This window comes from Campylobacter canis, from assembly GCF_045504005.1.
Lineage (GTDB): Bacteria > Campylobacterota > Campylobacteria > Campylobacterales > Campylobacteraceae > Campylobacter_A > Campylobacter_A canis.
In genome coordinates this window covers 1-54,746 of the sequence record NZ_JBJJXH010000009.1, presented here as the reverse complement: position 1 = coordinate 54,746, position 54,746 = coordinate 1, and the positions used below count along the sequence as shown (strand labels likewise).

70 protein-coding genes, 2 tRNA genes, 1 other RNA gene and 3 pseudogenes (1 of these 76 running past the window's edge) are annotated in these 54,746 nt (G+C 37.1%); 62 read left to right on the top strand and 14 right to left on the bottom strand.

The features are described 5' to 3' along the window. The 4 genes from flgE to ACHJH3_RS09270 all read left to right on the top strand — a co-directional run. Positions 1-319, top strand: partial view of a flagellar hook protein FlgE gene (flgE, locus tag ACHJH3_RS09285; protein ID WP_407064565.1) — the end only. 2,096 nt of this gene lie to the left of the window's left edge; only the last 319 of its 2,415 coding nucleotides appear in the window; its start codon lies beyond the left edge, outside the window; its stop codon occupies positions 317-319. Positions 320-426: 107 nt separating this feature from the next. After that, positions 427-1,059 (top strand): FAD-dependent thymidylate synthase, encoded by a 633-nt coding sequence (thyX, locus tag ACHJH3_RS09280; RefSeq protein ID WP_407064564.1) that lies wholly within the window; start codon positions 427-429, stop codon positions 1,057-1,059. Between the two features lie 2 nt (positions 1,060-1,061). Continuing rightward, positions 1,062-1,427 carry an AlbA family DNA-binding domain-containing protein gene (locus ACHJH3_RS09275; protein ID WP_407064563.1) on the top strand — a complete coding sequence of 122 codons (366 nt, stop codon included), beginning with the start codon at positions 1,062-1,064 and terminating at the stop codon, positions 1,425-1,427. Then, positions 1,384-2,529, top strand: coding sequence for an ATP-binding protein (locus ACHJH3_RS09270; protein ID WP_407064562.1), 1,146 nt, complete (start codon positions 1,384-1,386; stop codon positions 2,527-2,529). Before ACHJH3_RS09275 ends, ACHJH3_RS09270 begins: the two co-directional genes overlap by 44 nt. A 221-nt stretch (positions 2,530-2,750) precedes the next feature. On the opposite strand, the gene ACHJH3_RS09265 is transcribed toward ACHJH3_RS09270, so the two are convergent. Then, the gene (locus tag ACHJH3_RS09265; protein ID WP_407064561.1) at positions 2,751-3,332 is read right to left on the bottom strand and encodes a hypothetical protein; all 582 of its coding nucleotides are present in this window, start codon (positions 3,330-3,332) and stop codon (positions 2,751-2,753) included. 10 nt (positions 3,333-3,342) lie between these two features. Continuing rightward, a complete protein-coding gene (gene ruvC, locus ACHJH3_RS09260) occupies positions 3,343-3,822 on the bottom strand; it encodes a crossover junction endodeoxyribonuclease RuvC (RefSeq protein ID WP_169941799.1) in 480 nt (159 codons plus the stop codon). Positions 3,823-3,961: 139 nt separating this feature from the next. Between ruvC and dnaA the strand changes: the two genes are divergently transcribed. The 6 genes from dnaA to ACHJH3_RS09230 all read left to right on the top strand — a co-directional run bounded on the left by dnaA (position 3,962) and on the right by ACHJH3_RS09230 (position 12,116). After that, the gene (dnaA, locus tag ACHJH3_RS09255; RefSeq protein WP_407064560.1) at positions 3,962-5,272 is read left to right on the top strand and encodes a chromosomal replication initiator protein DnaA; all 1,311 of its coding nucleotides are present in this window, start codon (positions 3,962-3,964) and stop codon (positions 5,270-5,272) included. 155 nt (positions 5,273-5,427) lie between these two features. Continuing rightward, positions 5,428-6,495: a DNA polymerase III subunit beta gene (dnaN, locus tag ACHJH3_RS09250; protein WP_407064559.1), complete on the top strand. Its 1,068-nt coding sequence runs from the start codon at positions 5,428-5,430 to the stop codon at positions 6,493-6,495. A gap of 13 nt (positions 6,496-6,508) precedes the next feature. Further along, positions 6,509-8,818, top strand: a complete 2,310-nt coding sequence (gyrB, locus tag ACHJH3_RS09245) for a DNA topoisomerase (ATP-hydrolyzing) subunit B (protein WP_407064558.1) — start codon at positions 6,509-6,511, stop codon at positions 8,816-8,818. Then, positions 8,818-10,206 (top strand): EAL domain-containing protein, encoded by a 1,389-nt coding sequence (locus tag ACHJH3_RS09240; protein WP_407064557.1) that lies wholly within the window; start codon positions 8,818-8,820, stop codon positions 10,204-10,206. The genes gyrB and ACHJH3_RS09240 overlap by 1 nt, the downstream gene beginning before the upstream one ends. Positions 10,207-10,215: 9 nt before the next feature. After that, positions 10,216-10,881: a preQ(1) synthase gene (gene queF / locus ACHJH3_RS09235; protein ID WP_407064556.1), complete on the top strand. Its 666-nt coding sequence runs from the start codon at positions 10,216-10,218 to the stop codon at positions 10,879-10,881. After that, positions 10,881-12,116 (top strand): HD domain-containing protein, encoded by a 1,236-nt coding sequence (locus tag ACHJH3_RS09230; RefSeq protein ID WP_407064555.1) that lies wholly within the window; start codon positions 10,881-10,883, stop codon positions 12,114-12,116. Before queF ends, ACHJH3_RS09230 begins: the two co-directional genes overlap by 1 nt. 38 nt (positions 12,117-12,154) lie before the next feature. Here the strand turns inward: ACHJH3_RS09230 and ffs are convergent. Further along, positions 12,155-12,252, bottom strand: an RNA gene (gene ffs / locus ACHJH3_RS09225) — signal recognition particle sRNA small type. 52 nt (positions 12,253-12,304) lie between these two features. Between ffs and ACHJH3_RS09220 the strand changes: the two genes are divergently transcribed. Together ACHJH3_RS09220 and ACHJH3_RS09215 are read left to right on the top strand one after the other, a co-directional pair. After that, positions 12,305-12,739, top strand: coding sequence for a hypothetical protein (locus ACHJH3_RS09220; protein ID WP_407064554.1), 435 nt, complete (start codon positions 12,305-12,307; stop codon positions 12,737-12,739). Positions 12,740-12,751: 12 nt separating this feature from the next. Then, positions 12,752-13,465, top strand: a complete 714-nt coding sequence (locus ACHJH3_RS09215) for a hypothetical protein (protein WP_407064553.1) — start codon at positions 12,752-12,754, stop codon at positions 13,463-13,465. A gap of 45 nt (positions 13,466-13,510) precedes the next feature. On the opposite strand, the gene ACHJH3_RS09210 is transcribed toward ACHJH3_RS09215, so the two are convergent. Both ACHJH3_RS09210 and nrdD read right to left on the bottom strand, forming a co-directional pair. Continuing rightward, the gene (locus tag ACHJH3_RS09210) at positions 13,511-14,200 is read right to left on the bottom strand and encodes an anaerobic ribonucleoside-triphosphate reductase activating protein (RefSeq protein WP_407064552.1); all 690 of its coding nucleotides are present in this window, start codon (positions 14,198-14,200) and stop codon (positions 13,511-13,513) included. Then, entirely contained in the window at positions 14,184-14,342 is a 159-nt protein-coding gene (gene nrdD / locus ACHJH3_RS09205) for an anaerobic ribonucleoside-triphosphate reductase (RefSeq protein ID WP_169941782.1), read from the bottom strand. The genes ACHJH3_RS09210 and nrdD overlap by 17 nt, the downstream gene beginning before the upstream one ends. Before the next feature lie 98 nt (positions 14,343-14,440). On the opposite strand from nrdD, the gene tpx reads away from it, so the two are divergent. The 3 genes from tpx (at position 14,441) to ACHJH3_RS09190 (ending at position 16,696) form a co-directional block, all read left to right on the top strand. After that, entirely contained in the window at positions 14,441-14,971 is a 531-nt protein-coding gene (gene tpx / locus ACHJH3_RS09200; RefSeq protein WP_407064551.1) for a thiol peroxidase, read from the top strand. Positions 14,972-15,085: 114 nt separating this feature from the next. Further along, a complete protein-coding gene (locus ACHJH3_RS09195; RefSeq protein WP_407064550.1) occupies positions 15,086-15,697 on the top strand; it encodes a cyclase family protein in 612 nt (203 codons plus the stop codon). Between the two features lie 111 nt (positions 15,698-15,808). After that, positions 15,809-16,696 (top strand): EamA family transporter, encoded by an 888-nt coding sequence (locus ACHJH3_RS09190; RefSeq protein WP_407064549.1) that lies wholly within the window; start codon positions 15,809-15,811, stop codon positions 16,694-16,696. Positions 16,697-16,746: 50 nt separating this feature from the next. Here the strand turns inward: ACHJH3_RS09190 and ACHJH3_RS09185 are convergent, their stop codons facing one another. From ACHJH3_RS09185 to ACHJH3_RS09170, 4 genes are all read right to left on the bottom strand, one after another. Continuing rightward, positions 16,747-17,655, bottom strand: a complete 909-nt coding sequence (locus tag ACHJH3_RS09185; RefSeq protein ID WP_407064548.1) for a bile acid:sodium symporter family protein — start codon at positions 17,653-17,655, stop codon at positions 16,747-16,749. A 137-nt stretch (positions 17,656-17,792) separates the two neighbouring features. Further along, on the bottom strand, positions 17,793-18,341 hold the full coding sequence (locus tag ACHJH3_RS09180) for a ribonuclease HII (RefSeq protein WP_407064590.1): 549 nt from the start codon (positions 18,339-18,341) through the stop codon (positions 17,793-17,795). Position 18,342: 1 nt separating this feature from the next. Beyond that, positions 18,343-19,218, bottom strand: coding sequence for a hypothetical protein (locus ACHJH3_RS09175; RefSeq protein ID WP_407064547.1), 876 nt, complete (start codon positions 19,216-19,218; stop codon positions 18,343-18,345). Positions 19,219-19,237: 19 nt separating this feature from the next. Then, positions 19,238-20,335, bottom strand: a complete 1,098-nt coding sequence (locus ACHJH3_RS09170) for an ATP-binding protein (protein ID WP_407064546.1) — start codon at positions 20,333-20,335, stop codon at positions 19,238-19,240. Between the two features lie 271 nt (positions 20,336-20,606). Here ACHJH3_RS09170 and rpsJ point away from each other — a divergent pair, with 271 nt between their 5' ends. The 32 genes from rpsJ to ACHJH3_RS09010 all read left to right on the top strand — a co-directional run bounded on the left by rpsJ (position 20,607) and on the right by ACHJH3_RS09010 (position 36,945). Continuing rightward, complete coding sequence (rpsJ, locus tag ACHJH3_RS09165) at positions 20,607-20,918, top strand: 30S ribosomal protein S10 (protein WP_002847957.1); 312 nt, start codon at positions 20,607-20,609, stop codon at positions 20,916-20,918. 19 nt (positions 20,919-20,937) lie between these two features. Further along, entirely contained in the window at positions 20,938-21,516 is a 579-nt protein-coding gene (rplC, locus tag ACHJH3_RS09160) for a 50S ribosomal protein L3 (protein ID WP_169941768.1), read from the top strand. Then, positions 21,513-22,127 carry a 50S ribosomal protein L4 gene (gene rplD / locus ACHJH3_RS09155; RefSeq protein WP_169941766.1) on the top strand — a complete coding sequence of 205 codons (615 nt, stop codon included), beginning with the start codon at positions 21,513-21,515 and terminating at the stop codon, positions 22,125-22,127. Before rplC ends, rplD begins: the two co-directional genes overlap by 4 nt. Before the next feature lies 1 nt (position 22,128). Next, positions 22,129-22,410 carry a 50S ribosomal protein L23 gene (locus ACHJH3_RS09150; RefSeq protein WP_169941764.1) on the top strand — a complete coding sequence of 94 codons (282 nt, stop codon included), beginning with the start codon at positions 22,129-22,131 and terminating at the stop codon, positions 22,408-22,410. Between the two features lies 1 nt (position 22,411). Further along, a complete protein-coding gene (gene rplB / locus ACHJH3_RS09145) occupies positions 22,412-23,242 on the top strand; it encodes a 50S ribosomal protein L2 (protein ID WP_169941762.1) in 831 nt (276 codons plus the stop codon). A gap of 2 nt (positions 23,243-23,244) precedes the next feature. Then, complete coding sequence (gene rpsS / locus ACHJH3_RS09140) at positions 23,245-23,526, top strand: 30S ribosomal protein S19 (protein ID WP_169941760.1); 282 nt, start codon at positions 23,245-23,247, stop codon at positions 23,524-23,526. 10 nt (positions 23,527-23,536) lie between these two features. Next, positions 23,537-23,869: a 50S ribosomal protein L22 gene (gene rplV, locus ACHJH3_RS09135; protein WP_169941758.1), complete on the top strand. Its 333-nt coding sequence runs from the start codon at positions 23,537-23,539 to the stop codon at positions 23,867-23,869. Position 23,870: 1 nt separating this feature from the next. Next, positions 23,871-24,572: a 30S ribosomal protein S3 gene (gene rpsC, locus ACHJH3_RS09130; RefSeq protein ID WP_170019533.1), complete on the top strand. Its 702-nt coding sequence runs from the start codon at positions 23,871-23,873 to the stop codon at positions 24,570-24,572. Positions 24,573-24,574: 2 nt separating this feature from the next. Next, entirely contained in the window at positions 24,575-25,000 is a 426-nt protein-coding gene (gene rplP, locus ACHJH3_RS09125; RefSeq protein WP_169941754.1) for a 50S ribosomal protein L16, read from the top strand. Continuing rightward, a complete protein-coding gene (gene rpmC, locus ACHJH3_RS09120) occupies positions 24,987-25,172 on the top strand; it encodes a 50S ribosomal protein L29 (RefSeq protein WP_169941752.1) in 186 nt (61 codons plus the stop codon). The genes rplP and rpmC overlap by 14 nt, the downstream gene beginning before the upstream one ends. A gap of 10 nt (positions 25,173-25,182) precedes the next feature. After that, complete coding sequence (rpsQ, locus tag ACHJH3_RS09115) at positions 25,183-25,434, top strand: 30S ribosomal protein S17 (RefSeq protein ID WP_169941750.1); 252 nt, start codon at positions 25,183-25,185, stop codon at positions 25,432-25,434. Further along, a complete protein-coding gene (gene rplN / locus ACHJH3_RS09110) occupies positions 25,434-25,802 on the top strand; it encodes a 50S ribosomal protein L14 (RefSeq protein WP_169941748.1) in 369 nt (122 codons plus the stop codon). Before rpsQ ends, rplN begins: the two co-directional genes overlap by 1 nt. Further along, positions 25,802-26,038: a 50S ribosomal protein L24 gene (gene rplX, locus ACHJH3_RS09105; RefSeq protein WP_169941746.1), complete on the top strand. Its 237-nt coding sequence runs from the start codon at positions 25,802-25,804 to the stop codon at positions 26,036-26,038. Before rplN ends, rplX begins: the two co-directional genes overlap by 1 nt. A 2-nt stretch (positions 26,039-26,040) precedes the next feature. Further along, complete coding sequence (rplE, locus tag ACHJH3_RS09100) at positions 26,041-26,586, top strand: 50S ribosomal protein L5 (protein ID WP_407064545.1); 546 nt, start codon at positions 26,041-26,043, stop codon at positions 26,584-26,586. A 1-nt stretch (position 26,587) separates the two neighbouring features. Further along, a complete protein-coding gene (locus ACHJH3_RS09095) occupies positions 26,588-26,773 on the top strand; it encodes a type Z 30S ribosomal protein S14 (RefSeq protein ID WP_169941742.1) in 186 nt (61 codons plus the stop codon). Between the two features lie 9 nt (positions 26,774-26,782). Then, on the top strand, positions 26,783-27,178 hold the full coding sequence (gene rpsH / locus ACHJH3_RS09090) for a 30S ribosomal protein S8 (protein ID WP_169941740.1): 396 nt from the start codon (positions 26,783-26,785) through the stop codon (positions 27,176-27,178). Positions 27,179-27,477: 299 nt separating this feature from the next. Continuing rightward, entirely contained in the window at positions 27,478-28,014 is a 537-nt protein-coding gene (rplF, locus tag ACHJH3_RS09085) for a 50S ribosomal protein L6 (RefSeq protein ID WP_172197029.1), read from the top strand. Between the two features lie 10 nt (positions 28,015-28,024). Then, positions 28,025-28,381, top strand: coding sequence for a 50S ribosomal protein L18 (rplR, locus tag ACHJH3_RS09080; protein ID WP_172197032.1), 357 nt, complete (start codon positions 28,025-28,027; stop codon positions 28,379-28,381). Between the two features lie 15 nt (positions 28,382-28,396). Continuing rightward, positions 28,397-28,840, top strand: a complete 444-nt coding sequence (gene rpsE / locus ACHJH3_RS09075; protein WP_169941734.1) for a 30S ribosomal protein S5 — start codon at positions 28,397-28,399, stop codon at positions 28,838-28,840. Between the two features lie 11 nt (positions 28,841-28,851). Further along, complete coding sequence (rplO, locus tag ACHJH3_RS09070; RefSeq protein WP_169941732.1) at positions 28,852-29,253, top strand: 50S ribosomal protein L15; 402 nt, start codon at positions 28,852-28,854, stop codon at positions 29,251-29,253. Next, the gene (secY, locus tag ACHJH3_RS09065) at positions 29,253-30,515 is read left to right on the top strand and encodes a preprotein translocase subunit SecY (protein WP_169941730.1); all 1,263 of its coding nucleotides are present in this window, start codon (positions 29,253-29,255) and stop codon (positions 30,513-30,515) included. Before rplO ends, secY begins: the two co-directional genes overlap by 1 nt. 1 nt (position 30,516) lies before the next feature. Then, complete coding sequence (gene map / locus ACHJH3_RS09060) at positions 30,517-31,275, top strand: type I methionyl aminopeptidase (RefSeq protein ID WP_407064544.1); 759 nt, start codon at positions 30,517-30,519, stop codon at positions 31,273-31,275. Between the two features lie 153 nt (positions 31,276-31,428). Beyond that, complete coding sequence (gene infA, locus ACHJH3_RS09055) at positions 31,429-31,647, top strand: translation initiation factor IF-1 (protein WP_002943098.1); 219 nt, start codon at positions 31,429-31,431, stop codon at positions 31,645-31,647. Positions 31,648-31,806: 159 nt separating this feature from the next. Then, on the top strand, positions 31,807-31,920 hold the full coding sequence (gene rpmJ, locus ACHJH3_RS09050) for a 50S ribosomal protein L36 (protein WP_169941726.1): 114 nt from the start codon (positions 31,807-31,809) through the stop codon (positions 31,918-31,920). Positions 31,921-31,924: 4 nt separating this feature from the next. Next, complete coding sequence (gene rpsM / locus ACHJH3_RS09045; protein WP_169941724.1) at positions 31,925-32,293, top strand: 30S ribosomal protein S13; 369 nt, start codon at positions 31,925-31,927, stop codon at positions 32,291-32,293. Positions 32,294-32,302: 9 nt separating this feature from the next. Further along, a complete protein-coding gene (gene rpsK, locus ACHJH3_RS09040) occupies positions 32,303-32,695 on the top strand; it encodes a 30S ribosomal protein S11 (protein ID WP_169941722.1) in 393 nt (130 codons plus the stop codon). 22 nt (positions 32,696-32,717) lie between these two features. Beyond that, complete coding sequence (gene rpsD, locus ACHJH3_RS09035) at positions 32,718-33,344, top strand: 30S ribosomal protein S4 (protein WP_169941720.1); 627 nt, start codon at positions 32,718-32,720, stop codon at positions 33,342-33,344. Between the two features lie 14 nt (positions 33,345-33,358). Continuing rightward, positions 33,359-34,378 (top strand): DNA-directed RNA polymerase subunit alpha, encoded by a 1,020-nt coding sequence (locus ACHJH3_RS09030; protein WP_407064543.1) that lies wholly within the window; start codon positions 33,359-33,361, stop codon positions 34,376-34,378. Between the two features lie 10 nt (positions 34,379-34,388). After that, positions 34,389-34,745, top strand: a complete 357-nt coding sequence (gene rplQ, locus ACHJH3_RS09025) for a 50S ribosomal protein L17 (RefSeq protein ID WP_172197047.1) — start codon at positions 34,389-34,391, stop codon at positions 34,743-34,745. Between the two features lie 153 nt (positions 34,746-34,898). Next, the gene (locus ACHJH3_RS09020; protein WP_407064542.1) at positions 34,899-35,510 is read left to right on the top strand and encodes a hypothetical protein; all 612 of its coding nucleotides are present in this window, start codon (positions 34,899-34,901) and stop codon (positions 35,508-35,510) included. Beyond that, positions 35,507-36,256, top strand: coding sequence for an ABC transporter permease (locus ACHJH3_RS09015; RefSeq protein WP_407064541.1), 750 nt, complete (start codon positions 35,507-35,509; stop codon positions 36,254-36,256). The genes ACHJH3_RS09020 and ACHJH3_RS09015 overlap by 4 nt, the downstream gene beginning before the upstream one ends. After that, entirely contained in the window at positions 36,253-36,945 is a 693-nt protein-coding gene (locus ACHJH3_RS09010) for an ABC transporter ATP-binding protein (RefSeq protein ID WP_407064540.1), read from the top strand. Before ACHJH3_RS09015 ends, ACHJH3_RS09010 begins: the two co-directional genes overlap by 4 nt. On the opposite strand, the gene ACHJH3_RS09005 is transcribed toward ACHJH3_RS09010, so the two are convergent. Then, on the bottom strand, positions 36,931-37,386 hold the full coding sequence (locus ACHJH3_RS09005) for a GNAT family N-acetyltransferase (RefSeq protein WP_407064539.1): 456 nt from the start codon (positions 37,384-37,386) through the stop codon (positions 36,931-36,933). The genes ACHJH3_RS09010 and ACHJH3_RS09005 overlap by 15 nt on opposite strands. 118 nt (positions 37,387-37,504) lie before the next feature. On the opposite strand from ACHJH3_RS09005, the gene ACHJH3_RS09000 reads away from it, so the two are divergent. From ACHJH3_RS09000 to ACHJH3_RS08955, 10 genes are all read left to right on the top strand, one after another. Continuing rightward, the gene (locus tag ACHJH3_RS09000) at positions 37,505-38,425 is read left to right on the top strand and encodes an ABC transporter substrate-binding protein (protein WP_172197062.1); all 921 of its coding nucleotides are present in this window, start codon (positions 37,505-37,507) and stop codon (positions 38,423-38,425) included. Positions 38,426-38,537: 112 nt separating this feature from the next. Then, the gene (locus ACHJH3_RS08995; RefSeq protein ID WP_169941705.1) at positions 38,538-38,807 is read left to right on the top strand and encodes a NifU family protein; all 270 of its coding nucleotides are present in this window, start codon (positions 38,538-38,540) and stop codon (positions 38,805-38,807) included. Continuing rightward, positions 38,804-39,352, top strand: coding sequence for a histidine kinase (locus tag ACHJH3_RS08990; protein ID WP_173030335.1), 549 nt, complete (start codon positions 38,804-38,806; stop codon positions 39,350-39,352). Before ACHJH3_RS08995 ends, ACHJH3_RS08990 begins: the two co-directional genes overlap by 4 nt. Then, positions 39,336-40,628, top strand: coding sequence for a UDP-N-acetylmuramoyl-L-alanyl-D-glutamate--2,6-diaminopimelate ligase (locus ACHJH3_RS08985; protein WP_407064538.1), 1,293 nt, complete (start codon positions 39,336-39,338; stop codon positions 40,626-40,628). The genes ACHJH3_RS08990 and ACHJH3_RS08985 overlap by 17 nt, the downstream gene beginning before the upstream one ends. Positions 40,629-40,680: 52 nt before the next feature. Beyond that, positions 40,681-41,025, top strand: a complete 345-nt coding sequence (gene panD / locus ACHJH3_RS08980) for an aspartate 1-decarboxylase (protein WP_407064537.1) — start codon at positions 40,681-40,683, stop codon at positions 41,023-41,025. Positions 41,026-41,169: 144 nt separating this feature from the next. Further along, the gene (locus tag ACHJH3_RS08975) at positions 41,170-41,484 is read left to right on the top strand and encodes a YbaB/EbfC family nucleoid-associated protein (RefSeq protein ID WP_407064536.1); all 315 of its coding nucleotides are present in this window, start codon (positions 41,170-41,172) and stop codon (positions 41,482-41,484) included. Continuing rightward, positions 41,481-42,563: a DUF7488 domain-containing protein gene (locus tag ACHJH3_RS08970; protein ID WP_407064535.1), complete on the top strand. Its 1,083-nt coding sequence runs from the start codon at positions 41,481-41,483 to the stop codon at positions 42,561-42,563. Before ACHJH3_RS08975 ends, ACHJH3_RS08970 begins: the two co-directional genes overlap by 4 nt. Further along, the gene (locus ACHJH3_RS08965) at positions 42,563-43,465 is read left to right on the top strand and encodes a polyprenyl synthetase family protein (RefSeq protein ID WP_407064534.1); all 903 of its coding nucleotides are present in this window, start codon (positions 42,563-42,565) and stop codon (positions 43,463-43,465) included. Before ACHJH3_RS08970 ends, ACHJH3_RS08965 begins: the two co-directional genes overlap by 1 nt. A 19-nt stretch (positions 43,466-43,484) precedes the next feature. Further along, positions 43,485-45,398 (top strand): transketolase, encoded by a 1,914-nt coding sequence (tkt, locus tag ACHJH3_RS08960; protein WP_407064533.1) that lies wholly within the window; start codon positions 43,485-43,487, stop codon positions 45,396-45,398. 49 nt (positions 45,399-45,447) lie between these two features. Continuing rightward, positions 45,448-46,242, top strand: a complete 795-nt coding sequence (locus ACHJH3_RS08955; protein ID WP_407064532.1) for an undecaprenyl-diphosphate phosphatase — start codon at positions 45,448-45,450, stop codon at positions 46,240-46,242. Between the two features lie 22 nt (positions 46,243-46,264). On the opposite strand, the pseudogene ACHJH3_RS11315 reads toward ACHJH3_RS08955, so the two are convergent. From ACHJH3_RS11315 to ACHJH3_RS08930, 4 genes and pseudogenes are all read right to left on the bottom strand, one after another. After that, positions 46,265-46,761: pseudogene (locus ACHJH3_RS11315) on the bottom strand (ClbS/DfsB family four-helix bundle protein). Between the two features lie 103 nt (positions 46,762-46,864). Then, entirely contained in the window at positions 46,865-47,170 is a 306-nt protein-coding gene (locus tag ACHJH3_RS08940; protein ID WP_407064588.1) for a CZB domain-containing protein, read from the bottom strand. Positions 47,171-47,272: 102 nt separating this feature from the next. Beyond that, positions 47,273-47,536 (bottom strand): annotated as a pseudogene (locus ACHJH3_RS08935) (methyl-accepting chemotaxis protein); the annotation flags it as partial. A 689-nt stretch (positions 47,537-48,225) separates the two neighbouring features. After that, positions 48,226-48,314 (bottom strand) — tRNA-Ser (locus tag ACHJH3_RS08930). Positions 48,315-48,541: 227 nt separating this feature from the next. On the opposite strand from ACHJH3_RS08930, the gene ACHJH3_RS08925 reads away from it, so the two are divergent. The 5 genes and pseudogenes from ACHJH3_RS08925 to ACHJH3_RS08905 all read left to right on the top strand — a co-directional run. Further along, positions 48,542-48,618, top strand: a tRNA-Met gene (locus ACHJH3_RS08925). Between the two features lie 288 nt (positions 48,619-48,906). Continuing rightward, positions 48,907-49,680, top strand: a complete 774-nt coding sequence (locus tag ACHJH3_RS08920; RefSeq protein ID WP_407064530.1) for a hypothetical protein — start codon at positions 48,907-48,909, stop codon at positions 49,678-49,680. A 568-nt stretch (positions 49,681-50,248) separates the two neighbouring features. Next, entirely contained in the window at positions 50,249-50,848 is a 600-nt protein-coding gene (locus ACHJH3_RS08915) for a hypothetical protein (protein ID WP_407064529.1), read from the top strand. A 59-nt stretch (positions 50,849-50,907) separates the two neighbouring features. Beyond that, positions 50,908-53,364 (top strand): annotated as a pseudogene (locus ACHJH3_RS08910) (molybdopterin-dependent oxidoreductase). A gap of 428 nt (positions 53,365-53,792) precedes the next feature. After that, on the top strand, positions 53,793-54,746 hold a 954-nt coding region (locus tag ACHJH3_RS08905; protein ID WP_407064528.1), incomplete at its 3' end, for a retention module-containing protein.

Here is a 54,746-nt window from a genome sequence, read left to right as displayed (position 1 = left end):
TCTAGTAGGCACATTTACAAACGGTCGCAGCCTTGGGCTTGCGCAAGTTGCGGTAGCTAAATTTACAAACAACGAAGGCTTAGTAAGCGAAGGCGGGAATTTATTCTCAATGACGGCAAACTCGGGCGATCCTATCATAGGTGCGGCAAACACCGCAGGGCGGGGCAAAATTTCAGCTTCAAGCTTAGAAATGAGTAACGTCGATCTAAGCCGTTCGCTAACTCAACTAATCGTCGTTCAACGCGGCTTTCAAGCCAACTCAAAGACGATCACTACAAGCAACGAGATGTTAAATACACTCTTGCAGCTTAAAAATTAATCCTTTTATTTACTCTTAGGGGCTATTTAACGCCCCTTAAATTTAACCCAAATTTCATCAATTTTTAGCTAAATTTACACATTAAATTTCAAAAATAAAGAGTTAAAATGCAAGTAACACTTCTAAATTTCACCCCTCTTAATATCTGCTCGCACGCGATTCGCACCTGCTGGCAAAGCTTTGACAAGGGTGATAATGGAGGTGAAAAGGATATCGAGCTGATTGATCGCGTGGGCAACAAATACAAGCACGCAAGCACGCTTGAGCATTTGTATTATAACTTCTATATCCAAGGAATTTCACGAGCACTTCTTCAAGAGCTAGCCCGCCACCGCATAGCAAGCCTAAGCGTCAAATCCACTCGCTACACGCTAAAAGAGCTTAAAAATGAGGCGAAATTTGAGCTAGGCGACTTTGAAAATGCAAGCAGATATATCGTACTAACGGGTAACGAGCTAATTGATAACGCAAGCATAAAAGCGCTTGATAATCTGCGCGAAATTTTAGCTACGACTACAACTAGCCTTGATATAGTTAAATACTGCTTGCCTGAGTGCTATAAAACCGAGCTTACTTGGAGCGTAAACGCTAGAAGCCTTCAAAATTTCCTCTCGCTTAGAAGCTCAAAATCCGCTCTTTGGGAGATCAGAGATCTTGCTCATAAAATTTACGGCACATTGCCTGATGAGCATAAATTTATTTACGAAAATCACATCGTAAATAATAAAAAGTCGGAGTAAAAATGATCACAAGGGATAGTGAATATATCAAATCTTTAGTCCTAGAATTTATAAAATATTCAAATGAAACTGAATGGATAGAATTTAAAGAAGATAACAAAGATCCACATCTAATAGGAGAATATATTAGTGCTCTATCAAATTCAGCTACTTTAAACAACAAACCAAATGCATATATAATTTGGGGAGTAAATGATAAAACTCATGAGATAATAGGAACAACCTTTAAACCATCAACAGCTAAAAAAGGTAATGAAAATTTGGATAATTGGATATTAAGACTACTTGAACCAAAAATAGACTATAAATTTTATGAAATTTCTATTGACAATAAAAAATATTGTTTTACTAGAAATAGCATCGGCTGATAAACATCCAGTATCTTTTGAGGGTAAAGAATATATAAGACTTGGCGAAAACAAGAAAAAGTTGAGAGAACTACCAGAAAAAGAAAAAGAGCTTTGGAGAGCGTTTGATAAAACTCCTTTTGAAAAGCAAATAGCAGCAAACAACCTTAATGATATAGAAATTTTAGATTTATTGGATTATCCAAAATATTTTGAACTATTAAAATTGCCATTGCCTGATAGTAGAAAATATATAATTGATTTTCTTGCCAAAGATGAAATGATAATTAAATTAGATAATGGTAAATATGATATCACAAATTTAGGTGCTATATTATTTGCAAAAGATTTAAATAATTTTACAAATTTAAAAAGAAAAGTCATAAGAGTTATACAATATAAGGGAAATTCAAAAGTTAATACTAAAAACGAAATTGAAGGCAAAAGAGGCTTTGCGGTTGGTTTTGAAGGGTTAATAAATTATATAAATAATATCTTGCCTACCAATGAAGTAATAGATAAAGTCTTTAGGCAAGAGATAAAAATGTATCCTGAAATTTGCATAAGAGAGCTAGTTGCAAATGCCATAATACATCAAGATTTTTTGCAAAGTGGTAATTCTATTATGATAGAAATTTACGACAACAGGATAGAAATAACAAATCCAGGTGAACCACTTATAAATACGGATAGGTTTTTAGACAATCCTCCAAAGTCAAGAAATGAGAGATTGGCTTCTTTTATGAGAAGGATAAATATATGCGAAGAGAGAGGAAGCGGTATAGATAAAGTAGTTCATTGGACAGAATTTTATCAGCTACCTGCACCTGCTTTTGAAGCTATAAATGGCTATACGCGGACTATTTTGTTTGCCCATAAAGAACTAAAGGATATGTACAAAGAGGACAAAATTAGAGCTTGTTATCTGCATTGTTGTTTAAAATATATACAAAACGAATATATGACTAATACAACTTTGAGAGACAGGTTTGGAATAGACGCCAAAAACAGCTCAATGGCATCAAAAATTATAAATTTTACAATTGAAGACAATAAAATTGCTATACATGATGAGACTGTTGGTTCAAAAGCAAGAATGTATGTGCCTATATGGGCTAAATAGAAATAAATTTGTTTGATTGTTGTTTGATTAAAAGCTTAAAAAAATATAAATAATATTAAAATATATAATTTTAATTAAAATTATATATTTAAAATTTTAATTTTTTAATACTAATATATTTCAAAAATTACTTAAAAATTTTAAATTTATATAAACAAAAAATATTAAAAACAGATTCAAATTCAGAAAATACTTAAATTTTTAGGCATCAAACAATAATTTTACTCTTTTATCTCTTTTAATTTCAGATTATAAACCTGCATGTCTTGTACCATGCCAAATTTTCCTCTTATGGCAAGCACTCTGCCGTTGATTTCGATCTTAGCCGCCTCTTTACCATCAACCATGACAAAAGCTTTTACAAAGACTTTATTGACGCCGTTTCTTGTTTCAAAAGGCACAAGTTTATAATCACATCCAAATTTTGAAACCAGCTCTTTGTGTCTTAACTTTCTAGCAAATTCAAACTCGCGCGAGCTAAAATAATCAACCGCCATATCGGATATCTCGTCATCTGAGTTTAGTATCGTAAGCGCGGCGCTCTTTAAAAAAGCTTGTTTATTTTCCAAGCTATCATCGATCACGCAGTTTAAAGCAGCGCAGGTTTTTCTTAAGCTATGTTTATTTAAACCGCTTTCAGAGGCAGTAGCGCTTATATTTATAAACTGCTTTACTTTTGTCACATTTTTATTTTCAGAGCCTAAATTTGAATGTTTGCAGATAATATAATCATCCTTTACGGTCTCGTTTGCAAATAAATTTAGCGATGTAAAAACAGCTAAAACAACCAAAATTTTCCTCATTTTATCTCCTTTAATTTTTTCTTATCCGCAAATTATTTGCATGAGTTAGCGCAACCGCGATAGCGTCGGTTATATCAAGCGGTTTTATATCTTTAGCGATACCTAAAATTTTCTTTACCATAAAAGCAACTTGTTCCTTATCCGCCTTTGCTTTGCCTGTTACGGCCTTTTTCACCTGAAGCGGCGTGTATTCTGCGAATTCTCCGTGAATTTGGAGAATTTTAAGGCTTAACGCACCTCGAAACTGAGCCAGCTTTAAAACCGTTTTTGGATTATACGCAAAAAATATATCCTCAATCGCAACTTCATCGAATTTATGATTTTTAAAGATAAGATCAAGCCCTTCACAAAGCTGCGTTATCTGATATTGAAGCAAATCGGGCTTAATTTTTATAAGTCCTGCTTCAATCAAATTTGTTTTTAACGCAGTTTTTTCGATAATCGCATAGCCGCAATTTCTACTTCCGGGATCAATTCCTAAAATTTTCATCACATCCTTAATCTGAAACATATAAAAAGTTTTTCACGTTTTTTTCACGCTGTGAAAAACATATTCTAAGAGCATTTTAACAAAGATTTTATGAAATTTAAGATAAAATGAAAAGTCATTATAATGAAAAGGGATAAATTTGCTTGCAAACGAGGTTTTAGAGCTGCTTGGACACGAAATTTTAAAATCCGAATACGAATGTTATATAAAGCAGCTTAAATTTAACGAAAAAGCTTCAAACTCCGAAGTTATGGTATTTAACGCTCCAAATGAACTAATAGCTAAATTTATCCAGACAAAATACTCAGACAAAATAGCTCATCTTTTTGAAGTAAAAACAGGTGCAAAACCGCATATAAACATCACTTCTCAAAAGAGTAAAACCCAAAGCAGAATTGCTAAAGTAGATGTAAATCAGATAAAAGCTCAAAGCAGCCTCTTAAATCCAAGCTATACATTTGAAAATTTCGTCGTAGGCGACTCAAATCAATACGCCTACATCACGTCAAAAACAGCCGCCGAGCAACTTGGAAGAGCTTATAATCCGCTATTTATCTACGGTCCGACAGGTCTTGGTAAAACACACCTGCTTCAATCTGTAGGAAATTTTTGCTTAAACAACGGAAAAGTGGTGATTTGTATCACAAGCGAGCAGTTTATCACGGATTTTACATATCATATCAACAACCACTCAATGCAAAGATTTCGTGAAAAATACCGAAACTGCGATGTTTTACTTATCGATGATGTGCAGTTTTTAGGTAAAACGGATAAAATTCAAGAGGAGTTTTTTCACACTTTTAACGAACTTCACTCGAAAAACGGTCAGATCGTCATGACTTCAGACCGCCAGCCAAAACACCTAAAAGGCTTTGAGGATAGACTTAGAACCCGCTTTGAATGGGGAATAATAGCCGATATCACTCCGCCTGAACTTGATACTAAGATAGCCATTATTAAGAAAAAATGCGAATTTGATAAAATTTATCTGACTAAAGACGTGATCGAATATATCGCAACAAATATGGGCGATAATATTCGTGAAATCGAAAGTGCAATCATAAATTTAAACGCTTATGCCACACTTATGAGACAGGAAATAAGCCTTGAATTTGCTAAAAATATCTTAAGAGATCAGATAAAAGAGAAGCGTGAAAATATAAATTTAGAAAGCATAATCGAAATAGTAAGCAAAGAGCTAAATATAAAACCAAGCGAGATAAAGAGTAAATCACGAGTTAAAAACATCGTTGAAGCAAGGCGAATCGTAATATATCTGGCTAAAAATTTAACGCCAAATTCAATGCCTCAAATAGCAAGTTATTTTAATATGAAAGATCACTCGGCAGTTAGCCATAATATCAAAAAGATAAATGAAATGATAAATGAAGATGAGTATTTTAAGATAAAAGTTGAAGAGATTAAAAATAAAATTTTGACAAAGGGATAAAAATTTAAGATGAATTATGTGAATAAATGTGAAAAATCAAATTTAGTTTTTAACTATCTAAATACTGAAATTTCAAACTTTGAAACTGTTTTTCACATATTCATGATACCTACTACTGATACTAAAAGAAATTTAAAAAATAAAGGAAGAAAACTATGAAGGCGGTAATTAACAAAAATGCTCTTGAAAGCATAGTTACAAACACAAATCCTTACTTGGAAAAAAAGGATTTAAGTGCTATAACATCTCACATATATATCTGCGCTAAAGATGGTATTTTAAACATCAAAGCCACAGATCACGAGATAGGACTTGCATACAAACTTACAAATGTTAAAATTTTAGATGAAGGAAATGCTACCGCAAACGGAAAAAAACTGCTTGACATAATAAGAAGCCTAAAAGACGAAGAGATAACTCTTGAAACGGTAAATAACTACCTTTATATAAAACAAAAAAACTCAAAATACAAACTTCCTATGTATAAATTTGAAGATTTTCCAAAATTCCCAACTATAGATGGTAAAAATAGATTTGATATAGACGCTATAATGCTTGGAAGAAGCCTTAAAAAGATATTTCCTAGTATAGATACGAATAATCCGAAATTTGAACTAAACGGAGCGCTTATAGATATTAAGCAAAACTACATAAATATCGTAGGAACAGATACTAAAAGATTAAGTGTATTTAAATTTGAAACTCCGACTCAAAGCGAATTTTCGCTTATAATTCCAAAAAAAGCAATAAGTGAAATTCAAAAACTTTTTTACGATAAGATAGAGATTTATTACGATGAAAACATTTTGATAGCTCAAAGTGCAAATTTTGAGTTTTTCACAAAACTTATAAACGGAAAATTCCCTGATTATGATAGAGTAATTCCAAAAGAAATTAAAAAACGACTAAAACTAAGCAGAGATAAGATGATAGAGGGAATTAAAACTATATCAATTTTATCAGATAGTATGAAGATAATTTTCGCTCCTCAGACTATAACTTTTGAAAGTATTATCGAAGATAATTCAGAGGCTAGAACTGTGATTGATTTTCAAACAGGACTTGACGAGGAATTTTTCGTAGGCGTTAGAAACAGATATTTGATAGACTTTTTAACAAATATAGAAGAAGATAGTTTCGAGCTTGGTTTTAACGACTCAAATTTGGCATTTACTGTTAGTTCAAATGAGCTAAAAACGATAATAATGCCAATAAATTTATAATTAAGGTTATTTTATGGAAAAAAATTACGGCGCAGAAAATATTAAAGTTTTAAAGGGTTTAGAAGCCGTTAGAAAACGCCCGGGAATGTATATCGGAGATACTCATATAAACGGACTTCATCATATGATTTATGAAGTTGTGGATAACTCTATCGATGAGGCTATGGCAGGGTATTGTGATACGATAAATATTGAAATTACAAACGAAGGCTCAGCGATAATTAGCGATAACGGTCGTGGAATTCCTGTAGATATGCACCCTACCGAGAAAATTTCGGCTGCGACTGTTGTACTGACCGTGCTTCACGCAGGCGGTAAATTTGATAAAGACACTTATAAAGTTTCAGGCGGTCTTCACGGTGTCGGTGTATCTGTAGTAAATGCGCTTTCAAAAAAATTGGTTGTAAATATTAAGCGTGACGGAAATCTTCATAGACAAGAGTTTGCCAAAGGAATTCCAACAAGCGAAATGGAGATCATAAAAACTACAAATAGAACCGGAACTATGGTTGAATTTTGGCCTGATGACAGTATATTTGAAGTAACTGAATTTGATGATGAAATTTTGACTAAGAGATTTCGCGAACTTGCATACTTAAATCCAAAAATAACTATAAATTTTAAAGATCAACGCACAGGAAGAAGCGAGAGTTATCACTTTGAAGGCGGACTTGAGAGCTTTGTAACTGATATGAACAGATCAAATCCGGTTAGCAAAGCCGTATCATTTAGCGGTGGTGAAGAGGATGTAATAGTTGATTTTGCTTTGATGTATAACGAAACTTATAGCGAAAATTTACTAAGTTTCGTAAATAATATCAAAACTCCTGACGGCGGAACTCACGAAGCCGGTTTTCGTGCGGGTCTAACTAGGGCGATAACAAACTACATCGCAGCAAATGCTTCAGTGCGTGAAAAAGATACAAAAATAACGGGCGATGACATCAGAGAAGGACTTATTGCTGTTGTAAGTGTTAAAGTTCCTGAGCCGCAATTTGAGGGTCAAACTAAGGGAAAACTTGGTTCAAGCTATGTCAAACCTATCGTTCAAAAGATGACTTTTGAGGTTTTAGTTAAGTATTTTGAAGAAAATCCTATCGAAGCAAAAGCCATAATGAATAAGGCTTTAATGGCGGCTCGCGGAAGAGAAGCGGCAAAAAAAGCAAGGGATCTAACTCGTAAAAAAGAAGGACTTAGCGTAGGAACCTTGCCGGGAAAATTGGCTGACTGTCAAAGTAAAGATGCAAGTATAAGCGAGCTTTACTTAGTGGAGGGTGACTCTGCGGGAGGTTCTGCAAAACAGGGTCGTGATAGAGTTTTTCAAGCGATTTTGCCTCTGAAAGGTAAAATTTTAAACGTTGAGAAATCAAGACTTGATAAAATTTTAAAATCAGATGAGATTAAAAATATGATAACAGCTCTTGGTTGTGGTATCGGAGATGAATTTGATGCCGAAAAACTTCGCTATCATAAGATCATCATAATGACTGATGCCGATGTTGACGGAAGCCATATCCAAACTCTGCTTTTAACATTTTTCTTTAGATTTTTAAATCCTGTAGTTGAAAACGGCTACATATATCTTGCTCAACCGCCGCTTTATCGTTATAAAAAAGGTAAAAAGGAAATTTATCTTAAAGATGAGAAGGCTCTGAATGAATTTTTGATTGAGACGGGAATTGAAGGGGTGGAATTTGAAGGAATCGGAAATAAGGATTTAATTGATTTTCTTAAAATAGTAGCTGCTTATAGAAGCGTGTTAAAAGAGCTTGAGAAGCGATTTAACGTGTTAAGTGCGATTAGATATATGATAGAAAATCCTGATATAGTTTCTAAAAATTACAATGAAATTTTTGAAATTTTAAAAATATACCTTGAAAATGAAGGATACAATATCCTAAATTCATACATAAATGAAGATGAAATTCGCATCTATGTCCAGACTGAAAGCGGTCTTGAAGAGCTTGTCGTAAATGAAAATTTATTTACAAATCCGCTTTATGAAGAGGCACTTTATATAAATCAAAAGATAAAAGATCGCGAATTTAGCTTTACTAAAGATGTGATTGAAATTCTTGATGAAGTCGAGAAAAACGCTAAAAAAGGTGCTTATATACAGCGTTATAAAGGTCTTGGTGAGATGAATCCCGATCAGCTTTGGGAGACTACGATGAATCCTGAAAATCGCCGCTTGTTACAGATAAATATAAATGATGCGATGAGTGCCAGCGATACATTTAATCTCTTTATGGGCGATGAGGTAGAGCCGAGAAGAAATTATATACAAGAGCACGCAAAAGACGTTAAACACCTGGATGTGTGATGTTAAGATCTGAACTTAGTGAGAGATCAAGGCGGTTTTTACTCGCTCTTGAGATCTCATTTCCTTTTATTGTTACTGCCGGTGTTTTTTTATTTATTTTTATAAGAAATGACAATATAAAATTAGACAATGACGAGATAGTTCTGCTTGCAATTTTAAGCTTGTGTTTGGTTTATTATACGGTTTATATGATATATAGAAGCTTTAAAGTAAGCGTGCTTGATAGCGTTACGGGCTCTTTTAACAGGGCTGAAATTTTAAATTTGCTTTCAAAAAAAATGAGTAAATTTAAACATAGGCAAGACGGCAACATCGTAATGCTTAAAATTAGGAATTTAGATGATCTAAATGAACGATATAGCTTTGAAAGTAGCGATTTGTTGCTTAAAAAACTGATTAAAAATATTAATATTTTTTTGAGAAAAAATATATCTAAAGAGATTTTTATAGGTAGATACTCAAATGATAGCTTTTTGATTTTTTGCGTCGCTAAAAGCTCACAACTGCTTCATTTTTTAAACGTTTTTGAAAAGAGTGTCTTAGCCGACGGAATCGATGATATAGAGTTAAAAATCAAATTTGAGCTTGTTAATATAAATTATTCTAATAAGTTAAACAAAACAATTTCAGTTTTAGCTGAAAAATTAAGCTCCGAAGAAAATGCTAAATTTGCAATAACGGATGAATTTGAAAGCTCGGTTTGTAAATCTATATTAGATAGGAATTTTACCTTTCAAACTCAGCTTGTAAAAGATTTAAAAGATAGTAAAAATTTAAAGAGTCTTTTGGTTAAAATTTATACCGAGGAATTTGCCCTTATATCAAAGCAAAAAGCTCAAAATATCGCAAATAAAAACGGTTATGAAGTTTTATTTGATATAAATTCTATTAAGAAATTTAGCGAGACAAAAGTAACGGATGAAGATACCTGTATCATCGAAGTTTCGGCAGTTTCGCTTAGAAATTTACAATTTAATAAATTTATAAAAGATTTTATAGATCAAGGCAAGATAGATCCTAAAAATATCATATTTGAATTTAGCGAAAAGCTTGTTTATGATGAGATAAACAGATTTAAAGAGATCATAAACGAGTATAAAAACCTCGGCTTTAGATTTGCTTTAAATAAATTTGGCGGTAACAACGCAGGTTTTGAATACCTAAAATATCTTCCGATTGATTTTATAATTTATGACATCGAATTTAATAAAAATTTAGACGATGAGAAATTTAAAAATATCTTTAGAAATTTAAACTCTACGGCGGAGGATTTAGGTATTAAATCAATTATTAGATTTGTAGATAAGGCTGAATTTTTAGATATGGTAGAACTTTATAATACAGATTATGCGCAGGGTTTTTATATAGAAAAACCGAAAGAAATTTAAAGGAAAAGTATGCAAGAAGTTAATGAAGTTAATTTGCAAGAGCAGATGAAATACGGTGAGAAAATTTTAAAGGAATTTGATGTCGAGCGTGATCTTGAAATTTGGGAAAATAAACAAAACAGAGATTATAAGATTAAGATTACTTTGCCTGAGTTTTGTTGTCTTTGCCCAAGGAGCGGTTATCCTGATTTTGCGACGATTTATCTTGAGTATATTCCGGGAAAATTTGTTGTCGAATTAAAGGCGATCAAGCTTTATATAAATAGCTTTATGAACAGAAATATAAGCCACGAAGACAGCATAAACGAAATTTATTCCGTGCTTGAAAGAAAGCTTGAACCAAAATGGATGAAGATTATAGGCGACTTTAACCCACGCGGCAACGTTCATACCGTTATTGAGATTTGCTCCGAAAGTGTTTTAAAAGAAGCTTTACCTGAGCCTGTAAAGACTGCCGAAGTTGCTTTTGAAAGAGAAAAAAGATCTGATTTTAAGGATTTTTCTAAACGAGATAGCAAAAGAGACGGTAGTCGCGATAGAAGCAAAGATGATAAAGGTTCCAGAGTTAAAAGCGCTTCAAGAAGCAGCGATAAGAGAGGAACGAAAAAAGAAGGTTTTAAAAAGCCTGAATTTCTAGGCGAAAAACGTGCAAGAGTTGTTAAAAAAGATAAATGATGATAAATGCAAATTTGATCGAGCATATCTTTAAAGCCGCCTCCATATCGCGCTGGAACGACTATCCGAAGATGACGAATTTAGTCGAACTTGATAAGCAGGCTCATAAATTCATAATCGCTTATTTCATAGCAAAACTAGAACGCGATGTTGATATGAACTATATCATTGAAGCGGGAATTTTCGAGTTTTTTGCGCGAGTAGTGGTTACTGATATTCGCCCTGACGTATTTCATCAGATACAAAAGCAAAAGAGTGAGCAGATAAACGGCTGGGTTCTAAATATACTTGAAAATTTGGTTCGCGACATCGACGGAGGCAAATTTTTAGAACGTCTTAGAAATTATCTGCTTAAAAAAGATAAAAAGCATGCCAAAGAGCGCCTTATCTTAAAGGCGGCAAGCTATCTTGCAACTCGCTGGGAATTTTCTATCGTATATCAGACAAGTCAGTTTTTAAGCGATATAGAAGAGCTAAAAAGCAAGGTTGAAGAGGAGCTTGAGGACTATTACGAGCTAATCGGCGTGCGAAAAATAGTGATGAATCAAAAGTTAGCCAAGCTTGTGGATCTAAGCGGAAGGCTTCGCTTTCAAAAGCGCTGGGCTCAAACTCCGCGAATTCCCGAAACCGCCGTACTTGGGCATATGCTTGTGGTTGCGATTTTGAGTTATTTTTATTCTCTTGAAGTTAAAGCTTGTGCAAAAAGGCTTGAAAATAACTTTTTTTGCGCTCTTTTTCACGACCTTCCAGAAAGCCTTACAAGGGACATCATAAGCCCTGTGAAATACGGAGTTGAAGGATTAAACGAGATCATAACGGAGTATGAGATGAGACTCATTGACGAGCGAATTTTACCTTTCGTGCCTGATAGCTTTAGAGATGAGTTCAGCTATATTTTAGGTATTAGAGAGCAAAACGGAAAATTCGTAAAAAACGAGTTTGAAAATAGAATTTGCGAGAAAAAGCCTGCCTATCACGAAGGTACGATGGAAAATGTAAACGAAGATAAATTCAGCGCAATCGACGGTAAGGCGCTTAAACACTGCGATAAGCTTGCGGCATTTATCGAGGCGGGGATTTCTATAAGCTACGGCGTGAAGTCAAAAGAGCTGATTGACGGCTTTAACAATATGGATAGTTTTTTTAAGAATAAGCCAAGCGTGGATGGTGTGAATTTTGCTAAAATTTGCGAGGAATTTAAAGAGCATTTTTCTCTTTTGCAAGTAAAAATTTAAAAATTTGTGCGATAATCTGAAGAATGGAATTTTAAAACCCCTTCTCAGATGACTGCGGCACACACCAAATTCAAGTGCTCTGCTGTGTTCCCACCCTGAAGCGGTGCTCAAAAGAGGCATTGCACAGGTCTAAGAAGAGGCGAGTGCAATTTTACTAAAGTATAACTTAAAACTAATTGAGGCATTTTATGGGAGTCGGGATAAAATCTAAATTTTTGTCGTTTTTTAGAGAATTTTTTGTATATCATCATAGATCTTTAGAATTTCGTGCGAAAATTTTTGCTGCTATTATAGGCGCTAGACTTGATCCTGATGAAGATGATTTTGCGATTTTATATGAAATTTCAGGCGAAATTTACTCCGATGACGAAAATCGCCGAGCAGTTTTAATCCAAACTACCAAAGAGTATGTAGCCAAGGTCAAACGCAAAGATCATATGACGCTTGATGCACTTCTTTTAAGCATAGATCAAGCCATTAAAACGCATAAAAGGTATGCTTCAAAGATAGATTTTGAGCACTTAAGACGGCTTATGACGGGAAATGAGGAAGAGACTTTGATACAGCAAAGAGTTTATGATTTCTTGCTTTACGAGGTTAAAAACTACTCGGTGAGTAAATAATAAAGAGGAAATATGAAAAATTTAATTTTATCTTTTATGATCGCGGTATCTGTTTTGGCAAATGAAGTTGATGTTAAAGACCCAAAAAACGACATTTATGAAGTAGTTGATATGTCGATGATAGGAAATTTTTTTGAAACTAAATTAACCGTAAATGAGGAGAAATTTTATAGATTTGGCTTTGTGTACGCTCAAGACCGCGATATACAGGCAAAAGAGCATAAAGACGGTGAAGCTAATTTCCCGGGATATACAAGCGATAAATTTGATCAGTGGCTTTGCACGAAATACTCTATAGACAAGCTTGCAGGTATGTATGCAAGAAATATTGACGATAACTCTTATGTGCCAACCGGCAAAACAGATGAAGACAAAAAAGTTTGCACGGGCGCTAAAATAATGCTAAAGCTAGTTGTAACGCCTATTAAAAAGCCTGCTAAAAATAGCGATAGCGAGTGGGAGTATGCAAGAGGAGATGATGTGAATTTTGCAAATTATATAATCCAAAAAGCAAGCGATATCAATGAGGATTTTGATCTTTCTACTTATGGTAACGACTCGACTTTTCAGGCTCCAAACGGAAGTATGGCAAGAAGCAAAAGACTTATAACGATAAAACTTGCAAAAGGCGAATACAACGTCAAAATAGAAGCTTTAAACGACACGCCCGAGCTTAAGGATATCATAACTTATCTTGAGATAAGAGAGCATATCGGCGGCAAATAAATCTTTTGGCGGAAATTTGCATATTTATCCATAGAGTTTATTTCATCAAGCGAAATTTCTAAGCTCTATCTTTATGGTAGAATCTATTTTTTTGATATCAAAATCATTTTTTGAAGCGGTTAAATTTCCGAAATTTTCACTGGTGTTTAGAAATTTTTGCAGATAATAAACTCCATTGTATCCGTGATTATGCAGTGTTTTGCTCATATTTGTAATATCATCTTCACAAAGCAAATCCGCATGCACGGTCGTGCGAACTTCGAATTTAAAATTTATCAGAATTAAAAAATCAAGCGTTTGGATGAAATTCTCATATAAATTTGACTTTGTAACCTCTTGAAATTTATCTCTAGGAGCTTTAAAATCAAGTGCGATATAATCGATCAAATTTTCGCTTAAAGCCGCTTTTAAAGCTTTTAAATTCGAGCCGTTAGTATCAACTTTAAGTAAAAACCCGCGCTTTTTAACCTCTCTTGCGAGAGGCAAAAAGCTACCGTTTATAGTGCATTCTCCGCCACTAAACACAACTCCGCTTAGTTTGCCGATGCGTTTATCTAAGAAATGCAAAAATTCATCTTCTCCGACAAACCCTTCGCCAAGCACTACGGCTGTATTGTAGCAGTAAGCACAGCGCATATTACATCCTGTAAACCACGCTATGCAAGCGGTTTTGTCGGGAAAGTCAAGAGTAGTAAATGGGGTAATGGAGTGAAGCGGCTTACTCTGCACGCTCACAAAATTTCACTCGCTCTTTGTGTTCGCCTTTTTTGCCAAGATTAAAGCTCTCAACTGGTCTGTGATATCCCATAACGCGAGTATAAACCACACATTTAGTGCGCTTTTCTTGTAATTTTTCTAAGATCTCTTTTTCGCTCATATTTACTCCTTGTTTATTTATAATTGTAGCCGTTTGGGGTTAATTGTTTGTAAAAATATAGTAATATTTGCGTTATATTTCAGTTCAAAAGGATAAAAATGGCAAAAGTAAATTTCAAAGGTTCGCCCGTAAATTTAAGAGGCGATGAGGTATTTGTAGGACAAAGCGCTCCTGAAGTTACTCTTACGGGAAATGATTTAAGCGAGTTTAAAGTAGGAGGCAATAGCGGTAAAATCGAAATTTTAGTTACCGTTCCTTCGCTTGATACGGGAGTTTGCGCGACAGAAACTCGCAAATTTAACCAAAAAATGGCAGGTAAAAACGCTATAAAACTAAGCGTTATCTCACTTGACCTTCCATTTGCTATGGGTAGATTTTGCTCTACTGAAGGCATAGAGAATTTACGCGTGGGAAGCGACTTTAGAGCTAAGGAATTTGGCGAAAAATACGGCGTTTTGATAGATGAAGGAGCGCTTAAAGGCTTGCTTGCTCGCGCGGTTTTTGTCGTGAAAGACGGAGTTATCATTCACAAGCAAATTGTACCTGAAATAGCAGATGAGCCAAACTATGACGCTGTTTTTGAAGCTATCAAATCAAGCGGCGGTTGTGGCTGCGGTTGCGGACATTAATCCCGCTTAAGTGAAACAAATTTTGGCTTTGGGATAAAATTTCAAAGCCAAAATTCCCTCTTTTAAATTTTAAGAAATTTTAGCTACACTTCTTAAAATTTCAAAAGGCAAAATTTGCAAATTATCGACTTAAGTCCTATTTTAAGCTCTAAAACTCAAATTTATCCAGGTGACGCTGCGTTTTTGCTAGAGCAAATTTCAGACGGCGGATTTTGCACGGGAAATTTGTCTATGTCCCTTCATACAGGCTCTCATACCGATTTTGCCATGCATTGCGATATCAAAGGAGTAAAGAGCGAGCAAGCCTCTCTTGAGTGTTTTGTCGGCGAAGGCGTTTGTGTTGGAGTAAAAGCAAATTTAAACGAAGCTATCAAATTTAAAATGCCGCCAAATCCGCAAAATGCTAAAATTTTACTTTTAAACGTGCATTGTGAGTTTAAAAATAAGCAAGATTTTTTCATAAATTCGCCGTTTTTAGACGATGATTTTTTAAATTTAGCTCAACAAAATGGCTTTAAAACCGTTGCTACAAATTTATCTACAATCGATGCTTATGGAACAAATTTAAGGCACAAAGAGGCTTTTAAAAGAGGAATTCAGATCATCGAATGCCTAATAAATTTACAAATTTTAGAAAACAAGAGTTTTTTCTTCTCCGCCGCTCCTTTAAAGATAGCAAATGCCGATGCGGCTCCTCTTAGAGCCTACGCGATTTTAAAAAGATAAATTCGGCTTTTTAATAAAATTTCATTGATTAAATTTTAAAAGCACAAGTAAATTCTCTTTAGCCGTTTTATAATCATTCATTAAAATCGGCTTTTTAGTTATAATCTCGCCATGGATAAAAATAGTCAAAATTTCGGCATAGCTTTAACTCTTCTTGGCGGGATTTTCTGGGGATTTTCAGGAGCTTGCGGACAGTATCTTTTCGAGCGAAAAGGCATAAGCGCGGAGTATCTTACATCGCTTCGTTTGCTGCTTTCAGGCGTGATAATGCTTGTGATTTTATATGCAAAAAGCGGTAAATTTGTATTTAGTATTTTTAAGCAAAGGCGAAATATAACCGATCTGCTGTTTTACGCGCTATTTGGCATTATGGCGTGCCAATATACATATTTTGTTACTATCGAACTTTCAAATGCCGCAATTGCTACTATTTTACAGTATCTTGCGCCTGTTTTGGTGCTATTTGTACTTTGTATTGAAGAAAAAAGATTTCCTTACAAAAAGGAAAGTATAAGCGTATTTTGTGCGATTTTCGGAGTGTTTTTGCTTGCCACTCATGGAAATTTTACAAGCCTCGTTATCCCGGTAAAGACACTTATCATAGGGATAATATCAGCTTGCACTATCGTCATCTACACTCTCTCGCCTCGGCGGCTGATGAGAAGCTATCCTGTTACGCTTATACTCGCATGGGCGATGGTTATAGGCGGCATTATTCTAAGCTTATACGCTAAGCCTTGGCAGCTTAAAGGCATAAGCGACTTTAGCGGATTTTTGGCTCTTTGCGGTGTCGTGGTTTTTGGCACTATCTTTGCCTTTAGTCTTTATATGCAAGGGGTTAAAATTTTAGGCGGCGGCAAGGCTAGCGTGATATCTGCTATCGAGCCGGTTTCGGCGGCTTTGTTTGCGACTTTTTGGCTTGGAAGCGAGTTTGTATTTATTGATATAGTCGGATTTGCGTTGATAATTGCAGCTATCATACTCTTACGGAAAGGCTAAATTTAGAGTTTTGCAACTCAAGCTAAAATGACGATAGTCAAGTAGTAAATTTAAGCTTCGCTTTTACTCTTTGAGCTCCAAATTCCTGCCAAAATAGATCCAGATAAGTTATGCCATACGCTAAATAATGCGCCGGGAAGCGCAGCAAGCGAGCCAAAATACTTAACGGCAAGCGCGACGCTTAAGCCTGAATTTTGCATACCGACTTCAATAGCGACGGTTCTTGCCGTCTTTTCATCAAAGCCAAAGAGTTTCGATAAAAAGTATCCGCAAAATAGCCCCGAGCCGTTATGAAGGACTACGCCAAGCGCTACTAGTGCGCCTACGGTTTGTATATTTTTCACGTTTAGCGCCACTACGATCGCTATGATTGTGATGATGGCCGCCATGGATATGATAGGAAGCGCAGGAAGGATCTTTTTAACGAATTTATGAAAAAAAGTATTTAAAAGCACGCCCACAACTATCGGCACAAGCATAATTTTAACCAAATTTAAAAGCATACTCATAGCAGGTACCGGGACTTCTTGTCCGATGTAAAGCCACGTTAGAAACGGCATTAATACTATTGAAAGCAGAGTGGAAAATAGCGTCATACTAACGCTTAAAGCGACATCGCCCTTGGCTAAGTAGGTCATGACGTTTGAGGCCGTCCCTCCCGCACTAGTGCCTACTAGCATCATACCCGCGGTGATTTCGTTGCTAAATCCAAACGCTTTTGAGATCAAAAAAGCAGCAAGCGGCATGATGAGAAATTGGATAAAAATTCCAAGCCCCAGAGCTTTTTTCTTGTGCAAAATTTGTTTAAAATCATCAATACTAAGCGTGATGCCCATGCCAAGCATGATAACAACAAGAAGCGGAACGATGTAGCCTTTGATAGCTACAAAACCGGTCGGAAAAGTATAAGCAATAAACGATAAAACTATCGCTGCTATAGGAAAAAGTAGTGCTTTCATGAGTTGATTGTATCTAAAAATTATGGTTTTTTATCAAAATCAAGTATTTTTGAATGAAATTTTATGAAAACTGTTAAATTTCTACAAGGTTGTTACTAAAATACTGAAAAATTTATAGTATTTTTCAAAGTTCAGTCTTAAAAAAGTGTGGGCTGAAACGCTTTAACTATAAAGCTTTTTCGAGTTAGCTCACATTCGCCCAAATTTTTAATTGCCTCAAGGTGCGCCTTTGTGCCGTAACCCTTGTGAGAGGCGTATCCGTAATCAGGATAAATTTTGCTCCATGCGCTCATTAGTTCATCTCTGCTTACTTTGGCTAAGATACTTGCCGCGCTTACTTCGGCGATTTTGCCATCAGCCTTTATCATCGTTTTGATGCCGGTGCCGTAGTTTGCGTTGCCGTCATAAAGTAGCTCGTAGCTTACAAAATGACTTTTAAAAAGATTTAAAGCTCGCCTTAAACACTCGCTAAGCCCAAATTCATCTATTTGGCGATTTGAAAAATATGCGATTAAAAATTGCGAATTTAAGGCTATCTCATGAAAAAGCTCTTTGCGTCTTTTTGCGCTTAGTTTTTTAGAGTCGTTAAGCCCTGAAATTTCGCTATGTAGGACACAAGCAGCTACGACTAAAGGACCCGCCAGCGCTCCTCTGCCGGCCTCATCAATGCCGCAAATTTTATTCATCTTACTCATTAAAAAGCCCGAATTTATGCTTCATAAAAGGCTTTATCTCCTCAATTGAGATGATTTTATTTGAGCTTTCAAAAGTAATTCCGACAGGAGAAAGCATAAAATTTTCATCCATTTTTATCTCTTTACTTTCAAAAATAGCTTTTAAATTTTCATCATCCAAATTTATAAAAACATCTTGAGCCGAGATATTTTTGTCTGTTTTTAAAAATTTTGAGTTGCAAATTTTGCCGTCTTTACCGAGATTTCTGCAAGTAGTTTTAAAAATTTCGTTGATGAACTCAAGCGTTAAAATGTCATTTTTAAATAAATTTTGCTCGCTGTCTTTAAATTCCTGTTTAAAATTTTCTAGTTTTTCTTTTAGATTGTTTTTGTTTTTTGTAACAAAATCGGCTGAGAAAAAATCACTAACTATTCCCTCAAACCTTGTGTTTTGGTTATTTGTTATTTGCAAGCCGAGAGTTAAAATTTCATAGCTTAACTCCTTAGTTATAGTGGCTTTATGTGCTTTGCCTTTTATGGCTAGCTTGCCGCTTAATTTGCCATTTTCATCAAGCTTTACATCTAAATTTAGCCAGTCGGAAAGCGCGTTTAAAGCGGTTATATTATCATCCGTTTTTTCTATCTTGCCCTTTGAAAACTCAAATTTTTCTCCTTTAAAAAAGAGATGTCCGTAAATTTTAGCAGGGAGTTCAAAGCCTTTTTCGCTCTTAAAATTTTCAAATTCGCTATAAAACGAGTTTAGATAAAGCTCAAATTTTTCCTCATCCGCCGTCCCCGTAAATTTATAAAATTTGCCCCAATTTTCATGATTTATCTCGTATCCAAAGCTAAGCAAAACAGCAACAAAAAACGTCAAAATTACTCTCATATACTCTCCTAAATTCTAGTTAAAAACTAAGCGCCCAACGCGAAAAAGGCAGAATTTCACACTTGATGCCTTCTATACTAAGATCTGCTTGATTTGCCACACTGATAACTTGAAGTTTATTTACTCCAAGAGCTTTCAAATTTGCATGCAGTTTTTTGAATTTCAGAAATATCAGATCACTATCGCTAAACGGTATGCAAAGTATGGCAAGTTTCCTTTTAGAAAGGAAAAAATCAAAATCTTTAGTATAAAAAATTTCCTCTTTAAATTTAAAAAGTTCGCAAAAGACCATATTTGAAAAAAGCTTTGCAAAATCTTTTTTCAGGCTTAGCGCATTTCGCATGGCAAAATCATTAAAGTAAAGTTTTTTTGCCGCAGTTGGTTGGTCAAATTTGGCTATGAGGTTTATAAAACCCCTGTTTTCCAGATCCACAAGTCCTGCATAAACGCGATCTTTTGATATTTTAGAGCGTGTTTTTAGATTTTTATATAGCTCATAAGCGCTTAAATTCGCTCCTTGAAAAGCAGCACACTCTTTTAGTAAATTTATCTCTACCTCACCAAGCTTGCTTTTAAGCCTACTTTGGAGATTTTCTATAACTTCACTTTGATCAAGAAAGACTGAATTTAGGTTATTGCCGTGGGTTACGAAATGGCTAAATAGCTGATCTTGGTCTAAATTTTTAGGAAAAAATGCGATAAATTCTTCATAATCCAAACCGCTTAAATTTAGCTTTTTAAATCCGCTTAAATTTATGTTTTTTAGTTCGGTTGTTATGATTATGTTTTGTAAGTTCAAATTTGAAATTTTATCCATCGCCACGATATGCTCCGGCAAGGTTATACCTTCGATTACAAGGGCTTTTATCGTATTGTTGTCTTTCAAGAATAGCTCTAAATCATCTAAAATTTTGGCCTCGCTTATCCTTATATCCTGCAAGTTTATATATAAAATTTCTTCGTTTTTAAACTGCTTTAGATGATCGATTGCAAGTGAAGTTTTACCGCTTCCATCGCTTCCTATGATGAGAGTGTTTGGCGAAGTAATGCTAAATTTTCTATCTATAAATTTGATGGATTTTAAAGGAGTGTTGTAAAGCGATAGCAGTTCTTTCAAATTTAGCCTTTTAAAATTTGAAAGAATTATAACATTTTTCCTTTTAATAAGGAAAAATTTAAAATTAAATATCAAATTTTAAAAATTTTGAATAAAAATAGCGATGTTGTATTAAAATATTTCCTTATGAAAAGGAAATAAATTTTACAAATTCTTACTAAAACAGCTTGAAACATTGACTTTAAAAGCTCATTTTAGTAAAATCTCAGTCTTTTATGTAAGTCATAAAAGGTCGTATGTTTGCGACAAGTTCTATTTTAAAGGAAATCAAATGGAAAGAATCAGGCTTAAGCTCAAAGCTTATGACCATAGAGTTCTAGACCGCACAGTTGCAGCAATCGTAGAAGCTGTCAAAAGAACTGGTGCTGACGTAAGAGGTCCAGTGCCAATGCCTACTAAAATCAAACGCTACACAGTCTTAAAATCACCACACGTCAACAAAGACTCACGCGAGCAGTTTGAGATGAGAATTCATGCACGTATGCTTGACATCGTAGCAGCTACACCTGACACAGTCGATTCGCTTACAAAACTTGACTTGGCTCCTGAAGTTAATGTCGAAGTTCGTGCGATGGGCAAGTAATCAGGCGAAAGGTTAGATAATGGAATATATCGTAGAAAAAATAGGCATGAGTAGGACGATTTCGGTTCCTAGTACGCCGGTTACACTTCTAAAACTTGTAGAAACTAAAGTTTGCGAAGTGGGTGAAAATAACCGCGCAATCGTTGCTTATGCAAAAGGCAAAGCGAAGAATAAAGCTATAGCAGGCCAACAAAAGAAATATAATCTTTCGGCTGAATATAATAAATTTGCTACTTTAACAGTTGCAAATAGCGAAGCAGGCGATCTTGACGTAAGTCCGTTAAGTTCAGCGGCAATCATAAAAGTTAGCTTTGATTCAAAGGGTAGAGGTTATCAAGGCGTTGTTAAAAGACACGGATTTGGCGGCGGACCTAAAAGTCACGGTTCACGTTTCCACAGACGCCACGGATCAATCGGTAACTGCGAATGGCCGGGACGTGTTCAACCTGGTATGAAAATGGCAGGACATATGGGCGATGTGAAAGTAACTGTTAAAAACGAAGTTGTAAGTTTTGACAGCGAAAACGGAATTTTAGTTTTAAAAGGCTCAGTTCCTGGACACAACGGTGCAATGGGTAGAGTAAGGATAGTAAAATGAGTAAAGTTTGCGTATTAAACGAGAAATTTGAAAAGGCTGGAGATTTGGATCTTCCTGCAAACTATGCAGAGGTAAATCCACACAACCTTTATCTATATGTTAAATCTTACCTTGCAGGTATCCGCGCAAATACGGCTCACACTAAGACTCGTGCTTTTGTAAGCGGTGGAGGCAAGAAGCCTTGGAGACAAAAAGGTCGTGGCGGCGCTCGTGCAGGTTCAACTAGAACTAACGTATGGGTTGGCGGTGCAGTATCTTTTGGTCCATTAAACAATAGAAATTATTTCCAAAAAGTTAATAAAAAACAAAAGAGATTAGCTCTTGAGTGCGCATTGGCACAAAAGGCTAACGAGGGCAAAATTTTCGCAGTTGATAGCATCAGCATTGACAGCGGAAAGACAAAAGATGCGGCAAAAATTATCAATAGCCTAAATTTAAGAGATGCGTTGATAGTTAAAGATTTGCTTGATGATAACACGCTTTTGGCATTTAGAAATTTATCAAACTGCTATCTGGTAGATGCAAGCGAGATAAATGCGTATCTAGTATCGGTATTTAGTGCGGTTATCATTGAAAAAGCGGCACTTGAATCTATAACAAAAGAGGGCTAAAATGGCAGATATAACTGATATCAAAACAATTTTATATACAGAAAAAACTCTTGGCCTTCAAGAAGATGGTGTAGTAGTTATCCAAACTTCACCAAAAATGACTAAAAATAGGCTAAAAGAAATTTTAAAAGAGTATTTCGGAGTGATGCCGCTTCGCGTAAATTCACTTAGAATGGAAGGCAAAGTTAAGCGTTTTAAAGGACAAACAGGACAACGCAGTGAAGTTAAAAAATTCTACGTTAAGTTGCCTGAAGGTTCAACTCTAGAAAGCATGGAGGCGTAAGATGGCGATTAAAACATATAAACCATATACACCGAGCCGTAGATTTATGACAGGTCTTAGCAGTGAAGATATCACGGCTAAACCAAGCGTTAGAAGCCTACTTGTAAAACTACCTGCAACAGGCGGTAGAAACAATAACGGTCGTATCACATCAAGACATAAACAAGCCGGCGCTAAAAAACTATATAGAATCATCGACTTTAAAAGACGCAAATTTGGTATCGAAGGCAAAGTTGAAGCGATCGAATACGATCCAAACAGAAATTGCCGTATAGCGCTTATTGCTTATAAAGACGGTGAGAAACGCTATATCATTAGACCAAATGGGCTAAATGTAGGTGACGTAGTTGCAGCTGCCGAGAGCGGTCTTGATATAAAACCCGGCAACGCTATGAAACTAAGAAATATCCCTGTGGGAACGATCGTTCATAATATCGAGCTTAAGCCTGGTAAAGGCGGACAGATAGCAAGATCTGCCGGCGGATATGCTCAGCTAATGGGTAAAGAGGAAAAATATGTCATCTTAAGACTTCCAAGTGGTGAGATGAGACAAATTTTAGCAGAGTGTATGGCAAGCGTCGGCGTTATCGGTAACGAAGATTGGGCTAACGTAACTATCGGTAAAGCAGGTAGAAATCGCCATAGAGGTATAAGACCTCAAACTCGTGGTTCTGCTATGAACCCTGTCGATCACCCGCACGGTGGTGGTGAAGGCAAGAAAAATTCAGGTCGTCATCCGGTAACTCCATGGGGTAAACCGACAAAAGGTGCTAAGACTCGCCGCAAAAAAGCTAGCGACAAGCTAATTATCTCAAGAAGGAAAGGAAAATAGAGATGGCTAGATCACTCAAAAAAGGTCCTTTCGTAGACGGACATGTAATGAAAAAAGTTGTTGCTGCTAAGAAAGCAAACGACAACAAGCCGATCAAAACATGGTCAAGACGCAGTACGATTGTACCTGAAATGATTGGACTTACATTTAATGTCCATAACGGTAAAAGCTTTATCCCTGTGTATGTAACTGAAAACCACATCGGATATAAACTTGGCGAATTTGCTCCAACTAGAACGTTCAAGGGTCATAAAGGCTCTGTTCAGAAAAAAATCGGCAAATAAGGGGAGATAAATGAGTAAAGCTATTATTAAATTTATTAGACTATCTCCTACTAAAGCAAGACTTATAGCAAGAGAGGTTCAAGGTATGAATGCCGAACTAGCGCTTGCAAGCCTAAGCTTTATGCCAAACAAGGGAGCTAAATTTATAGCAAACGCAATCAGTTCTGCCGTTGCAAACGGTGGTTTTGAACCTGAGGAAGTTATCGTTAGCTCTTGTAGAGTTGATGCAGGTCCCGTACTTAAGAGATTTAGACCAAGAGCAAGAGGAAGCGCAAGCAGAATTCGCAAGCCAACTGCCCACATTTTGGTAGAAGTATCTAAACCTGAAAAGAAGGAAGCGTAATATGGGACAAAAAGTAAATCCGATCGGTTTAAGACTAGGAATTAACCGTAACTGGGAGTCAAGATGGTTTCCTGCTAAAGGAAATTTGGTAGAAAATATCGGCGAAGACTATAAAATTCGTGCATTTTTAAAGAAAAAACTATATTATGCTGGAGTTTCTCAAATTCTTATCGAAAGAACGGCTAAGAAGATCAGAGTAACTGTTGTAGCTGCTCGCCCGGGCATAATAATAGGTAAGAAAGGCTCTGATGTAGAAAAGCTTAAAGAAGATATCCAAAAGCTGATCAACAAAGAGGTTAACGTAAATATTAAAGAAGAGAGAAAAGCTCAAGCTTCTGCTCAACTTGCCGCCGAAAACGTTGCAATGCAGCTTGAAAAACGTGTCGCATTTAGACGCGCTATGAAAAAGGTAATCCAAGGCGCTCAAAAATCAGGCGCTAAGGGTATTAAAATTTCAGTTGCAGGTCGTTTGGGTGGTGCCGAGATGGCAAGAACCGAATGGTATCTAGAGGGTCGCGTGCCGCTTCATACGCTAAGAGCAAAGATTGATTACGGTTTTGCAGAGGCGCATACAACTTATGGAAACATAGGTATAAAAGTGTGGATATTTAAAGGCGAAGTTCTTCAAAAAGGTGTTCAAGCTGAAAAAACCGAAGATAACGAAGCTCCAAAAAAACCACGCAGAGCAAGAAGAGGTAAATAATCATGTTGATGCCAAAAAGAACGAAATTTCGTAAACAGATGAAAGGTCGTAACCGCGGTAAAGCTACTCGCGGAACAGATCTTGCGATGGGAGAATTCGGTATAAAGGCTATTGAGGCCGGAAGAATAAATTCTCGCCAAATCGAAGCGGCTCGTGTTGCTTTGACTCGTCATGTTAAAAGACAAGCGAAAACTTGGATTAGGGTTTTCCCTGATAAGCCACTAACTAAAAAACCTCTACAAACTCGTATGGGTAAAGGTAAAGCAGGTGTTGAAGAGTGGGTTATGAACATTAAACCTGGCAGAATCATTTATGAGATGGCTGGAGTTAATGAAGAGTTAGCACGTGAGGCACTTACGCTTGCTATGCATAAGTTGCCGTTTAAAACTAAAATTGTAACGCGAGAGAGTGAAAATGAAATATACTGAGTTAAAAGAAAAAAGCGTTGCAGAATTAAACGCGTTATTGAAAGAGAAAAAGGTGCTTTTATTTACATTAAGACAAAAGCTAAAAACTATGCAGCTAAGCAACCCTAACGAGATTCGTGCAGTTAAAAAAGAGATTGCACAAATCAATACTGCAATTAGCGCTTCAAAGTAAGGGGTGAGAAATGGCATTTAAAAGAGAAATTCAAGGTGTAGTTTTGCAAAAAGCTGGAGATAAAACAGCCACAATCTTGGTTGAAAGACGTGTTATGCACCCAAGATATCATAAATTTGTAAAACGTTTTAAGAAATATATGATTCATGACGAAAAAAATGAGACAAAAGCCGGAGATACCGTTATAGCAGTTGAGTGTAGACCGCTTTCTGCACGCAAAAGCTTTCGCTTAAAAGCTGTATTAGCAAAGGGAGTTGAGTAATGATACAATCTTTTACAAGACTTGCAGTGGCTGATAATAGCGGTGCAAAAGAGTTAATGTGTATAAAAGTATTAGGCGGTAGCAAAAGAAGATATGCAACGCTTGGCGATGTTATCGTGTGCTCTGTTAAAAAGGCGCTTCCAAACGGCAAAATTAAAAAAGGTCAAGTCGTAAAAGCCGTAGTCGTAAGAACTAAAAAAGAGGTTCAAAGAGAAAACGGCTCGCTTATTAGATTTGACGAAAATGCAGCCGTAATACTTGATAACAAAAGAGAGCCTATCGGAACTCGTATCTTCGGACCGGTCGGTCGTGAAGTTAGATATGCAAACTTCATGAAAATTGTTTCGCTTGCTCCGGAGGTTTTATAATGGCTAATATTAAATTTAAGATTAAAAAAGGCGATACCGTAAAGATTATTGCCGGTGATGATAAAGGTAAAACAGGAAAAGTTTTATCTGTATTAGCAAAAAAAGGACAAGTTATCGTTGAGGGTTGCAAAGTAGCCAAAAAGGCTATCAAGCCAAGTGAAAAGACTCCAAACGGTGGCTTTATAAATAAAGAGATGCCAATTGATATTTCAAACGTGGCGAAGGTTGAGGCTTAATTATGAGTAGATTGAAAGTTAAATATAATGAAGTTGTTAAACCGGCTTTAGCAAAAGAATTTGATATCAAAAACCCTATGCTTATACCTGCAATTGAAAAAATTGTAATTAGCGTAGGTGCCGGCGAAGGTGCAAAAGATCAAAAGCTTCTTCAAAATATGGCAGATACTATCTCGCTTATAGCAGGACAAAAAGCTGTTGTAACCGATGCTAAAAAATCAGTTGCCGGTTTTAAAGTTCGCGAAGGCTTTCCTGTGGGTATCAAAGTGACTCTTAGAAAAGAGCAAATGTATGCGTTTTTAGATAAGCTTATAAGCGTTGCTCTTCCAAGAGTTAAGGACTTTAGAGGCTTACCGAAAGATGGTTTTGACGGACGCGGTAACTATAACTTTGGTCTTGATGAGCAACTAATGTTTCCTGAGGTTGAGTATGATAAGATTATGCGCACTCACGGTATGAATATCGTAATTGTTACGACAACAGATAGCGACAAAGAGGCATTCAAATTGCTTGAGCTTTTTGGTTTGCCGTTTGCAAAAGGAAAGTAATATGGCAAAAAAATCAATGATAGCAAAGGCAGCTCGCACTCCTAAATTTAAGGTTCGCGGTTATACAAGATGCCAAATTTGCGGACGCCCGCACTCTGTTTATAAAGATTTTGGAATTTGCCGAGTATGCCTAAGAAAAATGGCTAACGAAGGGCTAATCCCTGGTCTTAAAAAAGCAAGCTGGTAAGGAAGAAAAATGTTGAATGATTTAATATCGGATGGACTAACACGCATCAGAAACGCCTCTATGAGAAAGCTTGAGACTACGAAGCTGCTTCACTCAAACGTTGTTGAAGCGACTTTGGCGATCTTGGCTGCAAAAGGCTACATAGAAAGCTACAATGTAGTTGAAGAGGATAAAAAGAAATTTATAAACGTTGTTTTAAAGTATGATGAGCGTGGAAATAGCGTTATAAACGAACTTAAAAGAGTTTCAAAGCCTGGTCGCCGCGTCTATAAAGGCAAAGACGAGATCAAAAGATTTAAAAACGGTTATGGAACAATTATCGTTAGCACTAGCAAAGGCGTTTTAAGCAACGAAGACGCTCATAAAGCGGGTGTTGGCGGCGAAATTCTTTGTACTGTATGGTAATGAACACAAATGATGTTACGACATCATTTGTGATGCCTTATAATGGAGTTTATATAATAGGCTAAGTTTATTGCCTACTTTGAAAAACTCCAAAATTTAGCTTTAAATTTGCTAAATTTACGATACAAATCTCAAAATTGAGATAGCAAAGAATTGAAAAAGGTTTAAAAGAGTTTCGGCTCTTTTAATAGTCCGAATTTCAAATTCGGACGAGGTGGAATTTAGTTTCTGCTTTTTATGGTATTGTGGTATCCATTCGTATAAAGTAGACATACCCTAGACAAGTAAAAAGGAAAAAAATGTCACGTATAGGTAAGCAGCCGATAGCTATTCCAAGCGGATTAGATGTCAGCGTAGAAGGAAATTTGCTTAAATTTAAAAAAGGCAATAATACAAAAGAACTTGACACAAAAGGTCATGTTGATGTTAAGGTAGAAAACGGCTCAATCGTATTTTCTCCTAAAGGCGAAGATAGACAAAGTAGAGCATACTGGGGCACATACAGAGCGCTAGCTAACAATATCGTTACAGGTCTTACGGACGGATTTGTTCGCAAGCTTGAGATAAACGGTGTTGGTTATAAGGCAGCTGCAAAAGGCAACGTGCTTGAGCTAAGTTTAGGATTTTCTCACCCGATAAATCATGAAGTACCAAAAGGTGTCGAGATAAGCGTAGAGAAAAACGTCATCACTATAAAAGGCGACGATAAGCAAGTTGTAGGACAAATAGCAGCTCAAGTTAGAGGATATCGCCCACCTGAGCCATACAAAGGCAAGGGCATAAAATATGCTGAAGAGCGCATTATCCGCAAAGCCGGTAAAACATCTAAGAAGTAAGGGATAGGTAATGACAGCAAATGTATTAAAAAGAAAACTCGCTCTTAGAATAAAGAGAAAGAGAAGAATTAGAGCTAAAATTTCCGGCACTGCATCAAAACCTAGAGTTTCTATTTTTAAATCAAATAGAACGCTTTATGTTCAGGCTATCGAAGATGTTACGGCAACTACTATTGCAGCGGCTGACGGAAGAAAGCTAGGCATTAAAGCCAATAAAGAGGGCGCCGTAGTTTTGGCAAAAGAATTTGCAAAAGCTCTTAAGGCAAAAGGCGTAGAAGAGGCTTTATTTGATAGAAACGGCTATTTGTATCACGGCGTTGTAGCGGCTTTTGCAGACGCTTTAAGAGAAAATGGCATTAAGCTATAACCCAAAGGAAAATCGATGGAAAAATATAATAGAGAAGAATTTGAAGAAGTAATCGTCGATATCGGTCGGGTTACAAAGGTTGTTAAAGGCGGTCGTAGATTTAGATTTACGGCTCTTATAGTAGTCGGAAATAGAAACGGACTAGTCGGTTTTGGCTTCGGTAAAGCTAAAGAAGTTCCTGATGCGATTAGAAAAGCTGTTGATGATGCTTTCAAAAACATTATCAATGTTAAGCTTAAAGGCTCAACAATTCCTCATGATATAGAGGTAAAATATAACGCAAGTAGAATTTTACTTCGCCCGGCAAGCGAAGGTACGGGTGTTATCGCAGGCGGTTCAACTCGCCCTATTCTAGAGCTTGCAGGTATCAAGGATATCTTGACAAAATCACTTGGCTCAAACAACTCTGCAAACGTTGTTCGCGCTACAATCAAAGCATTAAGTATGCTTAAAAGCTAAGGAGAGGGAATATGGGACTTGAAAAATTAACTCCGGCTGCCGGTTCAACTCGCGAAACTAAGAGATTGGGACGCGGTCAAGGTAGCGGTCAAGGTAAAACCGCAGGCAAAGGACATAAAGGTCAAAGAGCTAGAAAAGGCTATAACGAAAAAAGAGGTTTTGAGGGTGGACAACAACCGCTTCAAAGACGTCTTCCAAAAGTTGGATTTACATCTAGAGTAGTAAAGCCTTATGTGATCAACGTAGATAAGATAACAGCCGTAAAAGAGCTAAGCGAGATCACTGTCGCTAGCATAGCAACCGTTCATAAAATTTCAAGCAGCGTTTTGAAAATTAAATTGATCGGAACAGGAGCTAAAGGGCTTGTTGCAAAAATCAAAGACGAGAACGTAACCGTTAGCGGACGTGCATAATGAATAAGACATTGACCAACAAGATACTCATCACGTTGGCATTTTTATTTGCTTACAGGATACTGGCATACGTGCCGGTTCCTGGTGTTAATGTCGACGTCATTAAAGAATTTTTTGATTCAAACAGTTCTAATGCACTAGGATTATTTAATATGTTCAGCGGTAATGCTGCAGAAAGATTAAGTATCATCTCGCTTGGCATTATGCCTTACATTACGTCTTCGATTATTATGGAGCTACTCGCAGCTACATTCCCGGCACTGGGAAAAATGAAAAAAGATCGCGACGGTATGCAAAAATATATGCAGATTATCCGTTATGCAACTATCGTCATTACTATCGTTCAGGCAATCGGTGTTAGTATAGGCTTGCAAGGTCTAAGCGGAAGAGGCGGCGAGCAAGCTATTATGATAGATATGAGTTTGTTTATAGCTATTTCGGCAGCTTCAATGCTGGCCGGAACGATGCTTTTGATGTGGATAGGCGAGCAAATAACTCAAAGAGGTATAGGTAACGGAATCAGTCTTATTATCTTTGCGGGTATCGTTAGCGGAATCCCAGCAGCGATCGGTGGAACTATAAATTTAGTAAATACAGGCGAAATGAACTTCTTAGTAGTTATTGGAATTTTGCTTGTTATACTCATAACCGTAGGTGTTGTTATATTTGTCGAAATGGGCGAGAGGAGAATTCCCGTATCTTACTCAAGAAAAGTTGTTATGGAAAATCAAAATAAGCGCATAATGAACTATATACCTATTAAAGTAAATTTAAGTGGCGTTATCCCGCCTATCTTTGCTAGCGCCATATTGATGTTTCCAAGTACTATCTTTCAGGCAAGCACAAATAAATATATCCAAGCGATTAACGACTTTTTAAACCCGAACAGCTATATGTTTAACTTCTTAACTTTCTTGCTTGTCGTGTTTTTTGCATACTTTTACGCGTCAATCGTATTTAATGCAAAAGATATCAGCGAGAATTTAAAAAGACAAGGCGGATTTATACCTGGAATTAGACCGGGCGAGGGCACTGCAGGATATCTAAATGAGATCGCTTCAAGACTAACTTTTAGCGGTTCTATCTATCTTGGTCTTATCTCGACCCTGCCTTGGGTTTTGGTTAAATTTATGGGTGTGCCGTTTTATTTTGGCGGAACATCTGTTTTGATCGTCGTTTCGGTTGCTCTTGATACTATGAGAAGGATCGAGGCTCAAATTTATATGAACAAATACCAAACTTTAAGTGCGGTAGGTTTATAAAATGGCGATTTCGCTTAAAAAACCGGCTGAAATTGAAAAACTTAGAGCGGCAAATCAAATTGTCGCTCGCACTCTTGATTATGTTGAAAGTATCATAAAGCCAGGAATTTCACTTCTTGAGATTGATAAAATTTGCGAGGATATGATAATAAAAGCCGGTGCAAAGCCTGCTTTCAAAGGACTTTACGGCTTTCCTAATGCGGCTTGTATAAGTCTAAATGAAGTTGTAATCCACGGAATTCCTGATAAAACAATCCTGCAAGAGGGTGATATAGTCGGGGTTGATATAGGAACGAATTTAAACGGTTTTTTCGGTGATTCCGCTCGTACATTCGGAGTGGGTCAAATTTCAAAAGAGGATGAAGCTTTAATAGCTTGCTCTAAAGATGCGCTTTATTTTGCCATTGATATCATAAGAGAGGGAATGCATTTTAAAGAGCTTAGTTATGAGCTTGAGAAATTTATCCTTGCAAGAGGGTTTGTACCGTTAAGAGGATTTTGCGGACACGGCATAGGCAAGCGCCCGCATGAAGAGCCTGAAGTGCCAAACTACTTAGAAGGGAACAATCCAAAAGCCGGCCCAAAGATCAAAAACGGAATGGTTTTTTGCATAGAGCCAATGATTTGTCAAAAAGAAGGCACTCCTGTAGTCGGCGATGATAAGTGGAAAGTGACTAGCAAGGACGGTTTAAGAACTAGCCATTATGAACACTGCGTGGCCATTATAAACGGAAGAGCTGAAATTTTAAGCAAAGTGTAAAATTTATATCAAATTTATCGCCTAAGTTTTTGCAGTTTACAAATTTGATTTGTGAATTGTAAAATTTTAATTTGTGGTGAGTTAAAATTTAAGGTTATTCACGTTGCAATCTTGCAACCGAATAAAAATAAAATTTATGAAAGGAGGAAAATAGTGGCAAAAGACGACGTCATAGAGATTGACGGTAACGTTATAGAGGCTCTGCCTAATGCAACTTTTAAAGTTGAACTTGATAATAAGCATGTCATTTTGTGCCATATCGCAGGCAAGATGAGAATGCATTATATCAAGATAATGCCAGGAGACAGGGTAAAGGTAGAACTCACGCCGTATAGTCTTGACAAGGGCAGGATAATTTATCGTCATAAGTAAAATAAAAGCTAAATTTGGCTAAAATCAGCCCTTTGCAACAAATGCTGTATGAAGAATTGTTTTCAAAGCCTACCACTTGTTTTGAAAATAGTTGGTTTAACAATTTCTTTAAACCTGATGCAGCCCTAAAAAAGTGGAATAAATTTTTAGGAGACTAAGATGAAAGTTCGTCCTTCTGTAAAGAAGATGTGTGACAAATGTAAAGTTGTCAAACGTAAAGGCATAGTTCACGTAATTTGTGAAAATCCAAAACATAAACAAAGACAAGGATAAAAGAATGGCTCGTATTGCAGGTGTAGATTTACCGAAAAAAAAGAGAATTGAGTATGGTCTAACTTACATTTATGGTATCGGCCTTCATAAATCAAGAGAGATTCTTACGGCTACCGGAATTTCTTATGACAAGAGAGTTCATGAGCTAACTGAAGATGAGGCTGCTGCTATTCGTAAAGAGATCCAAGAGAAGCATGTGGTTGAAGGTGATCTTAGAAAGAGCGTTGCTATGGATATAAAAGCTCTTATGGATCTTGGAAGTTATAGAGGTCTTCGCCATAGAAAGGGTCTTCCGGTGCGCGGTCAAAAGACTAAAACAAACGCTAGAACTAGAAAAGGTAAGCGTAAAACTGTTGGCTCTGCAACAAAATAAGGATAGATGATGGCAAAAAGAAAGATAACTAAAAAGAAAGTAGTAAGAAAAAGTATTGCCAAAGGTGTTGTTTATATAAGTGCAACTTTTAACAACACTATGGTTACGGTTACAGATGAGATGGGTAATGCCATAGCTTGGAGCAGTGCGGGCGCACTTGGCTTTAAAGGTAGTAAAAAATCAACTCCATATGCAGCTCAGCAAGCGGTAGAAGATGCTATGAATAAAGCTAAAGAGCATGGAATTAAAGAGGTGGGCATAAAAGTTCAAGGTCCTGGAAGTGGTAGAGAAACAGCCGTGAAAAGCGTAGGCGCAATTGAAGGTATTAAAGTTGTATTCCTTAAAGATATAACTCCGCTTGCTCACAATGGTTGCAGACCACCAAAACGCCGCCGCGTGTAATTAGAAATTTAGGAGAATTATTATGGCAAGATATAGAGGACCTGTTGAAAAATTAGAAAGACGTTTGGGTGTAAGTTTGGCTCTTAAGGGTGAGAGAAGATTGGCCGGTAAATCAGCGCTTGATAAACGCCCTTATGCACCGGGACAGCACGGACAAAGAAGAGCCAAGATCAGCGAATACGGCTTACAGCTTCGCGAAAAACAAAAAGCTAAATTTATGTACGGAATTTCTGAAAAGCAGTTTAGAAGATTGTTTCAAGAAGCGGCTAGAAGAGAAGGTAATACGGGTGCACTTTTGGTTCAACTTTTAGAGCAAAGACTTGATAACGTAGTTTATAGAATGGGCTTTGCAACAACTAGAAGATTTGCTCGTCAGCTTGTTACTCACGGACATATATTGGTAAATGGCAAAAAAGTAGATATCCCGTCATATAGAGTTGATGCTGGATCTAAGATAGAAATAGTAGAGAAGTCAAAAAACAATCCTCAAATCGTTCGAGCGATTGATCTTACCGCTCAAACTGGAATTGTTTCTTGGGTTGATGTTGAAAAAGATAAAAAATTTGGAATTTTTACAAGAACACCGGAAAGAGAAGAGGTTGTCATTCCTGTAGAGGAAAGATTTATAGTAGAGCTTTATTCTAAATAATAAGAGGTGTAATAATGAGAAAGATTACTACATCAGCTTATATGCCTACAGAGATTGAGGTTCAAAGTATAAGCGAGAATGTTGCTAAAATAACGACTTATCCTTTTGAAGCAGGATATGCCGTAACATTAGCTCATCCGTTGCGCCGTCTGCTTTATAGCAGCACCGTTGGATTTGCTCCTACGGGTGTTAAGATCGAAGGTGTTTCTCATGAGTTTGACTCCATGAGAGGAATGCTTGAAGATGTGGCGCAGTTTATTATAAATTTGAAAAATTTAAGATTTAAGCTTAAAACCGATTCTGAGCGTGAAGTTATAGAGTATTCCTTTAAAGGACCAAGAGAGATAAAGGGAAAGGATTTGGCCAATGATATGGTTGAGATAGTAAGTCCTGAAGACTATCTTTCTACTATTAATGAAGATGCCGACTTAAAATTTTCTGTCATTATCCAAAAAGGCATAGGATATGTTCCAAGTGAAGAAATTCGCGATGCGATGGAAGAGGATTATATAGCTCTTGATGCTTTCTTTACTCCGGTTAAAAAAGCGGTATATGATATTGAAAATGTTTTGGTTGAAGATAATCCAGACTATGAAAAGATAGTTTTTACTGTCACAACTGACGGTCAAGTCGGTGCGATTGAGGCATTTAAGAATGCTGTTGATGCTATGTATCAGCAGATGTCTGTATTTAAAAGTATTTTAGAGATTGATATAACTTCTCAAGTAGGTAGCAATTCATCCTTAGGAAATGACCATGCAAAGCTACTTCAAAGCGTTGAAGAGCTAAATTTAAGCGCTAGAAGCTTTAACTGCCTTGATAGAGCTGAAGTTAGATTTATCGGCGAGCTTGCTTTAATGGATGAGAATGAGTTAAAAGAGCTTAAAAATTTAGGTAAAAAATCTCTTGAAGAGATAAAAGCCGTTATGGAAGAGATCGGTTATCCTGTAGGTAGCGACGTTCTAAAAGACGGCAAAGACCAGCTCAAAAAGAAGATTGCTGAGCTGAAATCACAAATGAGTGCAAACGAGTAAAGGAAAATAAATGAGACATAGACATGGTTATAGAAAATTAGGCAGAACATCATCTCATCGCTCGGCATTGCTTAAAAATTTAGCAATCGCAATTATAAAAAGCGAAAAAATTGAGACTACTCTGCCAAAAGCAAAAGAGCTTAGAAGCTATATAGAAAAGCTTATCACAAGAGCCAGAAAAGGCGACAGTAATGCCCATAGAGCCGTTTTTGCAAGTCTTCAAGATAAAGAGACTACAAATAAGCTAGTTACCGAGATTGCTCCTAAATTCGTAGGACGCAACGGCGGTTATACAAGAGTAATCAAAACTCGCTTAAGACGCGGCGATGCTGCGGAAATGGCTTATATAGAGCTAGTAAGCGAATAATTTTTTAGAGAGCTTCGGCTCTCTAAAATTTTAATCCACACAATCTACATAAAGTATATTTTTAAATCCGATTTTTACTTCATTTTAAATTTTCAAAAGATACAATTTTAAGTTTAATTATCAAGTTTATTCATAAATTTAACGAAAGAGCTTATGAAAAAATTAGTTTGGCTAAATCCCGTCGTAAAAAGTATGTATCAAGTAAAAAATTTGCAAAAGCTACTTGCGGACAAAGGATTTGAGATTGTAGAGTGCAAGATAAATCATATCCTAAATGTTAAAAATTCATATAAAGAGCAATTAAAATCCAAACAGTTCATATTAGACTCCAGATGTCCAAGAGCCGTAAATTTTATAAGTTCAAATTTTAAAGATAAATCAGCTCAAATTTCAACCTTAAATCCCATCTTGATAGAGACTGCACTTGAGCTTAGCACAAATTTAAAAGATGACGAACACCTTTTTATAACTACTCCTTGCGAGGATCTAGCCGAGCTTGGCAGAGGGTTAAATTTGGCTCGAACCACATTTTTGACATGGAAAGAATTTAGAGAGCTAAATGAGATAAATTTGCCTGCCACAAAGATAAATTCAAGTCCTATTCCTGTTGGATTTTTTGAAAATTTAGGTATTAAAGCCATAAGCCTAAAAAGCAAAGACGAGATAGAAAATGCTTTTGCTTATAGATTTCACGAGCTTAAGAGCTATCAGATCGTAGAGCTTTTACACTGCGAAAACGGCTGCCACAACGGAGACGGCCTATGAGGCAAATTTTCAAAAAGAGCATTTTGATTTTTATTATATTTGCAGCTTGGCATATAGTTTGCGAGCTTGAAATTTTTACCGCCTATATCCTGCCAAGTCCCGCTGCAACCTTTAAAACAATGTTTAACATGGTTTTAAGCGGCGAGCTTGCGACTCACACTCTCATTAGCTTTAAGCGCATTTTTATAGGTTATGCCTTTGCTTTCGCGCTTGCTTTACTGCTTGGCGGACTTGCATCGCTCAAGCCTAAAATCACCTCTTATTACGAGTGGATTTTGGAGTTTTTTAGAAATATCCCGCCTCTTAGCTTGATTGCGATTTTGGTGCTTTGGTTTGGTATAAACGAGACTCCAAAAGTTATCATCATCGTTCTTGCCTCGTTTTTTCCGATGTTTTTAAGTATCTCCAAGGGGCTAACGAGTTGCGATATTAAGCTCATTGAAGTAGGTAAAATTTTCGGTTTTAGCAAATTTGAAATTTTTTACAAAATCATCCTGAAAAGCGCGCTGAAAGATATCTTTGTCGGTATGCGTATCGGCTTTGGATACGCGATGAGGGCTATCATAGGAGCTGAGATGATCGCGGCTTCAAGCGGACTTGGCTATCTTATTCTTGATGCAGAGGAGCTTTCGCGCGCGGATAGGATATTTGTGGGTATCTTTACGATTGGAGTTTGCGGGGTGCTGATTGATCGTATATTTTTAAAGCTCATATCCAAATTTGAGCCTTTAAAGGCGGGCAGATGATACAAATATCAAATTTATCCAAGAGCTTTGTTATCCAAGACAAGAACTTTGAAATTTTAAAAAATTTAAATTTGACTATAAAAAAAGACAAGATTACCGTAGTTCTTGGTAGAAGCGGATGTGGTAAAACCACTCTTTTGCGTCTTATCTCAGGGTTTGAAAATCCAACCGCAGGAAAGATTGATATCAAGCAAGGCGCTAAAATCGGATTTGTTTTTCAAGAGGCTAGGCTCATGCCCTTTTTGAACGTATATGAAAATATCGTTTTTTCGCTTAAAAAGCATGAGATAAACGAGGCTAAAATCGATAAACTAATCGACACGATAGGGCTTAGCGAGTTTAAATTCGCTGCTCCTTCTCAGCTTTCAGGCGGCATGGCTTCTCGCGTGGCGCTTGCAAGAGTGCTTGCGTATGAGGCGAATTTGATCCTCATGGATGAGCCTTTTGCGGCGCTTGACGCCTTTACGAGAGCTAATATGCAGGCTGAAATTTTAAAGATTCAAGCGGATAAAACCATCCTTTTTGTAACGCACAACATCGATGAAGCGCTGTTTTTAGCCGATGAGATAATCCTGCTTGAAAACGGCGCTATCAAAGCAAGCTATGATCTGTCAAATTTAACTAAGCCCAGAGATCTGCTTGAGGGCGATCTCATAAGGCTAAAGCGCGAAATTTTAGCTCACATTTAGCGGTTTATCTCGCATTCTAGTGCAAACTGCAAAATTTGCCGAGTTATCCTTAAAGCCGAATTTCTCTAAAAAAGCGATCGCATCCTTGCCTTTACTAATCGGCGTTACGACCCAAGTCGTAGTATGCTTAAATTTCTTGTTGAAAGCCTCCATAAGTGCAGTTCCAACGCCTTTGCGTTGATAGTCTTTATGCACCATGATCGAGTAAAGATATGAAGTTGCAAAATTATCCCTGTCGCAAAACGCTTCAAGTGTGCCGATCGTCTTATCCCCAAGCTTAGCCATAGCGACATAGTCATACGTCCTAAACATATCATAATGCGCCCATTGCATATCTTTTCTGGTGTGCTCTTTACTCGCCCAACCGATACTTAGCATTATCTCATCGATATCTGCGGGATTGAAATTTCCGGAATTTTCCAAAACAACTAAATCTTTCATCTTTACTCCTTTGAATGATTTGAAATTCGCAAAAAGTATTATAGTAATTGATAATTAAAACCAAGATAAAGTTAAGTTTTTATATAATTTTATTTTGAAATATCAAAAAGGAGAAAAGATGAGAAAAATTTTTAAAATTTTATGTGCGTTTTCTTTGCTTTGCTCTATTGCAAACGCTAAAGAAGGCTTAGACAAAATCGGCATAACTTACGTCAAATCGCCGCTAAACGTCCCGTCAATCGTCGATAAATTCAAAGGCTTTTACGCCAAATCATTTGGCGTGCCGGTTGAATACTTTGAGATAACCTCAGGAGCCAAGCAGACTCAAGCGCTTGCGTCAAATTCGCTTCAGTTTCTTAACTGCGTGGGCGGCACTTCGGTTATTTTAGCGGCTGCAAACAAGGCTGATATCAAGATCATAAGCGCGTATTCAAGAGCGCCTGAAGCTTTTGTGATATTTGCAAAAGATAAAAGCATAAAATCGCCAAAAGATCTAAAAGGCAAAAAGATCGCAGGGCCAAAAGGCACGATATTAAACGAGCTTTTAGTTAGATACCTTGCGCTTGGAGGACTTAGCATAAACGACGTTGAGTTTATATCCATGGGTATCCCGCCTGCGCAAGCCGCACTTGAAAACGGAAGCGTTGATATGGCGCTTTTAGCGGGACCTGCCGCCTATAACGCACAAAAATCGGGACTTCATATCGTAACTACGGGCAAAGGCGTGATAAGCCCCGTGATAGTAACTGCGACAAGCGGAGAGTTTTATAAGAAGCACAAAGATTTAGTTGAAAAATTTAAAAAGACTCAAGATGAAATTTTAGATTTTATAAAAGCAAACGAAGAAGAGGCGCTTAAATTTACCGCCGAGGAGACCGGACTTAGCATAGAGGCCGTTAAAAGCATGTATCCTCAGTATGATTTTAGCTCAAAGATCACGGCTGAAGATATAAAAGCGCTTGAAGCTACTCAGGAATTTATGCTTGAAAGCAAGATGATAGAGCAAAAAATAGACATAAAATCACTTCTGCTAAACTAAAATTTTAAGGGCGGATTCGCCCTTAAACCTTAAAAACTCCCGAAACTTCCAAAATTTAAAATTTATTTTGCCAAAGTAGGTGTATAATTCAAACAAAAACAAAGGGTAAGAGATGATTCCATTTACAGATGAAGAGCTTTTAAAACCTGTTAGCGCAAGCTTGCAAAAGGTAATGCCTATGCTTGAGCGAGACGGCGGCGGCATGGAGCTTTTAGGTATAAAAAACGGCAAAGTTTATGTTCGCTTAACGGGACACTGCCACGGTTGTGCAGCCAGCGGAACTACTCTTAAATACGGTATCGAAAGACAGCTTAGAATGGATATTCACCCTGAACTTGAGGTGATAAATATCCCTATCGGAGAAGAGGTAAGATTAGATTGATTGATTATAAAAAACTTGGTATCAAGGCCTTTTATAAAGGTAGCTTTGACGAGGCTATAAATTATTTTTCTTTGGCTTACGATAAAAAAAAGGATAAAAGGCTTTTGTTTTTTATCATGATTTGCTCGCTTGCTAAAACCAGACACGATGAAGCCATGATGCTGTTTGAAATTTTTAAAGTTAAAGAAAAAGTCGGCATGAGTGCTGAGGATTTGGACGAAATTTTAGCCACTTTGGAGTCTAAATTTGACGAAAAAGACGAGCTTGAAGCTCAAAACGCCATAAGTTATGATGATTTTATGGATGCGGTTAAAAAAGAGGGAAATTTCAAAAGCGTTTTTGAAGATATAATGTTCTCAACTCGAGTTATGATAAACAATCGCGATGATTTTTTGGACTTTTTAGAAAATTTAATTAAAAATGATTTTATAGAGATGGGATTAAACTACCTTGAAAGCGCGGCTGTGTTATTTGCGGGCGACGAGAGGTTAAACTCTTTGATTTGCGAGATAAACAAAAGGCGCAAAAGTGAAAATTTACATTGAAAATTCATTTATCACGGACAATTCAAACGAATGCGAAGAGGGGTGTTTGTTTGTCCAAACTCACACAAACTCGAAATTTACTCAAAACGCTATAGATAAAGGCGCTAAAATCATCAGCCTAAAGGAGTGTAAAAAGCTCTTAAATATAGATGAAAATATCAAGATAATAGGCATAACAGGCACAAACGGCAAGACGACAACGGCTGCGGCGATTTATTCTATCTTGCTTGACTTGGGTTATAAGTGCGGACTTTGCGGAACCCGCGGAGCTTTTATAGATGATGAGCGAATAGATCAAAAGGCGCTTACAACAAGCGAAATTTTACGCACGCTTAGTTATTTAAAATCCGCCAGTGAGCAAAAATGTGAGTATTTCGTGATGGAGGTAAGCTCTCACGCGATAGATCAAAATCGCATAGAGGAGCTTAAATTTGAAGCTAAAATTTTTACGAACTTAACCCAAGATCATCTTGATTATCACAAAACATTTGAAGAGTATGCACGCGTTAAGAGCAGCTTTTTTGAAGATGACAGCTTAAAAATCATAAACATAGACGACGGAAATTTGAAATTTAACGCTAAAAATGCGCTTACTTACTCTCTTAGAAAACATGCGTCATTTTCGCCTATCGCTTACGGGCTAAAAAACGGCATAAACGCCATTATTAAAACCCCAAAAGGCGATCTTGAGATAGCTTCGAATTTGCAGGGCGAATTTAACCTCTATAACCTTATCGCCGCCACCGCTTGCGTTGCTAGCTTGACGGATAAGAGTTGCGAGGAGATTTCATCTGCGGTTAGTAATTTTGGCGGCGTTGAGGGTAGGATGGAGGTTGTTAGCCAAGATCCTCTTGTCATCGTTGATTTTGCTCATACGCCCGATGGGATCGAGAAAGTTTTAAGCGCGCTTTGCCACTATGAGCAAGTTGTCGTTTTTGGAGCTGGAGGCGATAGGGATAACACCAAGCGCCCTAAGATGGGCTCTATCGTGCAGCATTTTGCAAAGCTTTGCATAGTAACAAGCGATAATCCAAGAAGCGAAGAGCCGATGTCAATCATCCAGCAGATATATAACGGCATGCAAATGAACGATACCGTTATCCGCGAGCCTGATCGCAAAAAAGCGATTGAAATCGGGCTAAAAAGCCTAAAAGAAGGGCAAATTTTAGTGATTTTAGGCAAAGGAGACGAGCCTTATCAGGAGATAAAAGGGGTTAAATATCCTTTTAGCGATAAGGAGGTCGTTTTGGAATTTTTAGGAAGAAAAGATAGATAATTGCCTGCGAAATTTGACCTAATTTTTAGCGCGAGATAAATAAGGAGTGTTTTTGAGAGTAGAAGTTTTAGCAAGTAAAATCCACAGAGCCGTTGTAACGGATGCGAATTTAAACTATGTAGGCTCTATAACCATCGATGAAGAGCTTATAAATGCTGCAAATTTAACGGAATTTCAAAAGGTCGAAATTCTAAACGTAAATAACGGCGAGAGATTTTCCACATATGCCATAAAAGGCGATAAAAAAGGCGAAATTTGCTTAAACGGCGCTGCTGCAAGAAAAGTTTGTATCGGTGATGTAGTTATAATCGTAGCTTACGCAACTATGAAATTTAAAAAAGCTAAAAAATTTGAGCCCACGATAGTTCATGTAAATGAAAAAAACGAGATAGTTTGATTAAACAAATTTGCTTAAAATTTTATTTTTTATTCCGCTTAAAAAGCTCATAAATTTTGATTTTACGCTTAGCTTGCAAGCTGTTTGAAAAAATTATATAAGCTCAAATTTGTTATAATCAAGCAAAATTGAAAAGGATTTTTTATGTTTGAAGGACTTGATTTATCGAAAATGAACCATATGCTTGAAGAGGTTCAAAAAAAGGCGCGCGAGCTTGAAAATGAGACTTCAAGCAGAGAATTTAGCGTAAAAAGCGGTGGCGGACTTATCAGCGTCAAAGCAAACGGCAAGGGCGAACTGCTTGACATCACGATAGACGATAGTTTGCTTGAAGATAAGGAGAGTTTGCAGATTTTACTGATTAGCGCGGTAAATGACGTGATGAAAATGGTCGAGGATGATAAAAGGCATCTTGCCGCAAAGATGCTTGGCGGATTTGCGGGAATGGACGGCAAATGAGAAAAATTTTATTTCTCATATCTTTATGTGCATTGGCTTTTAGCGCACCGCGCCCGACTCAAGATGATTTTAACGCCTGCTACGAAAAAAACCTCCCAAGTATAGTAAATGTCGCAGGTCATGAAGGCATCGCACTTAGCCCCAATCTAATCGCGGTTGTAAAAAAAGATGAGATGCCGCTTAGAAACTACATAAAATTTGATCCTTTTTTAGGGCTTTATCTGGTCGCTTCGGATGTGAGCCTTGATCCTATCAAGATGAGCGAGGATAATAGAACTAAAAAAAGCGATTGGGTGAGTGTTACAAAGGATATCAACTCAACCGTTTACGGGCACGTCAAATCTCTTGGAGAAAGGCTTGGCGAGCTTGATACGCTTACTTTTGACGTAAATGATACTACAGCCGTGCTATCGGCATGCTGCAACCTAAGAGGCATTAGCGTGGGCGGAAACAAATTTGTCCCGAATAGATACTTAAGACACTTTATAGCTTATCCAGATGTTTATTACGGCGATGTCGGGGCTATCTTCGAGGCAATGGACGGCAAATTTTACGTAAAAAGCGTAGAGCAGCTCGGGAGAGGTCAAGCTCTCATGACAAAAGATGAAATTTTATCTATAAATAAAGAGAAATTTAAAACCCTAAGAGAGCTAAATGAGAGAATTTTATTTGCTAAAAAGAGCGAAATTTTAACTTTTGAGATTATGCGCGACGGAGTTGTCGAAAGATTTAACATAGCCGTTTCGGACTCGGTTGGTGCAAAAGATAAAAAATCCAAAGATGAGATGAAGCCTGATGTTAAGAGCCAAGAGACAAAAGAGATAAAGCAGGCAAATACGACTAATGATTTTTTCAAAACGCAAGGCATAACTCTTGACGGACAGCTAAACGTTAAGAAGGTAGATGAAGGCTCAAAAGCCGCAAATTTCGGCATCAAAACAGGCGATAAGCTGATACAAGTTGGTAAAAATCAAGTGAAAAATCGCAACGACGCCATCAAGCTAACATCAAAAAACAGCGCCGAGCATATCTTGCTGTTTAGGCGAAACGGATTTGATTTTTTCTATAAAGCAAGATGATGAGAAGCGAAAATTTACTAGAGGAATTTAAGTCTTTTTTACGAGAAAATTTGCCAAGTGCACCTAGTTTTCATCCAAATTTCGATGAAGCTTTAAAATATATGCTTCTTGCGGGAGGCAAGCATTTTCGAGCTATGCTTGTGCTTGGCGTAGTAAATGCACTAAAGCCTGAGATGCTAAAGAGCGCATTTGACGTGGCTTTGGGATTTGAGCTTATGCATACATATTCGCTTGTGCATGATGATCTGCCTTTGATGGATGATTCAGACCTTAGACGCGGAAAGCCTACATTGCATGTTAAATACGACGACGTAACGGCGATTTTGGTTGGAGACGGCTTAAATACTCACGCCTTTTATCAAATTTCAAAGGCGAATTTAGATCCTAAAACAGCTTTAAAATGCGTTGAAATTTTATCGCTAAACGCAGGCGTATCGGGCATGGTTTTGGGGCAGGCGATTGATTGCTTTTTTGAAATGAGCCAAAAAGCAAAAGCCGTGAGAGAGAAATTTAAAGTGGCGGACAGGCTGCTAAATTTAGAGGAGCTTACTTTCTTGCATATCCATAAAACCGCAAAGCTAATCGCCGCTAGCTTAAAAGCAGGCTGCGTAATAGCTCAGATGAGTGATGAGGTGTGCGAGAAAATTTATCAAATCGGACTTGACCTAGGTCTTGCATTTCAAATTCAAGATGATATCATCGATGCCACTACGAGTGCAAATGAAGCGGGCAAGCCTACCGGAAATGACGGCATGAAAAACTCATTTACAAATTTACTCGGCATCAAAGAAGCCATAGAGACAAAAAACAAAATGATAGATAAAATTCAAGACGATTTAAGGGAATTTGAGCCTAAATTGGGCGAGATGATCTTAAATTTGATAGATAAGCATTTGCGTTAATTTTAAGAAGGGAATTAAGATGTTAAAAAAACAAGCGGACACTATAAGATTTTTATGTGCGGATATGGTTCAAAAGGCAAATAGCGGCCACCCGGGAGCGCCGATGGGGCTAGCGGATATCATGGTCGTGCTTATGAAATTTTTAAATCACAATCCAAAAAATCCAAACTGGCTTAATCGCGATAGGCTTGTTTTTAGCGGTGGGCATGCAAGCAGTTTGGTTTATAGCTTTTTACATCTAAGCGGATATGATCTAAGCCTTGACGAGCTTAAAAATTTCCGTCAGCTCGGCTCTCTTACGCCGGGACACCCTGAAATTCACACAAAAGGCGTTGAAGTGGCAACCGGCCCTCTTGGACAAGGGATCGCTAATGCGGTTGGGTTTGCTATGGCTGCAAAATATGCTGCGAATTTGCTAAATTTGCCTGATAACGAGGTAATAAATCATAAGGTGTATTGTCTTTGCGGTGACGGGGATTTGCAAGAGGGCATAAGCTATGAAGCGTGTGCGATAGCCGGAAATTTAAAGCTTGATAATTTAGTCGTGATTTACGACTCAAACAACATAACTATCGAAGGCGACACTTCTATAGCATGGAGCGAGGACGTAAAGGCGCGCTTTGAAGCCCAAGGCTGGGACGTGGCCCGTATCAACGGGCATGATTATGATGAGATAGAGTTCGCGCTCGAGCAGGCAAAGGAGAAGGAGTGTCCTTATCTCATTATCGCAAACACTCGCATCGCAAAGGGTGCGGGCGAGCTTGAAGGAAGTCATCATAGCCACGGCGCACCGCTTGGTGAAGATGTGATCAAGGCGGCAAAAACGGCTGCGGGATTTGACCCAGAGGCAAAATTTGCCATAGATGAAGACGTGCTTTTTAGATTTAGAGCCGCTGTGGAAAAAGGCGATTTGGCAGAGGCTTTATGGAATAAACAGATAGAAAAATTAAGCGCGGATAGCAAGAAAATTTTAAATTCGCTTTTAAATCCTGATTTTTCAAAGATAAATTTCCCTGATTTTACCGATAAAAAAGTAGCCACAAGGGATAGCAACGGCGTAATCATGAACGAGATCGCCAAAGTCTTGCCGGGATTTATCGGCGGAAGCGCTGATTTAGCACCTTCAAACAAGACCGAATTAAAAGGCATGGGCGATTTTCCAAACGGTCGCAATATCCACTACGGAATTCGCGAGCATGCAATGGCTGCGATAAATAACGCCTTTGCCAGATACGGACTATTTTTGCCGTTTTCGGCGACATTTTTTATATTTAGCGACTATCTCAAGCCAAGTGCTAGGATAGCCGCACTTATGGGCATTAAACACTTTTTTGTTTTCACTCACGATAGTATCGGCGTGGGCGAAGACGGACCTACTCATCAGCCTATAGAGCAACTAAGTCAGTTTAGAGCTATGCCGAATTTTTACACATTCCGTCCTGCCGATGGTAATGAAAATGCCAAATGCTGGCAAGTCGCTTTAAATTTAAGCGCTCCTTGCGCGTTTGTGTGTTCTCGTCAGGGACTTGATCCTCTGCAAAGCGGAGAATTCGGTAGCGTTGAAAACGGAGCTTATCTTCTTAAATCAGAGCCAAATGCCAAAATCACATTTGTATCAAGCGGTAGCGAAGTGAGCTTGTGTGTAAAAGCTGCAAATTTACTCAAAGAAAACGGCGTAAGTGCAAACGTAGTTTCTGCGCCTTGTTTTGATCTGCTTTGCAAGCAGCCTAAAGAGTATGTGGATAAAATTTTAGATCCAAACACCAAAATCATAGCCGTTGAAGCTGCAACCGCGATGGAGTGGTATAAGTTCGCCGATATTGTGTATGGAATGCAAACTTTTGGCGAAAGCGGCAAGGCTGAAATGCTGTTTGAGCATTTTGGATTTAACCCTGAAAAGCTTTGTAAATTTGCTATGCAAGCCGTTAAGTGAAATTTGAAGCTAAAGTATTCGGTGAAATTTTAGAAAAGAGAGGCCTTTAATGGAAATTTCACATATCATCTTGCTTGCACTCATTCAAGGCATAAGCGAGTTTTTGCCCATATCAAGCTCCGCTCACCTCGTGCTGGTACCAAAACTGCTAGGCTGGAGCGATCAGGGGCTTGCCTTTGACGTGGCGGTGCATGTAGGCACTCTTGCGGCGATTTTGTTTTATTTCAAAGATAGGATATTGTCGCTTTTAAGCGACTTTTTTGCTTCTATTAAGGAGCGCAAAAAAGTTGGCGATAGTGCGCTTGTCTGGTCGGTCGGATTTGCGACGATCCCTGTGGGGCTTGCGGGCTTACTCTTGAATGATTTTATCGAAAATTACGCAAGAAGCGGCATTGTCATAGCATTTACGACTATATTTTTTGGTGTCGTGCTTTATTTTGCAGATAAAAATCACGGCTTAAAAAGCGAATATGATATGACGATTAAACTTGCTCTTATCATCGGTGCGGCTCAAATTTTAGCTCTTATTCCGGGTGTTTCTCGCTCGGGCATTACTATGAGCGCGGCGCTATTTTTAGGATTTAGCAGAACAGGAAGTGCAAATTTCTCTTTTCTTATGTCTATACCTGTTATCTTGCTTGCGGGCGGACTTGAAGCGGTTAAGCTTGTAAGACTTAAAGAGGCGGTCGCTTGGGGAGATCTTGCTATAGCGATGGCTGTAAGTGCAGTAAGTGCTTATCTGTGCGTGAAATTGTTTATGGTGATTATCTCTAAGATGAGTATGCTTCCTTTTGTTGTTTATAGACTTATTTTAGGCGTGTTTTTGTTTTTGATGTTTGTATAAGTTGATTTGCCTGGCTTTGTACTTATAGCTTCTTAAAACTCTTTTTGTGCTTTTTTATCTTCTTTATTGCCCAATCATAGTGTGAAGAGGTGGCTGATATACAGTAACTTCCAAGCGTAGAGCCAAGAGTATAGGCAAATTTGCCTTTAGTAAAAGCTCTTCATCGCTGAATTTATCAACTGCTTTCATAGCCTCTTTGTGGCTATTTTTTAGCAAAATTTTAGCTGTATCAAGTGGTGTGTTTTGGTGTTTTTGCCAAATTTTATATTCATCTTCGGATATGTTCTTCAGTTGTAAGGATGCGGTAAAAACGGCTTTATCTCTTTTGAATTTTGATTTGATCTGATGAAATTTAAAAGCAAAACATGCCACTCGTAAAGATGTATTTTTATCTCTATCTTCAAAGTTAAATTTCATCTCCTGCTCTTCTGCGCTCATAGATTCGATAAGATCAAAAAGCTTAATAAAATTTCCATTCGCAAGCGAGATCAGATCGTCTTTTGTGGTAGGTCTTGGCATAGCTCATCCTTTACCTAAAATTTTAAGTGTAAATTGATTGTAGTTTTTTTGGAGTTAAATTTACGAATTCGCTTTCATGCCGTGCGGGTTTGGCAAGCGTAAATCAATTAAGCTGATGAAGCCTCTCTTTAAGCATTTTATCAAATAAGCTAAATAGAGTTTGCGATGCTTCTTCTGCTTTTTGGAAATTTTGTGCGATCAGACTCTCGTCGCTATCTATAGCTAACGAATCGTTGATGAGCTTATGAACTTTGGAGTGAGGCTTATCAAGCTGCTTAAATATCTCGCTTGAGCCAAAAATTTCCTTGCCGTCGCCTTGATACCATTTGCCAAGTCTGCAGCTATGATGATCGCTCATTTTTTCTTGATCTCGTTTTGAAATTTTCTCATAGCCGTTTACTTTAAACACGACGTGATCGGTCTTTGCCAGTGCGATAAAAAGCTCGTAATACAAATTTTCAGTTTCTTTTTGAATTTTGTTTAACTCCTCTTTAAGCTCGCCAAAGGAGCCTTGAAAGCGGTATATACTCTCGTTTGAGTCAAGTGAAATTTTTTCCACTTCTTCGCTCTGAGTAAACATATCATTTGCATTTTGCTTAAGCAAATTTACGTTCATTTCAACTTCTGCCGTAGCCTTTTGAGTGCGTTCGGCAAGCTTTCTTACTTCATCGGCAACTACCGCAAATCCTCGTCCATGCTCTCCTGCACGAGCTGCTTCTATGGCGGCATTTAGAGCCAGCAAATTCGTCTGATCCGAGATATCTTTAATCAAATTTATAACATTTGTGATCTCATCGACACTTTTATGAAGAGCCTCGGCTGTTGCTCGAGATCTGTTTGAAGACTCGGCTATATGTGAAATCGAGTTTATTATATTAGTCGAATCTGCTTGCAGCTTGTCAATTAGTTGGGTATTTTTTACATTGTTTTTTGAAATATCCTTGATGCGAGTAAGCTCGTCGATATCTTTTTGGATAGATAACATGCTTGTTTTTGTACCCTGAATCATTGTTTTAGCTAGCAAATTTTTATTAGTCGTTTTTGCCATTAAAATTTGCTCTTTTAGGGCGTTAATCTCGCTTGTTAGTTTGTTATTTTTAATCTCTAATTTGTTAATTTTATCTTGTAAAATTTGATTTTCTTTTATGTTTTTGCTTTTAAAAAACATCCGAGTGCCTTTATGAGTTTTGATTATGTAACTCGCTTTATCAATAAAGCTGATTTTTGATTTTAGTAAATTTTTTCTTATAAAAAATTAAATATTTAATAAACAGAAGTTTTATAATAATTATAAAATAGCATATATTATTAGTTTTTAGTTATAAAATTTGATTTGTTTAAGTTGTTTGTAACTCAATCAAGAGTAATTATATTAATTGTGAGATATTTTAGAGTTAGTGTTATTTTGTCATTTTTTGACTTTAAAAGTCGGGAATTTGTTGTTTTGTGGATGCTTAAAAATAATGGCAGACAGGATGGGATTTGAACCCACGAAGGCTATTAACCTTACACGCGTTCCAGGCGTGCTCCTTCAACCACTCGGACACCTGTCTATTTGAAAATGTGATTTTAGCAAAAAATTTATAAATTTAAAATGTATTTAAATAAAATAGCTGTATTTTGCTTAAATCGTGTGGCTAATATAGACTTAAAATACTATAGTTGTTTTTTTAGAAACCAAGGGCAAATTTTGACTTCTTGTTTTATATCAAAGTGTGGTCTTGTAAATTTATCTATATATAAGCAACGGTGTAATATAATTCGCAATTCTTCTATATGTGTCAAGGTAGCTCAGCTGGTTAGAGCGCTGGTCTCATAAGCCGGAGGTCGAGAGTTCAAGTCTCTCTCTTGACACCAAAATCTCCAAATACGACATTTTGAAATTTTCATTTTACAATCTCATTTTATTAAAATTAGCTTAAAAAATGTAGCAAATTATAAATTTATGTAGCAAAATTTAAGCCATTATTGGATTAAATTGATTTAGAATTAAAATAATAAAGAGTGATTAATGTTAGAAGGATAGTGTAAAGATATTTTAGATAGGGTAAATCTAAAAAATGCGGTTAAATTACTTACAGACGATTCACCGCATAGCTTGTATATATGCCAACATTATGAAAAAACAACTGAAGGAGATGTAAGATGTGGTTATTTAGGAGAGTAGCGATACTTATAATCTTTGGTTTTTTGTTTACAGGATGTTTTGTTGTATATGATTCGTCGGATGAAGTTAAGCTGATATATATGGATGATATGGCTAGAATTTATTCTAAGGATAGGCTGTTTTCTTTAATGGGACCTCTTAAAACCAATATAAGACCACAAGGGTCTTCTGGAAGCCTTGCTAATATTTTGCATTTAAGATGGGGAATTCAGGATGTTATGGTTGCATTTATCAGGATTAAGACCGATAGTCTTAATACATTTGAAGCTGAAGAGTATCTTAAAAAAGAAAATATCGACGCATTTGAAAAGAGTGCAAAGACAAATCCTAATCAGAAGTATTACAATAAAAAATACGCAAGAACATATAAAGAGGGGTATCTTGATTATATAGACGGAGTAAAGTGTAGAAGCTTTCATGCTAGCACTCCCTTTAATTACTATGAAATAGACAAAAAAGATATGTGGGGTGCAATTTGGACTGAGGAGTATGAAACATATTGTAGTATATATCAAGCTGACGGAAAACCCGGTCTGATCGTCATATACTATGAATATAGCTATAACATTCGCAATAAAGATCTATTCAAGGGTGATGATAAATCAAATCAACAGGTCTTAGATATGATAAAGAATGAATTTAGGGGACATATACAAACCGTATTTCCTACTATTAAATTTCATAATATAGATAGAGAAAAGATGAGGAAAGAGGGATTATTAGTCGATAAACCTTATAAGGTGCAGTTTTAGGTTCAGGCTACTTGACGCAAGTATAGGTGTGTCTATTATGTGCTTAATATGTAAAATATAGTTGAGTAAATCAATGAACTAAAAGATAGAAATTTACTAAAACCGTAAATGGCACTGTAAGATATTTTTGTAGCAGTATGAAACTTTAGTGGATGTAAATTTTACTTTATGGTTGTTTATGTTGTAAATTTATTGATCTATTCTGCTTGTGAAAATAATCATAATATAATATTATCTAATTAGCTATTTTATAATTTATAATAAATCTTAATAAAATTTAAGCTACATTAACTGTTACTATTTTACACATTTATAGAATAAAAATTTAAAATTTGATATGTAAATCTTAAGACTTAAATTTGCACAAAAATAATGAAAATAGGTCAAAAATAGCGTATTTTAAAACAATATAATTAAATATACTTTCATAGAATATTTAATTTTTTATTTAAGGTTTAACTCAAAAATTAATACTTCTTTTAACAAGCCATTAAGCTTATATCGACTATTATGAAAAAAGCTTGATTTTAAGTCAAGTTGATAATTAAATTTAAAGGAGCTTATCGGTATGAAAAAAGCATTTTTACTTTCGGCGATTTTAAGCGGCTGTTTATTTGCTCAAACGGCCTATGTTAAAAACAGCGAAGAGATCGCCAAAGACGGCAAGCATATAGGCTTTGCTAGGATATTAACGCCTGTTGAGATTATAAAGGCAAACGGCGATAAGACCGAGGTTTCAGTAACCGGTTTTGTTCAAGAGGGCTATCAGGAAAAGCTTGTTAAAAGCCCCGCACTTGGAGAAGAATTCGTAGTATTTGAGACATATGTGGGAAATGCAAGCTATGAAGGCAGCAGTAACCCTTATGTCAAAATTTTAGAAAAGACAGAGGATGACTACGGTGAAGTTTGGCTTAAGGCCGAGTTTAAATTTGAGATCTCAAGCGAAAATTTAACTACCGATCCTGAGCCGCTTTACAACAATGCCAAAAATTTATTTGAGCAAAGCTGCTCTGCGTGCCATATCTTGCACGAACCAAATTCTTATACTGTCAATCAATGGCCATCTCAAATAGAAAGTATGATAAGCTCGGGCTTTGTCGGTCTTGAAGATGCCGATAAGAGTGCGATTATAAAATATTTGCAGCACAATGCAAAAGATGTTCAATAACGGTCAAATTTTAAATTTAGATAATTAAACAACCACAAATTTCTTAAAAGGGAGAAAATATGAAGAGAAGAAGTTTTTTAAAACTGAGCGCTTTAGCCGGCGTAAGCCTTCAGGCAAATAGCATGGCAAATGCCTCAAAAACGCTTTTTGATCAAAGAAAAGTGTTTTGCGCAAATAGATTCGGACCATTTTACGCAAACGTAGTAAGCGGTAAAATAACAAGCATAGAGCCATTTGAGGGCGATAGATTTCCAACTACTTTAAATAACGCGATCCCTGATGCTATCCAAAACGAAAGCCGCGTGCTTTATCCTTGAGTGAGAAAGAGCTATCTTGAGAAAAAGGGTCCAAATAAGCCTGAACTTAGAGGCGAAGAGGAATTTGTAAGAGTTGACTGGGATACGGCTCTTGATCTTGCCGCAAAAGCTTTAAAAGAAAATTTCGATAAATACGGTCCTGAGAGTATTTACGGAGAGTGCTACTGGTGGGGCGGTAGCGGTAAGGTAAGCTGGGGTAGAGCCACAGCTAGAAGGATGCTAACGATCCTTGGCGGATTTGTTTCAGAAGACGGCAACTACTCTTACGGTGCAGGCCACGTCGTAATGCCTCACGTTATCGGTACTATCGAGCCAAACGAAGCTCCAACTCGCTGGGAAGCCATACTAAAATCAGCTAAAACTCTAGTATTCTGGGGAACCGATCCGCTTGTTACAAACGAGATCGGTGTAGGCGTTCCGACACACGAGACATACCGCTACTATACAGCCCTAAAAGAGGCAAACGCAAGCGGTGCTAAGAAAATTTACGCCGTAGATACATACAAAAACAACACTATCAGATATCTAAACTCAGACTTCATCGGCGTAGTTCCTGGTACTGATACAGCGATGATGATAGGCATGTGCCACTATCTATACACAAACAACCTGTATGACGCGGAATTTATCAAAAAATACACAGTCGGCTTTAATAAATTTAAAGATTACTTCATGGGAACAACCGACGGCGTAGTAAAAGATCTTGCTTGGGCAAGCAAAATTTCACGCGTTCCTGTTAAAAAGCTAGAAGAGCTTTGCGTATCTTTAGCTAAAAACGAATCAATCATCCTAAGCGGCTTTGCTATCCAAAGACAAGATCACGGCGAGCAGTCTTACTGGGCGCTTATCACTCTAGCTTCGATGCTTGGACATATCGGAAAAGAGGGTTGCGGATTTATGGCATGCGACCAAGGACATAAGACAAGTGATGAGACTTACATAGCTCCTGTTCTTAAGGGTCTAAGCTCATTCCCAAGCGAAAAATACACTAAAGCCGATAGCCCATGGGTAAAAAATAAAAACTACATCATGCCAAACAGCCGTATGACAGACGCTCTTTTAAATCCAGGCATGGAGATGGAGAGAAACGGAACAAAATGGAAACTTCCTCACATGAGAGTTGCGTTTAGCGCGAGCGGATCGATCTTTACAAGACATCAGGAAATTAACCGTATGGTTGAAGCGTGGAAGAAATTTGACACTGTTATCACCGCAGAGCCTTACTGGACAGGTGGGGCTAAGATGTCAGATATTGTTTTCCCGGTGGCGATCGAGCCAGAGAGAAACGATATAGACCAAAGCAACGGCACGGGCGAGTATCTATTTGCTATCAAAAAAGCTGTTGAGCCTGCCGGCGAATCAAGAACAGACTTTGAAATTTGCAAAGGAATTTGCAAACGCTGGGGCATGGAAGAGGTCTTTACCGAGGGCAAAACCGAGATGGAATGGGTGAAAGAAATTTATGCCGACGCGATGAGTCAAGCAAAAGGCCTTGGATATGACAAGATGCCTAGCTTTGATGAGTTCTGGGAGAAGGGCTACGTCAAATTTGATAAAAAAGACGACGAGAAAAAATATTTCACCAGATTTGCAAACTTTAGAGAAAATCCAAACAAATTTAGACTCGGAACCCCATCGGGCAAGATCGAAATTTACTCACCTGTTATCGCGAAAATGGGATATGATGACTGCATGGGACACCCTGCTTGGTTTGAGCCGTTTGAGTGGCTAGGAAACGAAAAAATAGCTAAAAAATATCCTTTAGCTCTTAACACCCCGCACTCACGCTTCCGCCTTCACTCGCAGCTAAACAACTCGGTTGTTAGACATTATACATCCGTAAACGGTAGAGAGCCGATGTATATAAGTAAAAGTGCAGCTGAAAAAAGAGGTATTAAAGACGGCGATATTGTAAGAGTATTTAACGATCGCGGCGAAATTCTAGCGGGCGCAATCGTAAGTGATATAGCGCAAGACGATGTTATCATTATCTGCGAAGGAGCTTGGTATGATCCTGAGGTTTGGGGCAAGAAGAGCCTTTGCCAACACGGTTGCGTAAACGTGCTTACAAAAGATAAAGGCACAAGCAAGCTTGCTCAAAGCAACGTCGCTCATACGAACCTAGTTCAAGTTGAGAAGTACAAAGGCGCAATCAGACCTATTAGAGCATTCTCTAAACCAAAAATTCTAAACGCTTAGTTGATTTTAGCGGGGAGGCAACTCCTCGCTTTTATCTTTAATAGAAAAATACTTTAATTTTAATTTAAAAAACATTGCAACTGTATTCAATAAGGTATGATTTTTATTGAGTATTTGTATTGTTGCTTTAAGCAAATATTTAATTTTCATATTTCTTTGCGCTTTAGAATTTGTATTTGTTTAAAATAAGATTTAACATTGTAATAAATTTAGCACTAATATGCGTTTTATAATTTGAAATATCGTTATAAATTTTAGCATCTCTATAAATTAGATTATTTGGTTCTTAATGTTTTTTGGAGCCTTTCTTGTTGTATATCCAATCCAAGCTATTTAAAATATTTGTTTTATTGTACCAAAGTACAATATTTCTTATAAGTCATTTTAGGTATAATCCTTTTAAAATTTATTCAAAAAGGATTATAAATATGGCTACTACACTAGGAATTATAAAGCAGCTATCCGGTCAAGTTGTCGCAAGAGATGCTCAAGGCAATGAGAGAAATTTAAATGTGGGCGATACGGTTTTTGTGGGAGAAACAGTTGTTACTTTAACTGGTGACTCAAAGGCTGTCATATCAACACTTGACGGCAAAGAAATTACATTATTGGGCAATGATGAGATCTCTTTGAACGAAACTTTAATAGACTCAGGCTCTAATAGCAATGTACTTGCTGATATTAATGATCTTCAAAGAGCTATCCTTGAAGGACAAGGACTAAATACTCTTGAGGAGACTGCTGCTGGAGGCGATGCTGGCTTGTTGGCCGTTGGAGCAAGTTTGACTCAGGAGTTATTTACTAAATCAGGAAGTATTAGTAATGTTTTTGAAGGATTTCCTGATCTAGATAACACAATAGATAATTTAAGAACCTTTGATGTTCTTCCTGCAAATTCATCTAGAGAGCAAGACGGATCACCGGACAACCCTATCAATCCTCAACCAGAAGCTCCTAAAGCTGCAGTAATTACATTTAACGAAGATAAAGATAATGACGGCAAGCTAGACGGCAACGAGAATAAAGAAAATCCTAATACTACTACAGCCGAAGTTAAACTACCTGACGGTGGCAAGATAGGAGACGTGCTAGTAATAAATATCGTTGATCAAAACGGAACGCCTTTAGTTAAAGACTTAGAGGTTCCTATTACTCAAGATATACTAGATAACGGTTATCCAATTAAAGAACTACCTATAAAAGAGGGTGATAAGCTAAATGCCGAAGTATTCGTAAAAGATCCTAATACTAATCTAGAGAGTCCTAAATCCACAGACGACCTTACTATAGAAAAAGGTGCTATAGACCCTATCAATCCTCAACCAGAAGCTCCTAAAGCTGCAGTAATTACATTTAACGAAGATAAAGATAATGACGGCAAG

Bases quoted from the DNA above. Each gene is read 5' to 3' on its own strand.
- thyX (WP_407064564.1), top strand. From the start codon at position 427: ATGCAAGTAACACTTCTAAATTTCACCCCTCTTAATATCTGCTCGCAC.
- ACHJH3_RS09275 (WP_407064563.1), top strand. From the start codon at position 1,062: ATGATCACAAGGGATAGTGAATATATCAAATCTTTAGTCCTAGAATTT.
- ACHJH3_RS09265 (WP_407064561.1), bottom strand. From the start codon at position 3,332: ATGAGGAAAATTTTGGTTGTTTTAGCTGTTTTTACATCGCTAAATTTA.
- ruvC (WP_169941799.1), bottom strand. From the start codon at position 3,822: ATGAAAATTTTAGGAATTGATCCCGGAAGTAGAAATTGCGGCTATGCG.
- dnaN (WP_407064559.1), top strand. From the start codon at position 5,428: ATGAAGGCGGTAATTAACAAAAATGCTCTTGAAAGCATAGTTACAAAC.
- gyrB (WP_407064558.1), top strand. From the start codon at position 6,509: ATGGAAAAAAATTACGGCGCAGAAAATATTAAAGTTTTAAAGGGTTTA.
- ACHJH3_RS09240 (WP_407064557.1), top strand. From the start codon at position 8,818: ATGTTAAGATCTGAACTTAGTGAGAGATCAAGGCGGTTTTTACTCGCT.
- queF (WP_407064556.1), top strand. From the start codon at position 10,216: ATGCAAGAAGTTAATGAAGTTAATTTGCAAGAGCAGATGAAATACGGT.
- ACHJH3_RS09230 (WP_407064555.1), top strand. From the start codon at position 10,881: ATGATAAATGCAAATTTGATCGAGCATATCTTTAAAGCCGCCTCCATA.
- ACHJH3_RS09220 (WP_407064554.1), top strand. From the start codon at position 12,305: ATGGGAGTCGGGATAAAATCTAAATTTTTGTCGTTTTTTAGAGAATTT.
- ACHJH3_RS09215 (WP_407064553.1), top strand. From the start codon at position 12,752: ATGAAAAATTTAATTTTATCTTTTATGATCGCGGTATCTGTTTTGGCA.
- nrdD (WP_169941782.1), bottom strand. From the start codon at position 14,342: ATGAGCGAAAAAGAGATCTTAGAAAAATTACAAGAAAAGCGCACTAAA.
- tpx (WP_407064551.1), top strand. From the start codon at position 14,441: ATGGCAAAAGTAAATTTCAAAGGTTCGCCCGTAAATTTAAGAGGCGAT.
- ACHJH3_RS09190 (WP_407064549.1), top strand. From the start codon at position 15,809: ATGGATAAAAATAGTCAAAATTTCGGCATAGCTTTAACTCTTCTTGGC.
- ACHJH3_RS09185 (WP_407064548.1), bottom strand. From the start codon at position 17,655: ATGAAAGCACTACTTTTTCCTATAGCAGCGATAGTTTTATCGTTTATT.
- ACHJH3_RS09180 (WP_407064590.1), bottom strand. From the start codon at position 18,341: ATGAATAAAATTTGCGGCATTGATGAGGCCGGCAGAGGAGCGCTGGCG.
- ACHJH3_RS09175 (WP_407064547.1), bottom strand. From the start codon at position 19,218: ATGAGAGTAATTTTGACGTTTTTTGTTGCTGTTTTGCTTAGCTTTGGA.
- rpsJ (WP_002847957.1), top strand. From the start codon at position 20,607: ATGGAAAGAATCAGGCTTAAGCTCAAAGCTTATGACCATAGAGTTCTA.
- rplC (WP_169941768.1), top strand. From the start codon at position 20,938: ATGGAATATATCGTAGAAAAAATAGGCATGAGTAGGACGATTTCGGTT.
- rplD (WP_169941766.1), top strand. From the start codon at position 21,513: ATGAGTAAAGTTTGCGTATTAAACGAGAAATTTGAAAAGGCTGGAGAT.
- ACHJH3_RS09150 (WP_169941764.1), top strand. From the start codon at position 22,129: ATGGCAGATATAACTGATATCAAAACAATTTTATATACAGAAAAAACT.
- rplB (WP_169941762.1), top strand. From the start codon at position 22,412: ATGGCGATTAAAACATATAAACCATATACACCGAGCCGTAGATTTATG.
- rpsS (WP_169941760.1), top strand. From the start codon at position 23,245: ATGGCTAGATCACTCAAAAAAGGTCCTTTCGTAGACGGACATGTAATG.
- rplV (WP_169941758.1), top strand. From the start codon at position 23,537: ATGAGTAAAGCTATTATTAAATTTATTAGACTATCTCCTACTAAAGCA.
- rpsC (WP_170019533.1), top strand. From the start codon at position 23,871: ATGGGACAAAAAGTAAATCCGATCGGTTTAAGACTAGGAATTAACCGT.
- rplP (WP_169941754.1), top strand. From the start codon at position 24,575: ATGTTGATGCCAAAAAGAACGAAATTTCGTAAACAGATGAAAGGTCGT.
- rpmC (WP_169941752.1), top strand. From the start codon at position 24,987: ATGAAATATACTGAGTTAAAAGAAAAAAGCGTTGCAGAATTAAACGCG.
- rpsQ (WP_169941750.1), top strand. From the start codon at position 25,183: ATGGCATTTAAAAGAGAAATTCAAGGTGTAGTTTTGCAAAAAGCTGGA.
- rplN (WP_169941748.1), top strand. From the start codon at position 25,434: ATGATACAATCTTTTACAAGACTTGCAGTGGCTGATAATAGCGGTGCA.
- rplX (WP_169941746.1), top strand. From the start codon at position 25,802: ATGGCTAATATTAAATTTAAGATTAAAAAAGGCGATACCGTAAAGATT.
- rplE (WP_407064545.1), top strand. From the start codon at position 26,041: ATGAGTAGATTGAAAGTTAAATATAATGAAGTTGTTAAACCGGCTTTA.
- ACHJH3_RS09095 (WP_169941742.1), top strand. From the start codon at position 26,588: ATGGCAAAAAAATCAATGATAGCAAAGGCAGCTCGCACTCCTAAATTT.
- rpsH (WP_169941740.1), top strand. From the start codon at position 26,783: ATGTTGAATGATTTAATATCGGATGGACTAACACGCATCAGAAACGCC.
- rplF (WP_172197029.1), top strand. From the start codon at position 27,478: ATGTCACGTATAGGTAAGCAGCCGATAGCTATTCCAAGCGGATTAGAT.
- rplR (WP_172197032.1), top strand. From the start codon at position 28,025: ATGACAGCAAATGTATTAAAAAGAAAACTCGCTCTTAGAATAAAGAGA.
- rpsE (WP_169941734.1), top strand. From the start codon at position 28,397: ATGGAAAAATATAATAGAGAAGAATTTGAAGAAGTAATCGTCGATATC.
- rplO (WP_169941732.1), top strand. From the start codon at position 28,852: ATGGGACTTGAAAAATTAACTCCGGCTGCCGGTTCAACTCGCGAAACT.
- secY (WP_169941730.1), top strand. From the start codon at position 29,253: ATGAATAAGACATTGACCAACAAGATACTCATCACGTTGGCATTTTTA.
- map (WP_407064544.1), top strand. From the start codon at position 30,517: ATGGCGATTTCGCTTAAAAAACCGGCTGAAATTGAAAAACTTAGAGCG.
- rpmJ (WP_169941726.1), top strand. From the start codon at position 31,807: ATGAAAGTTCGTCCTTCTGTAAAGAAGATGTGTGACAAATGTAAAGTT.
- rpsM (WP_169941724.1), top strand. From the start codon at position 31,925: ATGGCTCGTATTGCAGGTGTAGATTTACCGAAAAAAAAGAGAATTGAG.
- rpsK (WP_169941722.1), top strand. From the start codon at position 32,303: ATGGCAAAAAGAAAGATAACTAAAAAGAAAGTAGTAAGAAAAAGTATT.
- rpsD (WP_169941720.1), top strand. From the start codon at position 32,718: ATGGCAAGATATAGAGGACCTGTTGAAAAATTAGAAAGACGTTTGGGT.
- ACHJH3_RS09030 (WP_407064543.1), top strand. From the start codon at position 33,359: ATGAGAAAGATTACTACATCAGCTTATATGCCTACAGAGATTGAGGTT.
- rplQ (WP_172197047.1), top strand. From the start codon at position 34,389: ATGAGACATAGACATGGTTATAGAAAATTAGGCAGAACATCATCTCAT.
- ACHJH3_RS09020 (WP_407064542.1), top strand. From the start codon at position 34,899: ATGAAAAAATTAGTTTGGCTAAATCCCGTCGTAAAAAGTATGTATCAA.
- ACHJH3_RS09015 (WP_407064541.1), top strand. From the start codon at position 35,507: ATGAGGCAAATTTTCAAAAAGAGCATTTTGATTTTTATTATATTTGCA.
- ACHJH3_RS09010 (WP_407064540.1), top strand. From the start codon at position 36,253: ATGATACAAATATCAAATTTATCCAAGAGCTTTGTTATCCAAGACAAG.
- ACHJH3_RS09005 (WP_407064539.1), bottom strand. From the start codon at position 37,386: ATGAAAGATTTAGTTGTTTTGGAAAATTCCGGAAATTTCAATCCCGCA.
- ACHJH3_RS09000 (WP_172197062.1), top strand. From the start codon at position 37,505: ATGAGAAAAATTTTTAAAATTTTATGTGCGTTTTCTTTGCTTTGCTCT.
- ACHJH3_RS08995 (WP_169941705.1), top strand. From the start codon at position 38,538: ATGATTCCATTTACAGATGAAGAGCTTTTAAAACCTGTTAGCGCAAGC.
- ACHJH3_RS08975 (WP_407064536.1), top strand. From the start codon at position 41,170: ATGTTTGAAGGACTTGATTTATCGAAAATGAACCATATGCTTGAAGAG.
- ACHJH3_RS08970 (WP_407064535.1), top strand. From the start codon at position 41,481: ATGAGAAAAATTTTATTTCTCATATCTTTATGTGCATTGGCTTTTAGC.
- ACHJH3_RS08965 (WP_407064534.1), top strand. From the start codon at position 42,563: ATGAGAAGCGAAAATTTACTAGAGGAATTTAAGTCTTTTTTACGAGAA.
- tkt (WP_407064533.1), top strand. From the start codon at position 43,485: ATGTTAAAAAAACAAGCGGACACTATAAGATTTTTATGTGCGGATATG.
- ACHJH3_RS08955 (WP_407064532.1), top strand. From the start codon at position 45,448: ATGGAAATTTCACATATCATCTTGCTTGCACTCATTCAAGGCATAAGC.
- ACHJH3_RS08920 (WP_407064530.1), top strand. From the start codon at position 48,907: ATGTGGTTATTTAGGAGAGTAGCGATACTTATAATCTTTGGTTTTTTG.
- ACHJH3_RS08915 (WP_407064529.1), top strand. From the start codon at position 50,249: ATGAAAAAAGCATTTTTACTTTCGGCGATTTTAAGCGGCTGTTTATTT.